We start from the raw sequence: 56,611 nt of genomic DNA, 5'->3' as shown, positions 1-56,611 counted from the left end.
GGGTAGAGCGCAGCGAAACCCATCACCTTCGTTGATGTGCGGCGTCAATAGCTGGCGGGTATCGCTTCGCTCCACCCACCCTACGGACTCACAACAACATCGACTTGACCGACTCCGCGCCCTCGCGCAGCAGCGGCAGAAAACGCTCGATCATCTCGGCCGTCGAGACCCGATCAACATGCGCGCCCATGTTGATGGCGCCGACGATCACGTCGTCGTAACGGCGCACCGGCACCGAGATCGAACGGAAATGCGGCTCGGCCTCGCGATCGACCAGCGAATAGCCCTGTTCGCGATCGCCGCGCACGCAAGCGAGCAATCGTTTTGGATCGGTCACCGTGTGCGGCGTCATCGGCTCGCGCTGCATGGCGGCGAGCCGCGCCGTGAGATCGCCATCGTCGAACTGGCCGAGCATGACGCGGCCGACCGAGGTGCAGAACGCCGGCAGGCGGTAGCCGATGTCGAGGCCGGCGGAGAACACCCGCGTCGGACTGCCGCGCGCGATGAAAACGACCTCGTCGCCGTCGAGCACCGCGAGCGAGCTTATTTCCTGCGCGGCCAGCGCGATCCGGTCGAGCACCGGTTGCAGCACCGTCACCACCTGGCTCGACTGAAGATAGGAGGCTGCGAGGGTCAGCACGCGCGGCGTCAGCGTGAACAGTTTGCCGTCTGACGTGACGAAGCCGCCGTGCTCGAGCGTGAACAGGATGCGGCGGGCGGTGGCGCGCGGCAGATCGGCGGCGCGCGCCAGATCGCTCAACGTCGCCGGGGCCCCGATCGTGCCGAACACCCCGAGCAGGCGGATGCCACGGTCGAGACTCTCGACAAAATCAGTGGCGCGCTCTTCGCCCTCGGCGCGTTTCAGCTTTGGCATTGGCCCTTCCGATTGGAAGCGTTCAAAATTGTGCTTGCCGTCCTCTACAGTCATGGCATAATTCGCCCATTCGTTCAATAGGCGAACAAACTGCCTCTGACGAAAGGGCTGAACGCCATGATGAGCCAGGAAGCGAACGACCTGATCACCCGCACCGGGGCAAAGGACCCCTGCGGGAAACTGATGCGGATGTACTGGCAACCGGTCGCACTGGTCGACGAGTTGCAGGGGCCGCGGCCGGTCAAAGCCGTCAAGCTGCTCGGCGAAAACCTCGTGCTGTTCCGCGACGAGAACGGCCGCTACGGCCTGATCGACCGTCATTGCGCCCATCGCGGCGCCGACCTCGCGTTCGGCCGGTTAGAGGATGGCGGACTGCGCTGCGCGTTCCATGGCTGGCTGTTCGACACGACGGGCCAGTGCATCGAGACGCCGGCGGAGCCGAAGGGCTCGAACCTGTGCAAGGGCATCAAGCAGCGCTCGTACCCCGTGGTCGAGAAGAGCGGCATCCTCTGGGCTTACCTCGGCGAAGGCGAGCCGCCGGCGTTTCCTGAGATCGACTGCTTCATCGCGCCCGACAGCCATACGTTTGCGTTCAAGGGCCACATCAATTGCAACTGGCTGCAGGCGCTCGAAGTCGGCATCGATCCGGCGCACGCCTCGTTCCTGCATCGCTTCTTCGAGGATGAGGATACTTCGGCTTCCTACGGCAAGCAGTTCCGCGGCGCGTCCGCCGGGTCAGACATGCCGATGACCAAAATCCTGCGCGAATACGACAACCCGATCATCAATGTCGAGCACACCGAATATGGCCTGCGGCTGATCGCACTGCGCGAGATCGACGAGGAGCGCACCCATGTGCGCGTCACCAACCAGCTGTTCCCGCACGGCTTCGTCATCCCGATGAGCCAGGAGATGACGATCACGCAGTGGCATGTGCCGGTCGACGACGAGAACTGCTACTGGTTCGCGATCTTCACTTCCTACACGACGCCGGTCGACAAGAAGAAGATGCGCGACCAGCGCCTCGAACTCTATGAATTGCCCGATTACAAATCGCGCAAGAACAGATCGAACGATTACGGATTCGATCCGCACGAGCAGGCGACCGAGACCTATACCGGCATGGGCGCCGACATCAACGTGCACGACCAGTGGGCGGTGGAGTCAATGGGCGCGATCCAGGATCGCACCAACGAACATCTCGGCACCTCAGACAAGGCGATCGTGCAATATCGCCGCCTGCTGCGGCAGGAGATCGAAAAGGTCTCCGGCGGCGAGAAGCCGTTCATGTTCCTCGACCCGTCCCGCGCGCGCAGCATCCAGGGCCCCGCCACTATGGACGGCATCGGGCCGACTCGGGGCTGGGAAATCTACTGGATGGAAGTCGACGTCAAACGCCGCCGCGGCGCGCCATGGGCCGCGCCGGTGCCGGGCGAGATATCGGACAAGATCCGGCATCTGACGGCGGCTGAGTGATGGATTTGCTGAAATTGAGCAGACGCCGAGGTTTCGGTTCACCTCTCCCCGCTTGCGGGGAGAGGTCGGATCGCTCTTGCGATCCGGGTGAGGGGGTACAGGTCCTTCAATTCGCACCGGCTTCGCGGAGAGTCCCCCTCACCCCGCCCCTCTCCCCGCAAGCGGGCGAGGGAGGAGAAAGGGAGTGACGCGTTGAGTTTCGTGGAGCGTCACGGCCTGTGGTCGGCGGAGCAGAAGGAGGCGGCAAGCCGCCTGCGCCGCATTGTCGAAGAGCAAAAACTCGAAGTCATCCGGCTGTCGTTCCCGGACCAGCACGGCATTTTGCGCGGCAAGACGCTGGTCGCAAGCGAGGCGCTGGCCTCGCTGGAGAGTGGCTGCTCCATTACCACCACCATGCTCGCCAAGGACACCTCGCACCGCACGGTGTTTCCGGTGTTCACGTCCGGCGGCGGTTTTGGCATGCGCGAGATGGAGGGCGCCGCCGACGTCTTGATGGTTGCGGATCCCACCACGTTCCGCGTGCTGCCATGGGCGCCGACGACCGGCTGGCTGCTCTGCGACATCTATTTCAGCGATGGCCGCCCGGTGCCGTTCGCGACAAGGCATCTCTATCGCGGGGTGCTCGATCAACTCGGCCAGCGCGGCTACGATTTCGTTGCCGGGCTTGAGGTCGAGTTTCACATCTTCAAGCTCGAAGACGCGCACATGGCGCCGGAGGATGCCGGGCAGCCCGGTCAGCCGCCTTCGGTGAGCCTGCTGTCGCACGGCTATCAGTATCTGACCGAGCAGCGCTACGACCAGATGGAGCCGGTGCTGGAAATCATCCGGCGCGACGTGCTGGCGCTCGGCCTGCCGCTGCGGTCGGTCGAGGTCGAGTTCGGCCCGAGCCAATGCGAATTCACCTTTGCGCCGACCAGGGGGCTGACACCCGCCGACAACATGGTGCTGTTTCGCAGCGCCGTAAAACAGGTCGCCCGGCGCCACGGCTATCACGCCACCTTCATGTGCCGGCCCAAACTGCCGAACGTGTTCGCGTCCGGCTGGCATCTGCATCAATCCATCGTATCGCGCGCCAGCGGCGACAACGCGTTCATGACCACGGAAGGCAGCGAGGTACTGAGCCCGTTTGCGCGCAACTATCTCGCGGGACTGCTGGCCCACGCCCGCGCCTCCGCCGTGTTCACGACGCCGACCATCAACGGCTACAAGCGCTACCGCACCTATTCGCTGGCGCCGGATCGGGCGATCTGGGGCCGCGACAACCGCGGCGTCATGATCCGCGTGCTCGGCGGCCCCAATGATGCTGCGACACGTCTGGAAAATCGTATCGGCGAACCCGCCGCCAATCCCTATCTCTACATGGCCTCGCAGATTCTCTCAGGGCTCGATGGCGTCGACCGCAAGCTCGATCCTGGCCCGTCAGCCGACACGCCCTATGAGACCAAGGCGGCGCTGTTGCCGAAGACGCTGCGCGAAGCGGTGACCGCGCTCAGCGACGATCCGTTTTTTCGTCAAGCGTTCGGAAAAGAGTTCGTCGACTATTACGTCCACATCAAGAACGCCGAGATCGAACGCTTCCAGGCCGAGGTCTCGGAATGGGAACATCGCGAATATTTCGAGATGTTTTAGACAACAGTCTCGCGTCGTCCCGGCGAAGGCCGGGACCCATACGCCGCGGCGGTCATTGTTGTAAAAAGTATCTGACGCCGTCACTTTCACGGATAGATCACGCGGTATGGGTCCCGGCCTTCGCCGGGACGACAGTGAGTCCCCTCACACCACCGCATTCTGCTTGATAACCTCCCGATAGAACGACGCACTCAGTTTCGGCGTGCGGCGCTGGGTGTTGAAGTCGACGTGGTAGATTCCGAAGCGTTTCTGGTAGCCGTCCATCCATTCGAAATTGTCGATCAGGCTCCACAGGAAGTAGCCGGCCACCGGGACGCCCTCCGACGTCGCGCGCTGCAGATGGAACAGATAGTTGCGCAGATACATGACCCGGTCGACGTCATAGATGTTGCCGTCCGCGGCCGGCTGATCCGTCGACGACGTCCCGTTCTCGGTGATGTAGATCGACTTCACGCCCCAGATCTTCGCCGCGTGACGCGGCGCCCAGTACAGCGCCTCCGGACCGATCCTCAGCCAGGACGCATCCATATGCGGGAACGATGCCGGAAACGGCGCCAGCGTATAGCCGCGCGAATTGTCAGCGGCCACGACGTAATGGTCGGGCGTGTAGACATTCAGCCCGACGAAGTCGATCGGCGACGAAATGATGCTGAGATCGTCGGCGGTGTGTTTCGGGGCGTCGGGCTGCGCCAGATAGGCGTCGGTGAATTTTCCTTCGAGGATCGCGGTCAGATAACCGGCGTTGAGCTCGCGCACGGCGATCTCGGCGGCGCGGATGTTCGCCGGCGTCTCGATCGCGGGGATGCAGTTGACCATGTTCTCGGCGAGGCCGATTTTGGTTCCGGCCCTGGCGTGTGCCCGGATCGCCTGCACGGAAAGGCCGTGCCCAAGGGCAACGTGGTGACGAACCTGGTTCTGTTCGCCTAGCGACAGTTTCAGGCCCGGCGCGTCGAGGCCAAGGCCATGGCCGAGATGAACCAGCCTCGAACATTCGTTGATCGTGAAGATGTGCTTGACGCGGTCGCTCAGGCGCTCGGCGACATAGCCCGAGTAATCCGCAAAGGCTTTCGACGTGTCGCGCGACACCCAGCCGCCGAAGCGGTCCTGCAGCGCCTGGGGTAAATCCCAATGATACAGGGTGGCAAACGGCTCGATGCCGTTTGCCAGCAGCTCGTCGAGCAACCGGTTGTAGAAATCGAGGCCCTTCGGATTGGGCGTGCCTGTTCCTTCGGGAAAAACGCGAGGCCACGCGATCGAGAAGCGGTAGGTCTTCGTCCCCAGCGCCTTCATCAACTGGACGTCGTCCTTGTAGCGATGAAAGTGGTCGTCAGCGACGTCGCCAGTGCTGTGATCGGCAATTTTTCCGGGCGTGTGCGCAAAACGATCCCAGATCGACGGCCCTCGGCCGTCCTCGTTGACGGCGCCTTCGATCTGATACGACGAGGTCGCGGTGCCCCATCTAAAATCAGCCGGGAAGGCCGCGCTGGGTTTCTGGCCGCTGGAACTGCTTTGTGCATCCGCTGACTTGACCGATCCCGTCGACAGGCCGAGCGCCGCCCATCCTGCAAGCTTGCCCAAACGGCGCCGGGAAAATCTGTTCGACCACATGCGTTCGTTCCCGGACCAGAGCCCTCTTCAGCACACAGCTATTTGTCGCATTCGACCTTTGACGTCGCCGCAACGAAGCCGCCGCCGCCGGCCTGCGGCTTTGGCGGCGGCAGGGAAGCGACGGCGACCGGTTGTACGGCGAGTTGTTGCTTGCGAAGCGTCTTCCGGAACACGAACGGCATGTTCGGTAGCGCGCTCGACACAGCAACGAAACGCGGCGGCGACAGCGCGGCGCCAAACAGAACGAACGCCGCTGCCGTCCACAGCGACTGCCAGTTGTGAACACCCTCATTGAAAAAGAGGAAAAGCGCAGCCGCCACGAGCAGGCCTGCAAACACCGCCTCGGCGGTGACGCCGTTGTCTGACTTTCGACGGCAGAGCAGCGCCACCGTCCAGACCGGCACAGCCGCCATGGTCACGCTGGCGAACGGGAAATCCCGCGAACGCGGATCGAACACAAGGCCGAGCGCGACCTCTACGGTGATCAGCGTGGTGACCATCAGCACAACGCCCAGGACCAGCACAGGCAATGACGAGGGCCAGCCTTCGCGCGGGCCGAGCAATTCCCGGAAGGACGGCAATGGCCGTCCGGCCATCAACGCGTTGGCGCACAGCAGCGGCAGCGCGATGGCCGCGGTCAGAAGCCATCCCTGGTTCAGCAGACCGGCGACGCCATAGTTTTCATAAAAGGCCTTTTCGGCACCCAACCCCAGCAGGATTCCGCCTGTCGTCGCGCACGCCGACACGGCCAGCCACGGCGCCAATCCTGTCGCCGTCCGCCGACGCCAAAGCGTCAACAATGCAACGGCAAAGACACAAATGCCGAAAGCAAGGCCGGCTCCCAGTTGCAGCCTCCAGAACGGATAATTGCTGACGGCCGCTCCGTGCGCATGCTTGATCTGACGGCTATCGCCGTCGAGAAGGCCCCAATGGGCGCCGACCGTGCCTTCCCACTGGCGCTTCCATGATTCGTCGTAGGCCTCAAACAGATTGACGCGGATTTTTTCTCGGCCGGCCCGGTCGAGCAGTTCGGAAACGAAGCGGGCCTGATTGATGCGTGACGGCAGCGAGACCTCCCGCATGCGTCCCTTGCTCGGCCAGCCCGCCTCCCCGATCAGGATTTCCTTGCCGGGAAACGCCTGCGCCACCTTGTGGTAGATATCGATGACATGTGCCGCCGCGTTTTCGGCTCGGATCGGCTCATCTTCCCAGAACGGCAACATGTGGACCGTGACGAAATCGACGTCGGCCGCCATCTCGCGGTAGCGCAGCCAGTAATCCCAGGAATCGGCGTAGGTTATCGGCGTCGTGATACGCGACCTGACCGAGCGGAGGATTTCGCGAAGGTCTGCCACCGTCATTTCACCCCGGAGCAGCACCTCGCTGCCGACGATGACGGAGGTCACGGTCCCCTGATAATCCTTGGCCAGCGATACCGCGGTGTCGATCAGCGTTGCGTTCTTCACGCGGTCGCGTCCGAGCCAAATACCGAGAATGACTTTCAGCCCGACCTTCGACGCCAGCTGAGGCACCTTGTCGAGCCCGTTCTCGACCGAGTAGGTGCGGATGCAGTTCGATATCCCGGCCAACTGGCCGAGATCTTCCGCAATCTGCTCCGGGCTGATGATGATGTTGGAATTCCACGGTGTCTGCCCGCTCCGGAACGGCGCGTAGGACACGCAGTCGAGCTTTCTGGCGGGATCAATCAGCGCATGATCCAGCAGCACCGGCGCCGCCAGCCAGTACCAGGCCGCAACAATGAAGCTCATGGAAAAAAAGAAGAGCACAAGCGGCACGCTCTTGCGGGAAGCGCCGGTCGGCCGGACCGGCAAACCAGATCGCAACGCGGCGGAAGCATCGAGGGACATCGCGCAGCCCTAGGCTAGATCAGGAGCAAGCGGTGCTCAACGTCGCATTGCGGCGCGGTGGTCGCGGCGCCGACAATCGTGAAAACCTGCCGGTCAACAGGAAGGCAATTGAATACATTGTTGGACATACTTTGGCCTGATGGAGGTCACGATCCGGCTTGAGGGTTTGACGGCACGCGGCCCCGAGAGAACACGTCGGTTTGACGGAAAAGAATATACCAGCGTTCGTCATCTTCCAACAATCCCGGGCCCACCTGGCATGTGCGGGATCGTTCTGGCTGACCTGCGCGCAGCGTGGGCCAGCCGACCGCGCTAGGTGAGTTGCGCCAGCCAGACCGTATGACCGCCGCAGTCCGGATCTTCGACGACATGCGCCACCACGTCGAAACCATTCGCGCAGAGCAGCACGCGGTACTCAGTGGCGTCCAGGCTGGCATGATAGAGCGGCTCGCCCCTGTAGCTCCCGATCGCTTCGCCATGCGCCGGACCGCTCGTGAACATCAATGCCGCGCGCGGCCCAGCATGATCCCGGAAGATGGCAAACATCCGGCGCTGTCATCGGGACAGAGGTGGAAGAAACTATCCCATCCCAGCAAACCGTCGAAGCGCCGCGTGAGGGCGAGCGTGCGCATGTCGGCGACGTGCCACGCAAGATCCGGAAAAGACGCCCTGCACAGGGCAATCAGTTCCGGCGACGAATCCACACCGGTGACATGACATCCCTGCTGGATGAGGTAACGGGCGATCGGCTCACCTGAGCCGCAGCCGATGTCGAGCACGGAAGCTCCGGCCGGCAGCAGCGCGCCAAACCGGTCGAGCCACGCGCGCTCCATCAGCCGGTTGCCGCGGTCCTGCGCCCAGGCGCGGGCGTGGCGTTGATAGAGTCCGATGATGCGGTCGGCGTCGGGGTTCATGGAGACGTGGCCCAGGGCAAGCGATTGACAGCATACTCCGTCATTGCCTGCGACAAATCCTCAGCGTTTGCGCAAGGCGCGCAGCGACGAAGCAATTCATCTTGCTTACGCAATCGGCCCCTTATTGTCGCGCTTGACGGCGTCGCCTCAAGCATTGCCCGAATACAATCTTGACGGGTATCCATACAATTTCTATACTCCGGGTGACAACAGGCCAACGCAGCGAGCTAACGCAACGACAAGCATCAACAATCCAAGGGACCGCGGCCGTGCAAGACTATCCTCGCCCCAACACGCGGCGTTTGCGAATATTCTCGTTCGATCCGGCACTCGCTGCGCGCTACGATCTCGCTGGAATGAGCGGCATCACGATCGAAATCCCTTGGGAAGACAATTTGGAGAAAGGCCCGGTCGGCGAATACATTGAGGTGATCGATATCGATCCAGGCAGCGGTGTCGCCTATACGCCTGTCGACCTCAACGCGCCCGCGCTGCTCGCGACCGACGGACTTCAACCATCGGAATCCGACCCCCGCTTCCATCAACAGATGTGTTACGCGGTCGCGATGAAGACGATCGAACATTTCGAACGCGCTCTGGGACGGAAAGCACTCTGGTCTCCGCGCGCGCGGGCCGCAAACAGCGACTACGAGGAAAACTACGTGCCCCGCCTGCGCATTTACCCGCACGCGCTACGCCAGCAGAATGCCTTCTACAGTCCGCAGAAGAAGGCACTGCTGTTCGGATATTTCTCGACTAAAGCAAAAGACAAGAAGAACACCCCGGGCACGACGGTATTCACCTGTCTTTCGCATGACATCATCGCTCACGAGACGACGCATGCCCTGCTCGACGGCGTGCACCCGCGCTTTAGCGAGCCGGTCAACGAGGACGTGCTGGCCTTTCACGAGGCTTTCGCCGACATCGTGGCGCTGTTCCAGCATTTTTCCTACCCGGGCGTATTGCGCGACCAGATTGCACGCACACGCGGCGACCTCGTCCGCCAAAGCGTACTGGGCCAGCTCGCGCAGCAGTTTGCCTTGGCGTCGGGGCGCGGCGATGCGCTGCGCAGCTATCTCGGCAAGGAAGTGAAGGGCGTCTGGGAACCGATAAGGCCCGATCCGGCAATGCTTGACGAAACGTCTGAGCCACATGATCGCGGCGCCATCCTGGTTGCGGCTGTCTTCGGCGCTTTCACCAGGGTTTACCAGGCGCGGACGCGGGACCTGTTCCGGATCGCCACCGAAGGCACCGGGGTTCTGCGCGAAGGCGACATCCATCCCGATCTCGTCAACCGCCTCGCCGACGAAGCTCAGCTTTGCGCGGACCGGGCCTTGCAGATGTGCATTCGTGCCATCGATTATTGCCCGCCCGTCGGGATTACGTTCGGCGGCTATTTGCGCGCGATCGTGACGGCCGACCACGACATGAATCCGGTAGACCGAGAGCACTGGCGACTGGCTTTCATCGAAAGCTTCCGCGAATGGGGAATATCGCCGCGCGGCGCACGCTCGATGGCAGAGGACAGCCTGCTCTGGCCGACCGAGACGGAGCTAGTGAAGGAACGCGTCAAGGTTTCCAAGGGTGACTACATCGCGGAAGAGACGCTCAGCCGGAATGCGATGAAGAAAATGTTCAGTCAAGCCGCGCCGAGCAGCGACGATCCAGCCTATCAACGGAAGGCATCGCGCGCGGCCCCCGAGCAGTCAATGGCACCCTCATCCGGCATTTTGACTCCGGCCGGCCTGCAGATGCCGCGTTTCGATATATGGGTCGATGCCGACAGGCAGGCGGCCACATTCCATTCCTGGCTGCTGGACGAAGGCTACAGATGGATGACCGATGCGCTTGGTCTGGTGGTTCAGGTCGATAATCTGCCCAAGACGATCTCCGCGCGCCAACGCAATACGAACCAGGCCAATGTCGAGATCCACGCCGTGCGCACCGCCATGAAACGCGGACCGCTCGGCTGGCCTGAGCAGCACATGGTCGTCGCGGTAACGCAATGGCGCGCCGGTTTCTTCGACAAGGAAAAGCAGAAAGACAAGGACGCGACGCCAGGCGCGTGGGCCGATGCCGAGCGAGATTTCAAATACCGCGCCGGCTGCACCCTCCTGATTGATCCGGCAGGAACGCAGATTCGGCGCGTGATCCGCACGCCTGGCACCGTGGACAACGAGGACGAGCTCGACCGCATGCGGCACTACCTGCTCAACGGGCTGTCCCCGCCCAACGCCTTTGAACCCACAGCGGCCCGGTTTAGCGCGAGCGCCGAACCGTTCGCGCTCCTTCATTCGCACGCCGGGGACTGAATCATGGCCAAGAAAACGACGGCCAAAAAAGCTGCAGCCAAGAAAGCGCCTAAGAAAACCAAGAAGGCCAAAAAGGCCAAAAAGGTCGCAAGCAAGAAAAAGGCAAAAAAGCCGGCGCCTGATGCGCCCGCGACCGCTGCCGTCAATTCGACGCTCAAGCCACCGCCCGGCGGCGCCGCGGTTCGCATGTACCGCATTGGTCACGGGGATTGCTTCCTGATCGCGTTCGCCGGCGATAACCCGGACAAGCCGGCGTATGCGCTCATCGATTGCGGCTACAAGCCGGGGTCACCCGCTAAACTCAAGCCGCCGACGAAGGTAGCGGATATCGGCGCGAACATCCTCGAAACCACCGGCGGCTTCGTCGATGTCGCCATCGTCACGCACGAACATCAGGATCACGTCAATGGGCTCACATCGACCAACTTTCCCGACCTCAAGGTCGGCAAGGTCTGGTTCGCGTGGACCGAAAACCCGGACGACGATGTCGCAAATCAATTGCGGAAGAAGTTCAAGGACCGGCTGCTCGGACTGATCGATGAGCGCGCCAATCTCATGGGGCTTGGAAACAACGCCGCGGCAGGCGAGCTCGACTGGTACCTGGAATTCGAACTGGGAGAGGAGGCCGAGAAGTACAACGGCTTGGCGCATGCCGCCGCTGGCGGAAAGGACCCCGCCAAGTCGGCGAACAAGGTCGCGATGAAATACCTGCGCGAATGCGCACCGCAAGATCCGGAATATCTCTATCCCCATGAGAAAATCCGCCCGATTCCCGGTGCGAACGGCGCGCGCGCCTTTGTGCTTGGTCCGCCGCGCGACATCGACAAAATCGACGACCTCGACCCAATTGGGGACGAGAACTTCGGCCATGAAATGGCCGCAGCTGGTGCGGGAGGCACGCCAGCCGGTCCAACAACGTCGCCGTTCCCGCGCCGCCACGCGCTTCCGCTCGACCAGGCGTTCACGGACGACAAATTCGGTGACTTTTTTGAAAAACGCTACGGGAGCAGTCCGGTTCCGGAACCCGGTGATGGCAAGGAAATCTCGTCCAACGCGGTTTGGCGCCGGATGACGGCGGATGACGCGATGGATGCCGGCGCGCTGGCGCTCGCCATGAACAATGCCACCAACAATGCGAGCCTCGTCCTTGCGTTCGAACTATCGAAGAACGGCAAAGTGCTGCTGTTTGTCGGAGACGCTCAAGCGGGAAACTGGCGATCCTGGACCGACGGCGAATTCGACGATGGCGGCAAGACGGTTACGGCGACCGACCTGCTCGAGCGCACCGTGCTCTACAAGGTCGGGCACCACGGCAGCCACAACGCAACGCTAAAGGGAAAAGTCGGGTCGGGTCGGGCCAATCTTGCCGTGATGGCGAAGGGCGATAGCGCAACCGAATTTGTCGCGATGATTACCGCGGTCGAGGCGTGGGCGCACCAAAAGCCCAAGCCCGACTGGAATCACCCGCTGCCCGCCATCAAGCAGGCGTTGGTCGAAAAGGCCGGTGGTCGCGTTCTGCAAACGGACTCGAACCTGCCAGCCGGCCCGGTCGGCGCCGGGGCGGCCGGTTGGCAAGAGTTTATCAGCCGGGTTACCGAAACACCCCTGTACTTTGATCTGATCATTGAAGCTTGAGGGAGTTCGCGCGCGGACTCCCCTCAAATCCCCAGATAGCGGTGCTGCAAATCCGGCTCGGCGATCAACTGCTCCGACGTGCCGCTCCACACCGTGCGTCCCCGCTCGATGATGTAATGCCGGTCGGCGATGCGGGAGAGGTTGGCGACGTTCTTGTCGATCACCAGCACCGATTGCCCACGGCCCTTGAGCATCGACAGGCAGCTCCAGATTTCCTCGCGGATCAGGGGCGCCAGGCCTTCGGTGGCTTCGTCGAGGATCAAGAGCTTCGGATTGGTCATCAGCGCGCGGCCGATCGCGAGCATCTGCTGCTCGCCGCCGGACAGCGTCACGCCCATGTTGCCGCCGCGCTCGGCGAGGCGCGGAAACAGCGCGTGGATCTTTTCGATGGTCCAGGGATCGGAGTTGCCGGCGCGATTGCCGGCAGCCGCGACCAGGTTTTCGTACACGGTGAGGTTCGGAAAGATCTGGCGGCCTTCCGGCACCAGGCCGATGCCGAGTTTTGCGATCTTGTACGACGGCAGGCTGCGAACCTCCTGCCCGCCGAAACGGATGGTGCCGGCACGCGCCGCCGTCATGCCCATGATCGAGCGGATGGTCGTGGTCTTGCCCATGCCGTTGCGGCCCATCAGCGCGACCATTTCGCCCGACCGAACCTTCAGCGACAGGCCGAACAGCACCTGGCTGAGGCCATAGCAGGTTTCGATGCCATCAATTTCGAGCAGAGTTTCAGCCATGAGCGACCACCACGTGCTGATCGCCGAGATAGGCGCGCTTGACTTCGTCGTTGTGGCGGATTGCATCGGGATCGCCCGACGCGATGACGCGGCCGTAGACGAGCACGGTGATGCGGTCGGCGAGCGCGAACACCGCCTCCATGTCATGCTCGACCAGCACGATGGTGACTTCCTTGCGCAATTCCTTCAGCAGCGCCACCATGCGCGCCGACTCGGTGACGCCGAGCCCCGCCATCGGCTCGTCGAGCAGCAGCAATTGCGGCTTGGTGGCGAGCGCGACCGCAAGCTCGAGTTCGCGTTGTTCGCCATGGCTGAGTTCGGACACCGGCACGTCGGCGCGCGCCCCGAGCCCGACCCGCGTCAGCGCGGCTTGCGCGGCGGCCCGCAGCGGTTTTTCCTTGCGCGCATTGCCCCAGAACCGGAACGAGTGGCCGTCATGGGCTTGCGCTGCGAGCGCGACATTGTCGGCCGCGGTAAAATTCGGCAGCAGCGAGGTGATCTGGAACGAGCGCGCCAGCCCGAGCCGACTGCGCTCATAGGACGGCAGCCCGGTGACGTCGCGGCCGCCGAAAACAATGGTGCCTGAGTTCGGCATCAATTGCCCGGTCAACTGGCTGATCAGCGTGGTCTTGCCGGCGCCGTTGGGGCCGATGATGGCGTGCAACTCGCCAGGAATGACGTCGAGCGACAGATTGTCGGTGGCGAGAATGCCGCCGAACCGCCGCACCAGGTTTTCAACGCGGAGCAAGGGATCAGCCACGGTTAAACCTCCCGAGCAGGCCCATGATGCCGCCGCGCGCGAACAGCACGATCAGCAGCAGCAGCGGCCCCATGATCAGCGCCCAGTATTCGGTGAATTGCGACAGTAGCTCTTCCAGCAGCAGAAAGAAGATCGTGCCGATGACAGGACCGAACAGCGAGCCCATGCCGCCGAACACCACCATCACCATGAGCTCGCCGGAGCGGGTCCAGTACATTCCGGCCGGGCTGATGAAGTCGGTGTTGTTCGCCAGCAGCGCGCCGGCCAGGCCGCAGATGGTGCCGGAGATGACGAAACAGACCAGCCGGTAGCGGTTGGCATGATAGCCGATCGCCTGCATGCGCTGCTCGTTGGAACGAATGCCCTGCACCACCAGGCCGAAGCGCGAGTTGATGATCCGCCAGATCAGATAGATGCCGCCGAACAGGCAGCCGAGGCAGAGGTAATAGAACTGCACGCGGTTCGACAGGTCGATCAGGCCGCCGAAATTGCTGCGCTTGTAGATGGTCAGGCCGTCGTCGCCGCCGTAACGCGACATGCCCGAGGCGATGTAATAGGCCATCTGGGCAAAAGCGAGCGTGATCATGATGAAGTAGACGCCGCGGGTGCGCAGACTGAGCGCGCCGATCACGAGCGCATAGAGCGCCGACGCCACCAGCGCCACCGGCCACTGGATGAAGCCGGAGCCGATGCCTTCAAAGGCGAGGATGCCGACCGCATAGCCGCCGATGCCGAGATAGGCGGCATGGCCGAAGCTCATCATGCCGCCATAGCCCATGATGAGATTGAGGCTGGCCGCGGCCAGCGCGAAGATGATGATGCGCGTGAACAGCGTCAGGATGAAGATGTTGCCGGTGAGCTGCGAATAGAGCGGCAGCACGACCAGCCCGGCGGCGACCAGCGCCACGACGACGTTGCTTGTATTGATTTTTAATTTCATCGTTTGGCGGCCGGAAACAGCCCCTCCGGCCGCACCACCAGCACGATCGCCATCAAGAGATAGATCAGCATCGACGACAGCGCGGGTGCGGCGGTGGAGGCGGCGGCGGAACTCAGCACCATGCGCAAGAGATCAGGCAGGAAGGCACGACCAAGCGTATCGATCATGCCGACAAAGATCGCGGCCAGGAACGCGCCGCGGATCGAGCCGATGCCGCCGATGACGATGATGACGAAGGCGAGGATGAGGATGTTCTCGCCCATGCCGATCTGCACGGTGAGGATCGGCGCCTGCATCAGTCCGGCAAGACCGGCGAGCGCCGCGCCAAGGCCGAACACCAGCGTGAACAGCAGTTTGATGTTGATGCCGAGCGCGCCGATCATTTCGCGGTTCGAGGCGCCGGCGCGGATCAGCATGCCGATCCGGGTCCGCATCACAACGACGTAAAGCAGCGCGGCGACAGCGAGCGCGACGATGATGATCGACAGCCGGTAGGCCGGATAGTACACGCCGGGGATGATCTGGACCGGCACGGTCAGCCAGGCGGGCAGCGGCAGCGCGAGGCCGGCCGGGCCCCAGATCAGCCGCACCGCGTCATTGAAAAACAAGATCAGTCCGAACGTCGCCAGCACCTGGTCGAGGTGGTCGCGGCCGTAGAGATGCCGGAGCGCGATGAATTCCAGCACGATCCCGAGCAGCAGCGTGGCGCCGAGCGCCAGCAGCACGCCGAGGATGAAGCTTCCGGTCCATGCGGTGAACGTCGCGGCGAAATAGGCGCCCATCATGTAGAGCGAGCCGTGCGCCAGATTGACGAAGTCCATGATGCCGAACACCAGCGTCAGCCCGGCCGCCAGCAGGAACAGCAGCAGGCCGAACTGCAACCCGTTCAGCGATTGTTCGACAAGAACCAACTTAGCGCCCTCTCCATGATACTGGCGTCAACGCCACGCGTTGGTCGCGATCATGCCCCTCAACTCGAAACAAAACAGCGGCAGCGCGTTTGCGCCGCCGCCATTTTCTTATTGGATGCATGATCCTTGCCAAGTTTCTGGCCAAGTCGTCAATTTCTGGCGGACCATGCGTCGGTAGAACCCGCGATCACTTCATCGGGCATTTATCGTGGAAGCCATCCTGGCTGTCCTTGACGATGGTGGCCACCGTCTTCAGCGCCAACTGGCCGTCGGCATCCTTGACCACGTCCTGCAGATAGAAGTTCTGGATCGGAATGTGGTTCTTGCCGTATTTGAACGAGCCGCGCACCGATTTGAAGTTGGCTTTCTCCATCTCGGCCTTCATCGCGTCCTTCTTGGTCACGTCGCCCTTGACCGCAACCACCGCGCTGTTGATCAGCTGCGCGGCATCATAGGATTGCGCGCCATAGAAGGTCGGGCGCAGGTTCGGATATTTCTTGCGGTAGTCCTCGACGAACTTCTTGTTCTCGGGGTTCGGCAGGTCGTTGACCCATTGCTGCGCACCGGGAACGCCGAGCGCGTTGTCCTTCTGCAACGGCAGCGACAATTCGTCGATGGTGAACGCCGTATAGAGCGGGATCTGCGCCTTGATGCCGGCCTGCGCATACTGGTTGAGGAACTGCACGCCAGCAGCGCCCGGATAGAACACGAAGATCGACTCGGCCTTGGAGTTCTTGGCCTTGGTGAGCTCGGCGGAGAAGTCGAGCTGGCTTGGCCACACTGTGTATTCTTCACCGACTACCTGGCCCTTGAACGTGCTCTTGACGCCGGCCAGCATGTCCTTGCCGGCGGCATAGTTCGGGCCGATCAGGAACACCGACTTGACGCCCTTCTGGTTCATGTAGGTGCCCATCGCCTGCGGCGTCTGGTCGTTCTGCCAGGAGGTCGAGAACACATAAGGCGAGCACAATTCGCCGGCGAGCTGCGAGGGACCGGCATTGGCCGAGATCAGGAAGGTTTTGGAATCGACCGCGGTCTTCAGCGAGGCCAGCAGCACGTTCGACCAGATGTAGCCGACGATGAAATCGACCTTGTCGGACTGAATCAGCTTTTCGGTCTTCTGCTTGCCGACATCCGGCTTCTGGCCGTCGTCCTCATAGATCACCTCGACCGGCTTGCCGTCTATCTTGCGGCCCAGATGGTCGAGCGCCAGTTCGAACGAGTTGCGCATGTCGTTGCCGATCGCGGCCGTGGGGCCGCTGAAGGTCGAGACGAAACCGATCTTGATGCTGTCGGCGCCAAGCGCGGGCTGCGCCAGCGCCAGAGCCATTGCGCCCGCCAGCCAGAATGTCTTTTTCATATTCACTCCCCTCCTCATTATCTATTTTGTTCCGCCAGCCAGTGCGGCTGCCGTCTCGAGGCCTGCGCCTTCGTCAATCCCGGTAAGCCCGGATATTTTGTGCGCGAAATCTCCGGCCCACAGCAAGCACGAACCGAAAGCTCCGATTAGAACCTTCGGCCCATACCCCAGCGGCCTGCACCATAATTCGCAGACGGCGCCGAAGGCAAGAACTATAGTTCCGGTTGCCGGGGCAACAAATGTCGCAGGTGCGGCGCCCGCAGCACAATCGGAAGAGACAGCGCGCGCCATCATGTTCATGGCGCCTGATCCGGTTGGGGCGCGGCGTTTCGTCGCCACTCCGCCCAGCTCGGCCGGTCGAGTTGGAACAGATCGGTGCAGCGAGCATACCAGCCGCTGCCATGCATGCGGCCGATCAACCGCAGCGCAGGCGTGTCGATATGGCAGCGCTCCCTGTCCTGAACCGCCGCACCATCCACGTGCGCGCACAGGATGCGGCCGATCACCGCCGTCTGGCGCGGCCCCGTCACCATCGAGCTCAGCACCCGGCATTCGAAGGAAACTGGGGACTCCGCAATGCGCGGCGGCCGTATCGCATGTGACGCGGCGGCGGTGAGGCCCGCCAGCGCGAGTTCGTCGATATCGGGCGGCGCATCGATGCAGGTGACGTTCATGGCCGCGGCATTCTGTTCGGAAACCAGGTTCACAACGAACTCTCCGGTCGCAAGAATATTCGTCGCGGTATCCTTGAAGCGCCCCGGCCCGGCGAGCAGCCCGATCGCAAGCGTCGGCGGCTCGTGCCCCAACACATTGAAGAAGCTGTAGGGAGCCGCGTTGATGACACCGTCTTCGGACAGCGTCGTCACCCAGGCAATCGGCCGCGGGGTCACCGTCGCCGTCAATATCTTGTAGCGTTGTTGAGCCTCCAGCGTCTCCATGTCGAACAACATCGCCGGCCCCCGCGCTCAGACCGCCACGACCGGATGACGCAGCCGACCGATGCCGGCCACTTCCGCCTCCACGACATCGCCAGGCCACAGCCATTCCTGCGGTGTCCGCCCCGCGCCTACGCCGTCGGGCGTGCCGGTCGCGATGATGTCGCCCGCCTCGAGCGTGATCGCTGCCGAAATGTCCGAGATCAGCAGCGGCACCTTGAACAGCATGTGGCGGGTGTTGGAGCGCTGTTTTTCGACGCCGTTCACCGTGAGCCAGAGATCGAGTGCATGCGGATCGCCGATCTCATCAGCCGTCACGATGCACGGACCGAACGGCGCATAGGTGTCCTGGCCCTTGGAATAGATCCACTGGCCGGCGCGGCGATTGTCGCGCGCGCTGACGTCGATCATCACGCTGTAGCCGAAAACGAAATCGAGGGCCTGCGCTTCCGGGATCCGGCGCGCCGTTCGCCCCATCACGACGGCGAGTTCGACTTCCCAATCGAGCTGCTGCGTAATCGTCCGGTTGTGCTCGATGGCCTCATTGGGCCCGATCACGCTGGTCGGAGGCTTTGAAAAGATGATCGGCTGCTTCGGCAATTCCTTCGCCGTGTCCAGCGCGCGTGACGATTCCGCGACGTGCTCGACATAGTTCAGCCCGATCCCGAAGATGTTCTTGCGCGGCCGCGGGATCGGCGCCAGCAGCCTGACATTGGCAAGCGGCAGCGCGGCACCCACCGGCCAATGGCCTGCGTGCTCGCTCAATATCTTCTTCAGCGCCATCGTCGCCGGCGGGCCGAAATCGATCAGATCGAGCATCGACGATGGCAGCGCGACGCCGGCATGCGCGCCGATCCGTTCGACGTCCACGACCAGGTCATCGACGACGGCACCGAGGCGGGCCGCCGCCTCGACATTGGCGCGGTAGGTAACAAGACGCATTTTGCTTTTTCCTAGGATGTCAGCGGCTGCCGGCCTTGATTGTCGCCATACGCTTCCTCGCGATACAGGCCGAGGGCGTGCATCACAGGCAGATCGTTGAAGGTGAACAGGCAGGCGTCGTCGCGTTCGGAGCCGTTGACATGCTCATGCCAGGACCAGGACGGAACACAGAAGATGTCGCGCTCTTTCCAGTCGAAGCGCTTGCCGTCGATGATCGAGTGACCGCTTCCCTTTGCGACCTGGTAGATGAAACTGCCGGTGTGACGATGAGCCTTGGTGGCCTCGCCGGGCCGGAGCATCTGCATCGACGCACCGATCGTCTGCATCACCGGGCCGCCGGTGACGGGATTGACGTAGTTCATCAGCACGCCGTCATAAAGCGAGCCGTCGGAGGCCTTGCCGTAACGCTGCAGCGCCTCGTAGGTCGGCCCCCACTCGTATTTCAGCAGCGGTGAATATCCGCGCGTCCATTCCGCGCCCGCGGGGCGCAGGCCCGGATTGCCCCAGGCGTGGGTCATGTCGTCGACGGGATAGCCGACCTCCTGCTGCATCTTCGGATGCACCGCGTAGAAATTGGCCTCGAGCGTGTTGACGAGCGGGATGTCGAGACCGTCCTGCCAGATGCACGGCGTGCCATCGCTGGAAACACCGTGTTCGTGCCACGTGCCGTTTGGGGTCAGGACGAAATCATTGGCGCCGAGTGTGAGCTTGTGGCCATCGACAATGGTGTAGGCGCCCTCGCCTTCCATGATGAAGCGCAGCGCCGAGGCGGAATGGGCATGGGCGGAGGCAACCTCCCCGGGGTGCATCACCTGCAGACCCGAATAGAGCCAGCCGACGGCGGCGGCATGATCACGGCGACCGGGATTGTTCAGGTAGATGACGCGTCGGCCGGCCTTTTCGGGAGACACCAGTTCGACGGACCGCAGCACATGCCGGCGCAGGTCCTCATAGCGCCAAAGCACCGGGACCGAGGACGACTTGGGCTGCCAGGGCTCGATCTTGTTGGCGACCGTCCACAGCGCACCCGCGTCCAGATTTTCCAGCTCGTCGTAATAGGCGAGCAATTCCGGGGTGTCCTCGACATTGGCGCGCCCGGCGACGTCTTCCCGGTGGTTTTCGCGGCGACCTGTTGCCATTTCGCTCTCCCTGGATTGCCAATCATATAAAATAATATATATCTTCGAAGCAATAGAAAATTTTCGAAAGAAATCCAATCCGCTAATGGCGACCGCGAAAGCAGGAAACATGGCAGGCGTGGCAGGCGACCGCCGGATCGTCAGCGAAGGAGCTGGCGAGCCCGCAACATTGAGCGAAGCCGCGTATCAGCGTCTGCGTGCCGACATCGTCTCCGGCGCGCTCGACGCGGGCAAGCCGCTGCGGCTCGAAGCCCTGAAGCAGCGCTACGGCCTGAGCTTTTCGCCGCTGCGCGAGGCGTTGATGCGGCTGCAGTCCGAGCGGCTCGTGCTCTCGACGGCGCTGCGCGGTTTTTCGGTCGCGCCGCTGTCGCGCGCGGAAATGAAGGACGCGACGGAAACCCGTATTCTGATCGAATCCGACGCGCTGCGCAGGTCGATGCGCGACGGCGACGATGATTGGGAAGCCGCCATCGTGGCCGCCTTCCATGCGCTCAGCCTGCAGGCCGAACGGCAAGCGCGCCTCTCCGGCGAAGTAGGCGCCGTCGACATGCATGCGATGGACGAGCGGCACTATCAATTCCATCGGGCGCTGATCGCCCATTGCGGATCGCCGCGGCTGCTCGACCTGGCCGACCAGCTCTATGTCGAAACCCAGCGCTACCGGCTGCCATGCCTGGTCGGCCGGGTGGCGGGAACGCCGGCGCGCGACGTTGCTGCCGAGCATCAGCAGATCATGGACGCCACGCTACGCCGCAGCGAAGACGCCGTGCGTTATTTGGCCGAGCATTACCGGCGAACCGCTGCGATCATCGAGGCGTCGACCGTGTGGCCGTCGTCAGCGTAAGCAAAATTTTTCGACGTTGTGTTTCACCGCTCACGATGCGCTTTCGCTATCGGTCGATTGGCAAACACGCCTTGAAGCTTCTCTTGGAAGCAGTGCACAAATAACTACATAATGAGGGGACGGAGACATCTCGAACCGAGGCTGGATTCCATGACGAGCGCGCCGAAACGTCAGCACCACGTGGTGATCGTCGGCGCCGGTTTCGGCGGGCTGGAAGCCGCCTTCGGGCTGGCCGGCGCAGCGGTGAAAATCACGCTGATCGACCGGCGCAACCACCATTTGTTCCAGCCGCTGCTCTATCAGGTTGCCACCGCATCGCTGGCGACCTCCGAGATCGCCTGGCCGATCCGTTATCTCTTGCGCGACCGGCCCGATGTCACGACGCTGTTCGCCAACGTCAATGGCGTCGACGCCGCGGGCAAGCGTGTGCTGCTCGATGACGGCGAGGCGCTGCCCTATGACACGCTGATCCTCGCCACCGGTGCGCGCCACGCCTATTTCGGCCATGACGAATGGGAACCGTTCGCACCTGGGCTGAAAACGCTGGAGGACGCCACCACGCTGCGGCGGCGCATCCTGGTCGCCTTCGAGCGCGCCGAACGCGAGACCGATCCGGCGCGGCGCGCCGCACTGCTGACTTTCGTCATCATCGGCGCGGGACCCACCGGCGTCGAGCTGGCCGGCACCATTGCCGACCTCGCCAAGGACACGCTGCCGCAGGATTTCCGCAACATCGACACCAGCAAGGCGCGCGTGGTGCTGATCGAGGCAGGTCCTCGCGTGCTCGCGGGCTTTCCCGACGATCTCTCGGCCTACGCTCAAACCTCGCTTGAGGGCCTCGGCGTCGAAGTGATGCTGGGAAAGCCGGTGACGGAATGCAGCGCCGATGGCGTGGTCTATGGCGACAACAGGCTCGACGCGAAAACCATCATCTGGGCCGCGGGCGTGCGTGCCTCGCGCGCGGCCGAATGGCTGGGCGCGCCCGCCGATCGCGCCTACCGCGTGCAGGTGCGACCAGACCTTACCGTACCCGGCCATCCCGATATCTTCGCTGTGGGTGACACCGCAACGATTGCGGATGCGAGCGGAAATCCGGTGCCCGGCATTGCGCCGGCGGCCAAGCAACAGGGCCGCTACGTCGCAGCCCTCATCAAGGCGCGGCTCGGCGGCGGCACGCAGCCGCCCTTCCGCTACAAACATGCCGGCAGCCTGGCGCAAATCGGCAAGCGCAAGGCGGTGATCGATTTCGGCTGGATGAAGCTGCGCGGCAATCTCGCCTGGTGGATCTGGGGCATCGCCCACATCTATTTCCTGATCGGTCTGCGCCACCGGCTCAGCGTCGCCATGAGCTGGCTCTGGATCCACGCCAGGAATCAGCGCGCGGCGCGGCTGATCACGCAGGGGAGCAGCAAGGTGACGGGGTGAGCCTCTTCTCCCTCGCCCCGCTCTTGCGGGGAGAGGGTCGGGGTGAGGGGCCCTCTCCACGAGCGAAGTGTGTCGTGAGACCTGTACCCCCTCACCCGGATCGCAAGGGCGATCCGACCTCTCCCCGCAAGCGGGGCGAGGTAAGACAGCGCCATCACCGCACTCACTTCACCAACGAGCATCCACCATCGGCCATCGGCCGGAACGCCTGATCGGCGGGAATCGTCGAAACCAGCTTGTAATAATCATACGGATATTTCGACTCCGCCGGCTTCTTTACCTCGAACAGATACATCGGGTGGATGACGCGGCCGTCCTGGCGGATGGTGACGTCGCCGAACAGCTTGTCCTTGCCCTTGAACTTCTTCATCTGCGGCACGGCGTCCCTGGCATGGTCGCTGCCGGTCGCCGCCACCGCGTTGAGATAGGCGAGCGTGGAGGCATAGACGCCGGCCTGATTGCCGCTCGGCATCTTGCCGTTCATGCCGGGCCGCGCCGCAAAGCGTTTGGCGAACGCACGGGTGTCGTCATCCATGTCCCAGTAAAACGCCTCCAGCAGTTGCAGCCCCTGCGCGATCTTCAATCCCATGCCGTGCACGTCGTTGACGAACAACAGGAACGCCACCATGGTCTGGCCGCTCTGCTGGATACCGAACTCATTGGCCTGCTTGACCGCATTGATGGTGTCGCCGCCGGCATTGGCAAGGCCGATCACCTTGGCCTTGGAGCTCTGCGCCTGCAGCAGGAACGACGCGAAGTCCGACGTACCGAGCGGATGCTTGCTCGAGCCCAGCACTTTGCCGCCATTCTTTTCGATGTAGTTGGTGGCCTCGGCCTCGATGCCCTTGCCGAGCGCATAGTCGACCGTGACGAAGTACCAGTCCTTGCCGCCGCGCCCCATCATCGCCGCCGCCGTGGTGTTGCCGGTGGCCCACGCGTCGTTGACCCATTGAATGGTGTTGGGCGAACAGGCCTTGCCGGTGAGGTCGGAGCTCGCTGTCGATGACGCCAAGAACGTCATGCGGGAGTCCCGCACCAGCGCATTGATGGCGAGCCCGACCGCCGAATTGGGCACATCGACGATGGCATCGACACCCTCGACATCGAGCCATTTGCGCGCGATCCCCTGACCGACGTCAGCCTTGTTCTGGTGATCGGCATAGACGATCTCGACCTTGATGTTCTTAGCCCCGCCGCCAAAGTCCTCCGCCGCCATGCGCGCGGCTTCCACCGACCCCATGCCGTTGGTGTCCTGGAAGATGCCGGAAATGTCGTTGAGCACGCCGATCCGGACGACGTTTTCGGAAATCTCCGCCCGCGCCGGTCCGAACGCGGCGCAGGATAGCGCGAGCGCCAGATAGACCCTGATATTCTTCATCATTCTCTTCCTATGGATGTGATCGTTGTTGTTCCCGGACTGCGCCGGGTTTGAATTCAGATCTGCCGGTCCGGCAGCCGCACGATGAGGCCGTCGAGTTCCGGCGTGATTTTGATCTGGCAGGACAGCCGGCTGTTCGGCAGCCGCTCGGCGGCGACGCCGTGGAGCAGCTCGTCCTCCTCCTCGCTCATGGGCGCGAGCCGCGCGATCCAGCCCTCATCGACATAGACATGGCAGGTCGCGCACATCGCGTTGCCACCGCACTCGGCCACGATCTCGTCGACGCCGTGCGTGGTTGCGACCTGCATGACGCTGGCGCCGACGCTCGCGTCGATGCGTTCGGAACGGTTGTCGGGACGATTGAAAATGATGGTCGGCATGATCAGGCTCACGCTGCTTTGATGGACACGGGCAGGCTTTCGAGGCCCCGCAGCGTGTTATTGAAACGCCGCGTCGCCGGCCCCGTGATCTCGATCGCACTGACCCGTTTTGCCAGCGCCGAAAGCACCGCCTCGCCTTCCAGCCGCGCGACCAGCTGGCCGACGCACATGTGAATGCCGGAGCCATAACCGACGTGGCCACTGGTCTTGCGCGTCACGTCATATTCGTCAGGCCGGTCCCATCGCCGCGGATCGCGGTTGGCTGCGGCGAGGAACATCAGGATTTTCTCGCCCTCGCCGATCCGCGACCCGCTGATCTCGACGTCCCGTGTGGTGGTCCGGAAGAACGTCTGCACCGGGCTTTCGAAGCGCACCGCCTCCTCAAAGGCGTTGCGCGCCAGCGTTGGGTCGCTCCGCAGCCGTGCCCATTGATCGGGAAAACGCGCCAGGCAATAGACCGCGGCGCCGATGCCGTTGACCGTGGTATCGAGGCCGGCGCTGAGCAGCGAGCGCACCAGCAATGGCGCTTCCGCGGCCGTGATATCGCCGGCATCGGCGCGGGCATGGATGCAGGCGCCGAAACCGCCGGGCGCGAGATTTTCACGCTGGCATTGGTCGGCGACATAGGCCTGATGCGGCGCCGAGCGCTCGATCGCGTCCTGACGCAGCTTGTTCGGCGGCCCGAACGAGTTGAAGACAAGGCTCGCATAGGGCAGCAGGTTTTCGCGCCCCTCCGGCTTGAGTCCGAGCGCATCGGGAAACACGGACAACGGATAGGCCTCGGCGAGGTCGGCGATGGCGTCGAAGCTGCCTTTGGCGAGCAGCGCTTCGACCCGGGATTCGGCGGCGGCGACAAAGCTGCCGCGCAATTGCTTCATCACCGTCGGCGATAGCACCCGGCTCAGCACCGCCCGTGTGCGCGCATGTTCCGGCGGATCGGCCTCCAGAATGATGCTTTGCGGCCGCCAGGCCTTTTCCTTCGCAAAGTCGCTGAGGCCGACGCCGCGGCTGGAGCAGAAGGTCAGGGGATCGTTGAGGACGGCATGGACCTCGGCATGGCGGGCGACGCCGTAGACGTTCCACTTGTCGAACCAGACGACCGGCCCAGCTTCCCGGAGCACCTCGTGAGCGGGATGCGGGTCTTCGAAGAACTCGATCGAGAACGGATCGATGTCCATATGCGGCACGCCCGCCGATGGCGTGAAGCCTGATGTACTCATTCCGACCTCCCAAAGTTTGTTCTTGTAAAGAGCTGGCGCATGTCTCTATCTCTCAAGCCCAGCGTTTGCAGCGATGATCAGGGACATGAGCAGTCAACCACCCGCCAGGAATGCGCGCCGGCAGAGACCGGCGGAGGTCGCAGATGCCGATGACGGCCCGACCCTCGATCTCGAGCGCTACGTTCCGGCGTTCATCACCTTCATCGCCAATAAGCTCTCGAACAGCGCCACGGCGTTCTATCAGCGCAATTTCGGCGTCAACGTCACGGAATGGCGGATCATGTCGCTGCTGGCGATCGAGCCCGGCATTCCGGCCTCGCGCATCTGCCACGTGATCGGCTTCGACAAGGGACCGGTCAGCCGCACGCTCTCGATGCTGCAAAAACGGGGGCTTGTCGCGATCCGGACCGCGCCGGACGACGGTCGCACCCATTCGATATCGCTGACCGCGAAGGGACGCGCGACCCACGACAAGGTCATCGTCGCCGCGCTCGAACGCGAACGACGGCTGCTGTCCGTCCTGCGCAAGGACGAGCGGGAGGTGCTGATCGACCTGCTGCGCCGCGTCCACGGCAATCTCGATGCCGTCAAGGGCGTCGGCGGCCCATAGGCTGTCCGGCAACGACCATTTCATATGAAGCGCACCGGTCCGCGCCGCGGATGACACGGCGGCGTTCCGTGACCCGCTTTGGCTTTCGCCCATCCATACCTCCCTGCGAGACCCGGCAGCTGGACTGCTTCTGCGGCCATCATTGACCGAGAGACTGGCACGAATTAGTTGCCGTGGCAACAATATAGAGTTGCTAAAGCAACGAAATGCTCGGTCGGGAACTTTGGCCCTGCTGCATGCGGCTACGCTCGTCATGCCCGGCCTTGTGCCGGGCATCCACGTCTTTGCATCCTTTAAGCACGAAAGACGTAGATGGCCGGGACAAGCCCGGCCATGACGAAGGAGGAAATCTGACAGCTAAGGAAGGCTCAGACAGTACTGGCTGCTTTTTCGGCCAGACCCTAACGATCGCCGCGCGCTGCGGCGCGCCGTCTATTTCGACAGCGGACAGCCGCCGTCCTTCTCGGGCCGGAATGCGTCCTCGCCTTTGATCGTGCCGACCACTTTCAAAAGGTCCCATTTCGACTGCGACTCATCCGGCTTCTTGACCTCGAGCAGGTAGAGCGGATGGATTTTTCGTCCGTCGGCGCGAATGAAACCCTTGCCGAACAGGGGATCGTCGGTTGGCATCGCCTTCATCGCTTCGACAACCACCTTGCCGTCGGTGGCGCCGCCGGCCTTGTCGACGGCCTTGAGGTAATGAATCACCGAGGCATAGACGCCGGCCTGCATGTCGTTGGGATAATTCTTCTGCGGATGACGCTCGGAGAAACGCTTGGCGAAGCTGCGGGTGCCGTCGTTCAGATCCCAGTAGAACGGGTTCATGATCTGCGCGCCCTGCGCCGCCTTCAGCGTCAGCGCCGGCAACCCGTTCATGCCAAGGATCAGGCCGACCAGCTTCTGCTTCTGGGTGAGGCCGAATTCGGCCGCCTGCTTCATCGACGTAATGGTGTCGTCGCCGGCATTGGCGATGCCGACGATATCAGCGCCGGAGCCTTGGGCCTGCAGCAGGAAGGAGGCGTAATCCGCCGTCCCCAGCGGATGGCGGACGGCGCCGACCACCTCGCCGCCGGCGGCCTTGACCGCTTCCATCGCCTGCTTTTCGAGGTCGTGACCGAACGCATAGTCAGCGGTGAGGAAGAACCATTTCTTGCCGCCCTTCGCCACCACCGCCTTGCCGAGACCGTGCCCATAGGCGTAGGTGTCGTAGGTCCAGTGTACGGTGTTGGGGGTGCATTTCGCGCCGGTCAGCAGCACGGTTCCGGCGCCGGAGCCGATGAACACCTTGTTTTTCTGTTCGCTAATGCCTGCGACCGCGAGCGCGATCGCCGAGTTCGGCAGATCGAAGATCGCATCGACGCTTTCGTTTTCATACCAGCGCCGGGCGATGCCGACGCCGATGTCAGGCTTGTTCTGGTGGTCGGCCGCGACCACCTCGACGACCTTGCCGGCGGCCTTGCCGCCGTAATCCTCGACCGCCATCTGGGCCGCGACCACCGAACCGATGCCCTGGTAGGTCGCGAACACGCCGGACTGATCGTTCAGGATACCGATGCGGACTTTTTCCTGCGCCTGCGCGCCGGAGACGAGCAGCACAGCGGTCGCAGCGACGAGCGGCGTCTTCAGCCGCGAAAAAACATAACCCATCAGGGCCTCCTTGTGTTTACAAACCCAAAAGGCAATCTTCACGCTGCCGAAATTACTTATATAATATAAGTATTTTTCGGAGAGTCAATCTCGACCGGGAATCACTGAACAAATGCAAAAGCCCCGCAGCCGCGCCGCGGCGAAAAAATCCCCGCTGGTTGAAACCGCCGATGACAGGAAAAAGTCGCTCGATCTGAGCGCGTTACAGCAGACGCCCGGGTTCATGATCCGGATCCTGCAGCTGCTGAATTTCGAAGCTTTTTTCCGGCACTTCCAGGCGCTGGAAGTGTCGCCGGTCGAATATTCCATCCTCATGACCGTGCGCGACAACGAGGCCGTGACGCAGAGCGAACTCGCCGCCGTGCTCAAGATGCAACTGCCTAACCTCGTGAAGATCCTGTCTGCCATGGAGGAGGCCGGCATCGTGAGGCGCAAGCGATCGTCCCGCGACAAGCGCGCGGTCGAGCTTTCGCTCAGCGCGGCCGGGCAAAGGCGGGCCGATGAGGCAAGCCGGGCTGGCGAGATCTTCAACGAACACACGCTCGCCCCGCTCAGCACGCCAGAGCGGGCGGCATTTCTTCACATGCTGACGCGGCTGGTCGAAGCCTACCGGAGCGAACTTTCGCGCAGCGGCGCCTCTTGAAGCTTAGCCGGCGCAGCCGATCCACTCGGTCGACGCGCCGTCGTCCAGCGTCGCCACCGCACCTGCCCGGCGGGTCAGCACCGCGCGCTGGTTGATGTAGCCCTTGTCGGTGATCTCGCCGCCATCGACGGAGGCGGGCTCGGCCAGCAGCAGCGCGCGCGTGGCGTGGCCGGACGAGTTGTCGCCCTGCGCTTTCAGTTTGGCGAGACCCTGCCCGATCGCGGCGCGAACTTTTTCGTGGCCGATGACCTCATCGGCGACGGCGTTGTCGGGCAGACCGGCATGGGCACGACAAGCGGCGATGTTGGGGAACACCAGAAAGCGGACTTCATCGCCGCCATGTCCGGTGACGACAATATCCTGCGCCAGCGGCGCGAGTGCTGCGATGCCGGCGACGCGCAGCGTGCCGACATTGACCCAGGTACCGGAGTTGAGCTTGAAATCCTCGGCGACGCGGCCGTCGAAAAACAATCCGAGTTCTGGCCGCTCGGGATCGGCAAAGGTCACGGCGTCGCCGATCAAATAAAAGCCTTCCGCATCGAACGCCTGCGCGGTGAGTTCCGGCGCCTTCCAGTAGCCGGGCGTGACATTCGGTCCGCGCACCCGCACCTCGAGCTTGTCGCCTGACGGAACCAGCTTCAGTTCGGTGCCTGATATCGGCACGCCGATATTGCCGGAGCGCCTGGCCTGGAAATGGCAGTCGGTCGCGAGCGGCGAGGTTTCGGTCGAGCCCCAGGCCGACACCATCGGCAGCGCGCGGCCGCTGGTTTTGATCGAGAGTTCCTCCAGCGCATCCCAGAGATTCTGCGGCAGCGCCGCCCCCGCATAGAACGCGAACTTCACCTCGCCAAAGAATTTTTGGCGCAGTTCCTCGTCACTGCGCAGCGCCGCGATCAGCATGTCGAAGCCGCGCGGCACGTTGAAATAGACCGTCGGCATCACGCTGCGCAGGTTCGCCAGCGAAGTCGCGAACAGCCCCGGCGCCGGCTTGCCGCCGTCGACATAGAGCGTGCCGCCATTGCGCAGCACCAGATTGAAATTGTGGTTGGCGCCGAACGTATGGCTCCAGGGCAGCCAGTCGAGGATCACGAGATCGTCGCGCGCCGCTTCCAGGAACGTCCAGGTCTGCGCCTTGGCCTGCTGGCTCGAGGTCAGCATGCGCTGGGTGTTGATCACAGCCTTCGGCGTGCCGGTCGAACCCGAGGTGAACAGGAACTTTGCAATTGTGTCCGGCGTGACGGCCTTGAAGGCTTTTTCGACGACCGGCGTTTCCGGTGTCGCCGCGATCTTTGGGAATGGGATCACGTCGCTATCGCTGGGATCGCTGCTGACAATTTTTGCCGAATGCAGCGGTGCAATCGCCGCGAGCGCCGCCGCGAATGGTTTGGCGCTGGAGACATAGATCGCGCCGGGCCCGAGCAGACTGATCATGCCCTTGAGCTTGTCGAAATCCCTGGACATCAGCGAATAGGCCGGCGAGATCGCCGCCGAGGGTACGCCGACATGCTGCGCGGCCAGCGCTAACAATGCATGGTCGACGCTGTTGTCGGACAGGATCACCAATGGCCGTTCCGCGCTTAGCTCCTGCGCCAGAATCCACGCCGCGGCCGAGCGAACCTGCCGCAATGCACCGGCATAAGTGACGGTGTTCCAAGGCACATCTGGTGTCTTGCGGTCGGCAAGAAAAATCCGCTCGGGCGTCTGCCGGGCCCAATGTTCGAGCCAGTCGCCGACGCAGCGCGCGCCTGGCTTCAGCGGCACCGTCGATTTCAGGATGATGCTGCCGTCCGTGCGGCGATCGGCAGAGATCGCGGGCTTCGCAAACAGCGCTTCGGATTGGTCGCGGCCTGTGGCGGCGGCTGTCGTCATCGGTTTCCTCCTCGCGCGGCCCATCGGCCGCCGGCCTCTGTGGGCCGCTCTTGCGCATATTGTTGGTCGCAACAATTGTTGTCGTCAACAACAATATTTCCTTCGCCGCTGCAAAGCGCTAGAAGGGGAGCGACGCCGGGAGAAACGATGTGTCCAACAGAGCGGCCCAACCAGCCTTGAAAACCCCGGTTTCCGCGAACGGCAAGCGCGGCGGAAATGGCAAGGCACGCCGCCAGGAGCAGAATATCGAGGTCGGCCTCGACGGGCTGGTCGGCCATGCCGGCTACGCGGTGCGGCGCTTCCAGATCTGGATCTTTCAGGATTTCATCCGGACGCTGGCGGCGGTCGATATCAAGCCGACGCAGTATTCGGTGCTGACGGTGATCGGCGCCAATCCGGGCCTGAGCCAGATGGCGGTCGCCAAACGGCTCGGGATCGAGCGCGCCCGGCTGGTGCACCTCCTGGACAGTCTCGAAGACCGCAAGCTGGTGCGCCGCGTCCAATCCAGGACCGACCGCCGTTCCCACGCGCTGCACCTGACCGCACGGGGCCAGGCATCGCTGCGGCAATTCAAGCTGCTCGCGGCCGAACATGAGCGCCACGTCGCCGCGAAGATCGGGGCCGAGAATCGGGAGCACTTGCTGCGGATCCTCGCGGCGTTCACCTGAGCGCTCGGGGCGCTGCGAGCTCCAAGCTGCGTTGGTAGCGATGCCGCCTACAAATTAGGCAATGACAACGCTCCGTGCCTGGATAGCGAGCCGGCATCGTTTCCTGATAATCATATTAAACTACAGACATTGCAGGGTTATTTGCGTCTCTCCGTTTGCATCCCGTATTGTACACAATGGCACATCGCTTGCTTCAATCCGGATGGAACTCCTCGCTTTGGTAAGTCGATGGTGACTGACCTCAGCCAACCCAGGACGGGCATCACGTGACCGAAACCGTTGCTGCGATCGTCGCCGCGCACCGCGCCGGCACCATGACGCCGGCCCAAACCGTCGCGCGCAGCTATCAGCGCATCCGCGACCACAACGATCCCGCCGTGTTCATCTCCCTGCGCGACGAAAAGGACGCGCTGGCGGAAGCGCAAGCGCTGAGCGCAAACGATCCGGCGACGCTTCCGCTGCTGGGCGTGCCGGTCGCGGTGAAGGACAATATCGATGCGCTGGGCCTGCCGACCACGGCCGCCTGCCCGGCCTTTTCCTATCTGCCGACGCGGGACTCCACCGCGGTCGCAAAACTGCGCGCGGCCGGCGCCATCATCATCGGCAAGACCAATCTCGATCAGTTTGCGACCGGCCTGGTCGGCCTGCGCTCGCCCTATGGCACCCCGGTCAACCCGGTCCGCAACGATCTCATCCCAGGCGGATCGAGTTCGGGATCGGCGGTCGCGGTGTCAGCTGGGTTAGTGCCGCTCGCGCTCGGCACCGACACGGCAGGAAGTGGCCGTGTGCCGGCGATGCTCAACAACATCGTCGGGTTGAAGCCGAGCCTCGGGCTGATCTCCAATGCCGGAATGGTGCCGGCCTGCCGCACGCTGGATTGCGTTTCGGTGTTCGCGCTCACGGTGGACGACGCCGTGACGGCACTATCAGCGATGGCCGGCCCTGATGACGCCGATCCGTTTTCACGCGACCGGCCGCTCGGCGCGGTCACGGCATTTCCCGGACAACTCCGGCTCGGCGTTCCCCGCGACGGTCAATTGGTCTTCTTCGGCGACCGTGAGTCGGAGCAGGCCTATGGCGAGGCGCTGAAGCGCTGGACCTTGCTGGGCGCGACGCTGGTCGAATTCGATCTCGAGCCGTTTTATGAGACCGCGCAGCTACTCTATGAGGGGCCGTGGGTCGCCGAGCGCTATCTGGTGATCCGCGATCTCCTGGCGTCGTCGCCGGATTCGATTCATCCCGTCACGCGCGAGATCACCATAGCCGGCGCGCGGCCGACCGCAGCCGATACGTTCGCCGCGCTCTACCGGCTGCAGGCGCTGCGGCGCGTCGCCGAGCGCACCTTTGGCAATGTCGATGCGCTGGTGCTGCCGACCGCGCCGACCGCCTACTCGACCGCGCAGGTGCTGGCCAATCCGATCGAGCTCAATAGCCGGCTCGGCACCTACACCAATTTCGTCAACCTGCTCGATCTCTGCGGGCTGGCGCTGCCATCCGCGATGCGGTCCGACGGCATTCCGTTCGGCATCACGCTGCTCGCGCCTGCCGGACATGACGCGCAGCTCGCCAGCATCGGCCGCGCCTTCCACGCCGATACCGGACTGAAGATGGGTGCCAAGGACCTGACGCAGCCGCCGCTCGCAGCATTGTCGCCGCAACTGAGTGGCGACGAAATCGCGATCGCGGCGGTCGGCGCGCATCTCTCCGGCATGGCGCTGAACGGCGAACTGACTGATCTCGGCGGACGCCTGCTGGAAGAAGCCTCGACCGCGCCGGACTACAAGCTCTATGCGCTCGACACCACGCCGCCAAAACCCGGCATGCTGCGCGTCGAGGCGGGCGCGGGATATCAGATCAAGCTCGAACTCTGGGCGCTGTCGGCGGCTTCATTCGGAAAGTTCGTCGCCGCGATTCCGCCACCGCTGTCGATCGGAACCGTTCGTTTGGCTGACGGCCGCGGCGTGAAGGGATTTTTGGTCGAACCGGCCGCGGTGAGCGGCGCGCGCGATATTTCAGCATTCGGCGGCTGGCGCGCGTTCATGGCTCAGAAGGTTTGATACTCCCTCGCCCCGCTCTTGCGGGGAGAGGGTTGGGGTGAGGGGCCTCTCTCCGAGCAAAGATTGTCGGGGGACCTGTACCCCCCTCACCCGGATCGCACCGGACGATGCTTCGCATCGCCGAGGCGATCCGACCTCTCCCCGCAAGCGGGGCGAGGTAAGGAAGAGCGCCTCTACGGATGCGACACCGCGTAAATCTCATACTCCCCGCGTACCAGTTCGATATGCGCGCGCATCGCGCCCGCCGCGCCGGTTTTGTCGCCGCGCATGATCGCGACCACGACGCGGTCGTGCTCGGCGTGCGATTTTGCCAGCCGCCCGAGATTGCGGAACTGGGCGCGGCGGAACGGCTGCACCCGCACCCGCGTCGCCAAGGTCATCTCGGCGATATAGCCGTTTTGCGAGCCGGCATAGATTGCGTTGTGAAAGCGCTCGTTGACTTCGTGGAACCGCTCGGGATTGCCGGCATAGCTCAGCACCCGCAGTTCCTCGTGGATCGCCTCCAGCTTCTGGCGTTCCGCGGCCGGCATCCGCTCCGCGGCGAGTCCTGCGCACAGCGCTTCCAGCTCCGCCATCGCCTCGAACATTTCAGTCAGACGCTCGATCGACGGCTGGGCCACCACGGCGCCGCGATGGGCGCGGGATTCGACCAGGCCGCTCGCCACCAGCTGCCGTAGCGCCTCGCGCACCGGCGTCCGCGACACGCTGAAGCGCCGCGCAATATCGGTCTCATCCAGCCCCGATCCCGGCGCCAGCACCCCGCGCACGATCTCGTCGGCAAGCTGCAGCCGCAATTCCTCCGCGCGCGTGACCTTGTCCGCCTGCGGCGAGGCGCGGTCGACACGCCGCACCACCGGCTCGGACTCTAGGCCGGCTTGCGGGATGCGCGTTGGAAGATCGTCAAGGCTCATGTCGTTTGACCCAAAATCCCTTCGACTCCGATCCCTTTACGAGGCCGGCTCGTCAATGATGCTGACATGGGCGGCGACGATTCTCCACCCCTCGGGAAACCGTATCCAGGTCTGCATCTGGCGCCCCACCTTCTTGCCGCTCCACACGTCGCGATAAAATAACGTCGAGGCGACCGCGGTATCGCGGCCATAGGTGGTGATCACGGTCTTGTCGGTCGTACGCATCAGCCCCACCGGCGAGCGGCCGGCGCGGAACGCCATGATCGCCTCATAGCCGTAGAGATTTTCGTTGATGCCGTAGCGCAGCGTGTGGGGATCGTTGCGGAACAATTCGTCCAGCACCGCGACGTCGTTCGACACCAGCGCCGTTTCATAGCGCGCGAATTGCGCTGACACCTCAGTGAGCACGTCGGGAAGATCGATATCCATGGCTAAAGTCCTCTTGGCGCAGGCGCCGCAGCAACGCCGGATTGCTGCAGCGCATAAGCGACGCGAAGCGCGATATCCTCGCGCCACGGTGCGGCGATGATCTGAACCCCGATCGGCATCGGCGCCAGCGGCACCGGCACCGCGACCACGGGAAGCCCGATGAACGAAATCGGCTGGGTATGGATGCCGATATTGGCGCGCACCGGCAGTTCGACGCCGTCGAGCTTGAAGGTCACCTGGCCGAGTTTTGGCGCGGTGCAGGGCGTCGCCGGCGCGATGATCACGTCGACCGACTTGAACAGCTCCAGCACCTGCGTGCGATACCAGCGGCGGAATTTCTGCGCGCGATCGACCAGCGGCGCCGGCACCATCGCGCCCGCGATCAGGCGATCGCGCACCGCCGGATCGAAATCGTTCGGGCGCTTGCGCAGGCGATCAAGATGCAGTGACGCGCCCTCGGTGGTGGAGATGACGTAAGCTGCGGCCCGCGCGCGCGCAGCCTCGGGGATTTCAATCGCCTGCGTCGCACCTAGCGCCTTGGCAACGCGCGCCACGGCCTCGACGGCCTCCGGAAACACGTTCTTCTGGAAATAGCCGCCGGCTATTGCGACACGCAACCCACCGATGCCTTGCGTGAGCTGTGACGTCACGGGCTCGAGCGGCCGCGTGGTGCACGCGGCGTCATCCGCATCAGGCCCCTGCATCGCATCGTAGGCCAGCGCGAGATCGCCGACGCTGCGCGCAAAAGGTCCGAGATGATCGAAGCTCGCCACGAACGGAAACGAGCGCGCCCGCGACAGACGGCCGTAGGTCGGCTTCAAGCCAAAGATCCCGCAGAACGACGACGGCACCCGGATCGAACCGTTGGTATCCGAGCCCAGCGCGATCGGCACCAGGCCGCCACCGACCGAACTGCCGGAACCACCGGAGGAGCCGCCCGTCATGCGCGTCGGATCGTGCGGATTGCGCGACGGGCCGTCATGGACGTTCTCGCCGGTGAAGTCGTAGGCGTATTCGCCCATGTTGAGCGCGCCGACCAGGACGGCGCCCGCCGCCTCCATGCGCTCGACCAGCGTCGCATCGCGCGACGACGGCGCAAGGTCGCGGTTGATCTTCGAGCCTGCGCGCGTCGGCAGGCCCTTGACGTCGAACAGGTTTTTCACCGCGAATGGCACGCCCGCGAGCGGGCCCACCTTTTGTCCCGCCGCAATCGCCGCATCGACCGCGCGCGCCTTGGCCCGCGCGCGATCCGCGGTCACGTCAGTGAAGGAGTTCAGAACGGAATCATGTTTGGCGATCCGCGCCAGCGCGTCTTCGGTCGCCGCAAGCGCGGTCATCCTGCCACCGCTCACGGCCTGCGCGATCTCTTGAGCGGTCTGTTGAACGGTCATGGCGCGATCAGGCTGCGAAGACACTGGCGGGCTCGGTTTCGTCGGGCAATGCAAATTCATCGACCAGCCGCGCCAGTCTCAGCGATACTTCGAGGTTCGCGCGCACCGCCGGCCGCCAGGAATCTTCCACCGGCAGCGCCAGCGCTTTGGCGACGGCGTCGATATAATCGTCCAGGGGTTCGGCCATTTCGCTCCCATCCAGGTTTATGAGTGAACCGGCAACGGCGGATGCGGGATCGCCGTCAGCAGCTCCTTTGTATAGGCGTCCTGCGGATTGCCCAAGACCTGTTCAGACGGGCCCTGCTCCACGATTCGTCCCGCGCGCATCACGATGACACGATCGCACAACAGGCGCACCACATTCAAATCATGGGAGACAAACAGATAACTCATACCCATCGACGCCTTGAGGTCCTGCAGCAGATTGAGCACCACCGCCTGCACGGAGACGTCGAGCGCCGCGGTCGGCTCGTCGAGGATCACGAGCTTTGGGTGCAGCGCAATCGCGCGGGCGATGCCGACGCGGGCCTTCTGGCCGCCGGACAATTGATGCGGAAAGCGATCGAGCAGATTAATGGGGAGACCGACCAGCCCGGCGAGTTCCTCGCAGCGGGCGCGCAGCGCGTCGCGTCCCCTGATGTCGCCGAGCTGCATGATCGGATCGACGATGGCGCGCGCCGCCGTGAAGCGTGGGTTGAGGCTGTCGGTCGGATCCTGGAACACCATCTGGATGCTTTTGCGCAGCGGCAGCCGCGCAAAGGCGTTGGGCAGCATGGAGCCGATCTCGTCGCCGTCGAACACGATACGGCCCGAGGTCTGGTCGAGAAGCCGCATTACCATCATCGACGTCGTGGATTTGCCGCAGCCGGATTCACCGACCAGACCGACGCTCTCGCCGTGGCCGACCGTAAAGCTGATGCCGTCGACCGCGCGGAACAGTTCGGCCTCGACCGGCGGCTTGCGCGAGAACAGCTTGCCGAGCACGGCCGTGGCGCCCTGGCGCGGATACTCCTTCACCAGTTTCTCGACCAGCAGCAGCGGCTTGGTTTCGTTGTCGGCCGGCCCAGCTGAAGTCAGCGCCGGCAGCGCCGCCGCGTCTTCCTCCGGCAACAGATCGCGCAAGGAGACGCCGAGCCGCGGCGTCGCGCGCATCAGCTTCTTGGTGTAGGCATGTTCGGGGTTGGCGAAGATGTCGGCGGATTTCGCGGTCTCGACCACGCGGCCCTTTTCCATCACCACCACGCGATCGCAATAGGCGGCGGCAAGGCCAAGGTCATGCGTGATCAGGATGGTCGACATGCCGCGCCGTTTTGTGAGTTCGACGATCAAATCCATCACGGCTTTCTGCGTCGTGACGTCAAGGCCGGTGGTCGGCTCGTCTGCGATCAGAAGCTGCGGATTGCAGGCCAGCGCCAGCGCGATCACGACGCGCTGGCACATGCCGCCGGAAAGCTCGAACGGATAGGCGTGGTACCGCTCGCGCGGCCGCGCGATCTTGACCTGTTCCAGCGCTTCGATCGCCTTCTCGCCGCGATCACTGGCCGCTGACTGCACATGCTGGCGCAGCACATCCTCAATCTGGTCGCCGACCTTGCGGATCGGATTGAGCGCCGCGCGCGGGTTCTGGAAGATCATCGAGATTTCGCGGCCGCGCAAATCCCGCATCTGGTTCTCAGTCGCGGCCTTGACGTCGATGCCGGAAAACATCACCGAGCCCTCGGCGATCTTGCCGGCGCGGTCGAGGATCCGCATCACAGCGTAAGATGTCACCGACTTGCCGGAGCCGGACTCGCCGACGATGCCGAGGGTCTCGCCCTTGGCCACGGAGATGTTGACGTGCTGCACCGCCTTGACGATGCCGCGCCGTGTGGCGAATTCCACCGTGAGGTCGTTGACGTCGAGCAATGGCTGCGCGGTCATTGGCTCGCCCTCAAGTTCTGCGCTGCGGATCGACGATATCGCGCAGACCATCGCCAAGCAGGTTGAAGCAGAATACCGCGATCATCAGCGCGAGGCCCGGGAACAGCGCGATCCACCATTCGCCCGACACCATGAAGCCGGCGCCCTCCGCGACCATGATGCCCCATTCGGCGGTCGGCGGCCGCACGCCAAGGCCGATGAACGACAGGCCTGCGGCGTTGAGGATCGCGTAACCCATGGTCAGCGACATCTGCACGATCATGATCGGCATGATGTTGGGCAGGATGTGCACCAGCAGAATCCGGAACTCGCCATTGCCGGACAATCGGGCCGCCTGCACGAAGCCGGCATTGCGGCGGACATTGGCCTCGGCGCGGGCGACGCGGGCATAGAGCGGGAAATTCACGATCGCGGTCGCGATGATGATGTTCTGCACGGTATTGCCCAGCGCAGCGACGATGCCCATCGCCAGCACGAACAGCGGAAACGCCATGATGGTATCTGCGATGCGGCCGACGATGCGGTCGGTCCAGCCGCCGAAATAGCCGCCGGCGATGCCGGCAAGCCCGCCCATCAGGAACACCAGCGCCACGGAAGCCACCGCGATGAACACATCCAGCCGTGTGGCCACGATGACGCGGCTGAAGATATCGCGGCCCAATTGATCGGTGCCGAACCAGTGCGCCGCCGACGGCGCCTTCAGCGCGGCTGAAGTGTCGCTTGCCAGCGGATCATAGGGAACAACATAGGGGCCGAATATCGCCGCGAACAGGATCACGACCAGCAGCCCGAAGGCAAAGGCGGTGACGCGGTTCTCGCCGAGAACATAGCGGGTATGTTCGAAGATCGCCGATAGTCCCGAGGTTCGCGCGGGACCGACAGGTTCAACGGCAGGCGCAACGGTGCTCATGCTTATTACCCTTCCAATCTCACGCGCGGATCGATCACGCCATACAGAATGTCGATGATCAGATTGAGCAGCACGTACATGACCGCCATGGTCAGCACGAAGCCTTGCACCGGCGCGAAGTCCGACGAGATCAGGGCTTCCACGGCGTAGGAGCCGATGCCGGGCCAGGCGAAGACTTTCTCCACCAGCACGTTGGCCCCGAGCAGGAACGAGAACACCATGCTGAGCGTGGTGATCACGGGCAGCATCGCGTTACGGAAGGCGTAAGTGACGATCACGGTGCCCGGCGACAGGCCGCTGGCGCGCGCGGTGCGGACGAAATCCGAGGCCAGCACCGCCAGCATTGAGGCCCGCGTCATGCGCGCGATCGGCGCCAGCGAGAAGATCGCCAGCGTCGTTGCGGGGAGGATCAGCTGGCTCAGCGCGGAACGAAACGCCTCGAGGTCGCGCGCGATCAGGGTGTCGATCAGATAGAAGCCGGTCACCGTCGGCGGCGCGCTGTAGAACACATCGAGCCGGCCGAGCGGCGCCGGCGACCAGCCGAGCCGGAAATAGAAGACATAGACCAGCACCAAGCCGGTAAAGAACACCGGCAGCGACACGCCGGCCGTCGTCGTTATCCGGCAGAGGTGGTCGATCCACGAGCCGGGCCGGGTGGCGGCCAGCACGCCAAGCGGGATAGCGATCACGATGGAAACAAACAGGCCGAGCAGCGTCAGCTCGGCAGAAGCCGGCAGGCGATTGCGGATTTCGGCGGCGACGGGCTGGCCGGTGGTCAGCGAATTGCCGAAATCGCCATGGGCGAGATCGTTGGTGTAGCGGAAGAACTGTTCGATTAGCGGCTTGTCGAGGCCGAGTTTTTTCCGGATCTGCTCGACCGCCTCCTTGGTCGCGGCCGGCCCGGCAAAATACGCGGCGGGATCGCCGGGCAGCGCCCGCGTCAGCAGGAACGTCACGATCACGACCCCGATCAACGACGGGATCGCAAACATCAGCCGCTTGCCGATCATGGTCAGCATGGCGGATTACGCCTTCACCAGCGCGCGATAGTCGAGCCTTCGGTGGAACCAGTATTGATAGCCGGAGATGTTCTTCTGCATCGCGACGTTGACGAAGGGCTGATACAGCGGAATGCGCGGGATATCCTTGTAGGCGAGATCGACGAAACCCTTCACGTCGCTGTCGTAGGCCGCCTTGTCGCCGGTCGAGGCCGCGTTGCGCGCGCCGTCGATCAGCTTGTCCATCTCCGGCGACTTGTAGCTCATGGTGTTGAAGACGGAATTGTTGCCGTGATAGCACCAGTAGAAGAAGTATTCGGGGTAATCGAGCCAGCCCGAGAACACGTTGGTGTAGAGCGGCATCTCCTTCTTGTTCAACTCGGTACGCCAATTGGCGCCAGGGATCTTGTTGATCGTGGCCTTGATGCCGATCTGGGCGAGGCTCTCCTGCACCAGCACGCAGAGCGGCTCGTTGACCCCGGCGAAATTGAGATCGAACGAGATCGTGGTCTCGAAACCGTTGGCGTAGCCGGCTTCCGCCAGCAGCGCCTTCGCCTTGGCCATATCGGTGGAATATTTGGTCGGCTGCGGCCACGCCACTTCGGTGGCCTTGTCGGCGGACGCGCCGAACATCGGATTGGCGAGGCCGAACAGCACGACGTCCATGATTTTTTGATAGGGAAGCGCGTAGGCGATCGCCTGGCGCACCTTGGGATTGTCGAACGGCGGCTTGGTGACGTTCATGCCGATATACTGGATGCCGTTGGAGAACGGCAGCGACACCACGTTGAGCTTGCCATTGGCCTTCATCTCCTGGAAATCCTTGAACGGCAATTCATAGGAGATGTCAGCGTCGCCGCGCTCCAGCAGCGCGCGGCGGTTGCCGGCCTGCGGCACCATGCGCCAGATCACGCGCTTGATCTTCGGCAGGGGGCCACCGACCCAGGCGTCGTTGCGCTCCATGATGACTTCGGTGCCGGCGGTCCACTTCGACAGCTTGTAGGCGCCCGAGCCCGCGGTCTGCTGTTTTGTGTATTCGAGACCCCAGGGGTCCTTCTCGCTCGCATTCTTCTTCACGAGCTCGGAATTGACGACGCAGGGTACGATGACCGCGAGGTCGGGGATCGTCAGCCGGTCCTTCTTGGCAAAGTCGACGCGTACGGTGTTGTCGTCGACGACAACGAACTGCTCGGGCTTGGTCAGCGAGCCCGCGCTCATCTGGAAGGTCGGAAAGCCGCCGACCGAGACCGCTCGATCGAGCGACCATTTGACGTCCTTGGCCGCGACCGGCGTGCCGTCGTGGAATTTCGCGTTCTTCTTCAGCTTGAAGGTCACCGACATGTCGTCGATCTTCATGTCGTCGGCGAGTTCGCCCTTGAACTTGTCGCGGTCGTAATACGGCACGCCGCCGGGACCGCTCTTCATCTCATGGGTGATCAGGCGGTCGTAGCAATTCCACGACACTTCATAGCCGGGCACGTTGGTGCCGACGCCATGGATGTCGAGGTTGTTTGGACCGCCTTCCGAGACGATCAGAAGCGTCTCCGACCGCGCATCGGCCTTGGCGGGTGAGAAAATGGCCGGCGCCGGCACCAGAGCGCCGGCGGCGACCCCGGTGACGGATTTCAGGAAATCGCGACGCTTCATGTGATGCTCCAACGCCTGAGGGGAACGGCTTTGGAACTGGGAATCGCAAGGTTCGTGCCAAACCTTAATGAAGGGCTAACCTCTCGCTAGGTAATTGATATTACATAGCAATATCAATTATCTGACCAAATTGTCTCGACGAAGCGAGCTTCAAATTGCATACAAAGATGCATAATTGCCCGCTCTTTAAGCAGAAATTTTGTACGCCTCTTTGATGTGCGGTTTCGTCGCACCCGTCAAACCGGCCACACCAGGTCCTGCAATTCGGAAAGGTTGCCGGCCCTGCCCTGCCAGTCCTCGATGCAGATATGCCGGACCGGATCGCTGGCCCGATGCAACAGCATCAGCGCCATCAGCCGCCGTTTCATGGCCGGATTGATATCGGCGGGCGCGCATCCGAACCCTTCGAACAGGCTGCGCATCCGCCGTGGGTTTCCCGCGGCCATGAACGCGCTCGGACCCAGCAGGTCATATTCGCCCCAGCCGGTCATCACGTCGCCGAAATCAAACAGCCCCGACAGGCGCCAGCCGGTGCCTTGCTGGCTCAACAAGAAGTTCTCCGGAATGTATTCGCCGGTCAGGATGACCGGCGGCTTATCCAGCGGAATAAGCGTCGCGGCATCGCGCAGGATGTCGTCGAAGCCATCGAGAAACTTCTTTGACATCCCGAGGCGCTCGTGCCGCGCGTGGCAGCCCTCGATTTGCCTGGATATGAACCGGTCCCATTGCGGCTCGATGTTTGCGAGTTCTCCGAGCGGGGCGCGCTGCACTTCGGCGATGGCCGCGCCGATCTGCGCAAGCACGCGTTCCTTCTGGTCTTCAGGCAGCCTCGGCCAGACCTCGGAGCCGACGACACCGTGCAGCCGCGTGATGATGAGATAGGGCCAGCCGTCGCGCTCGCCTTCGAACAGGATTTCCGGAATCGGGATGCTCAATTGTCCGCGTAACTGCCTCAGCGATGCGCGCTCGGAGACAAACTGGCCGCGAAGGATTGGCGGAAAGAGCTTCAGGATCAGGTCATCGCCGAGGCCGATGACGAGGTTGGTACCGGTCGCGAAAACATGCGGCGCCGCCGGCTTCAAGCCGTGGCCATGCGCGATGTCTGATACCACCGGCAGCCAGCGGGACTGGTCGGCGCGCCAGGCCTGAAAGGCCTCGAAATCGGAAAGAACTGGCAGCGAAGGTGTCATCACTCAACCGTCATTGCGAGCCAACGGGTCGCGCGAATGCGCACCCGATGACAGGCTCCGCGAAGCAATCCATTCTTTCTTTCCTTGGAGCGATGGATTGCTTCGCTTCGCTCGCAATGACGAAAAAATTGATTTCTCGCGCCCTATCGGTCCGGATTCGCCCGCTCGAACTGGCGCAGCAGACGGTTGCCGCGCTCGGCGGCGAGGTCGAGGGCGGCTTGCGCGGTCCGCTTGCCGCTAAAGACCTGCTCCAGTTCCTCGTCGATCGCGTCGCGGATCAGCACGAACGAGCCAAGCCGGATTCCCTTGGAGTGCTCGGTCGGCGGCTTCAAGGTCATCTGCTCGATCGAGATCGCCGCTCCGGGATTGCGATCATAGAACCCCTGCGCACGTGAGAGATCGAAGGCGGCGCGGGTGATCGGCAGATAGCCGGTGTTCTGGTGCCAGCCCGCCTGGACTTCCGGCCTCGACAGAAACGCGAAAAACTTCGCGACCCCGGTATATTCAGCGCGTGGCCGGGCCCGCAGGACCCATAAGGTCGCGCCGCCGATGATGGTGTTCTGCGGCGCGCCAGTCACGTCGGGATAATACGGCATCAGGCCGTAACCGACCTCAAATTTCGAATTGGCCTTGATGTCGGCGCGGGTCGCCGACGAGCCGATGAAGATTCCGCACTCGCCCTTCTGGAAGCGCGGCTCGGCCGACTGGCCGCGGCCGCTGTAGTCGTACACTTTCGTGGCCTGCCATTCCGCCAGTTGCGTGATGTGACGCACCACGCTCGGGTTGTTGAAGGTCAGTTCGGCGTCGAGACCGCCAAACCCATTGCCCTTGGTCGCCAGCGGCAGGTTATGGAATGCCGAAAAATTCTCGACATTGATCCAGGAAGGCCAGGAGGTGGTCAGGCCGCAGACCGCGCCCGCCGCGCGCAACCTCTTCGCCGCAGCCCCAATTTCGGGCCAGGTTTTCGGCGCCACTTCGGGATCTAGACCGGCGGCGCGGAAAAGGTCCTTATTGTAATAGAGAATCGGTGTCGAGGCGTTGAACGGGAACGACAGCATGTTGCCGGCGACGTCGGAATAATAGCCGGCGACGGCCGGCAGATAGGCAGCCGGCGAGAACGGCTCCGACTGGTCGCGCATCAACTCGAACACCGGATAGATCGCGCCCTTTGCCGCCATCATGGTCGCGGTCGCGATCTCGTTGACCTGAACGATGGCGGGCTGGCTGCGTGAACGAAAGGCGAAGATCGCCGCCGTCACCGTTTCGGTGTAATTGCCCTTGTAGGCCGGAACGATCCGGTAGTCGGATTGCGAGGCGTTGAAATCGGTCGCGAGCTTCTCCAGCTGCTTGCCGAGTTCACCCGACATCGCGTGCCACCACATGATCTCGGTGGTCGCCTGCGCCGGAGTTACCAGCACGGTGAGTGCGAGCGCGACGGGCTGAAACAACCTCAAGACCGACTTCACTGATGAATCACTTTGCCAAAACCGCTTGTCAGGACCGCGACCAAATCTGCGCGCTGCGCCCTCATAGATGCCCGCGCCCGCCGTTTCAATCCACCACCGCCGTCGCACCGCACAATTAACGATTGCAGCGGCTCCGGATAGCCAAGTGTGGGCGCCTTCTGCTAAAAAAACATTGAACCTTTTCTTCCCGCCGCAGACTTCTTCACAAGGGGATTTGTTGCCTGTGTATCGCCGCGCCGACCTTTCGCGGATCATAATGCTTGTTCTGGCGTTGTTCCTGACAGCGGCCGCAACGAGCGTTTTTGCGCGCGAATTTCGCGCCGCCGATACCCAGAACGAGAGTTATCCGACCGTGCAGGCGCTGCACTACATGGGCAGCCTGGTTGCGGAACGCACCGGCGGCCGCCACGAGATCAAGGTGTTCCATTCGCGCCAGCTCGGCGAGGAAAAGGAAACCCTGGAGCAGACCCGCGCAGGCGCCATCGATATCAATCGTACCAACGTCGCATTGATCGGGACCATGGTGCCGGCGATGAATGTGCTGGCGATGCCGTTTCTGTTCCGCTCCATCGAGCATTTGCAGAAGGTGCTGGATGGTCCGATCGGCAACGAGATCCTGGACAGCTTCGAACCTTACGGCTTCGTCGGCCTCGCGTTCTACGATTCCGGCGCCCGTTCGATCTACAACCACGTCCGTCCGGTCACCTCGATGGCCGACCTCAAGGGCTTGCGGATTCGGGTGCAGCAATCCGAGCAGATGGTCGAGATGATCCGCTCGCTCGGCGCCGATCCGGTCGCACTGCCCTACGGTCAGGTGCTGACCGGACTCTCGACCAAATTGATCGACGGCGCCGAGAATAACTGGCCGTCCTTTGTCACCACCGATCACTACAAATTCGCCGGCTTCTACACCCTCACCGAACATACGATGAGCCCGGAAGTGCTGGTGATGTCGAAAAAGGCGTGGTCTAGCCTGTCGCCCGAAGACCAGAAGGCCTTTCGCGAAGCCGCACAGCGCTCGAGCCGCTTCATGCGCGAAAAATGGCGCGATCTCGAAGAGCGCTCGCGCAAGCAGGCGGAAGACGCCGGCGTCAAGATCGTCACCGATTTCGACCGCAAGCCGCTCGAGGCGGCGATGGCGGGAATTTACGCCAAGGCGCAGCAAGACCCCGCGATTGCGCAGCTCATTGAACGAATTCGCAAGGTGCAGTGAGTTGGCCGCAACCTCGCAACAAGACGGATCAGTGGAACGGCCGGCGAGCCTCGCCGCACGCGGCCGTATTCGCATCGTCCAGGTGCTGCGCGCGGTCCCGATCCGCTGGCGCATCCTGTCGATCGCGGCCTTGAACTCCGCCGTGGTCGTGGTGCTGGCCGCGCTGATATGGAACGGCGCCAAGGTGCTCGGTTCGGCCTGGGAAGATGTTCGCCACGTCAGGGAATCCGACAAGATCCTGGCGCTGCTTGAAAGCGAAACCAGCCGGCTGCAGAACCTGATCCATCGCTACATCAACCAGCCGAGCCCGGAACTGTTCGCGGAGATCCTGCTGCTGCGCGAAGCCGTGCTCGGCACACTGACCAACCGCGCCTCGAACGACCCGATGCTTTCGGGCTCGGTCGAGCAGCTCGAGCAGGTCACCGACCGCTTCCTCAACGGTTTCGGCGAACTGCGCGCGGTGCAGGCGACGATCTCTAAAACCTACGAGCAACAGGTGCTGGGCCCGGCCAGGGACATGGCCGGGCTCTATTCCATCATCGAGGGCGCCACCGGGCACCGCGATGCGCTGATCTGGCCGTCGCTCGGAAAATCCCGCGAGGCGTTTACCGGGATGCTGGTCGCCGCCAACGCCTATTACCTTTCGCTGGCGTCGGCGGCGGCCGAGGACGCCCGCCGCAATACCGAGACGATCGAAAAAACCATCCCGGTAATGTCCGACCTTGCCGACAATGATTTGCAGCGCATGGCGCTGACGCGGCTGCATGCGAAAACCCTGGCGTTGCGCGAGGGACTGGCGAAGCTGACCGAGCAGCTTGCGATCCGGACCGAATTGTTGCGCAACACCATCGACGCCAGCCAGGCCGATGCGATCGGCGTGATCGACAGCCTGTCGGTGAAGATGCGCCAGCGCGAGCAAAAGGCGCAGGAAACCTTCGACCGCACGCTGGCGGGCATTTCGCGCCGGGTGCTGTCGATCGCCGTGATCTTCCTCGGCATCATCCTGTCCGCGGGTGTCCTGATCGCGCTCTCGATCCGGCTGCCGCTGCAGCAGATCATGGCGTCGATGCACGCGATCACCTCGGGCAATTACGATCGCGCCGTGCAGGGCACCACCGCCAAGGACGAGGTCGGCGCGATGGCGCGCGCGGTGGAGGTGTTCCGCGAAAACGCCATCGCCAAACGCAAGACCGAGGACGAGCTGCGCGCGTCGAAGGAAAAGGCCGAGGGCGCGCTGCTCGAACTCAATGCCGCCCAGCAGAACCTGATCGACGCCGAACGGCTGGCGGCGCTGGGCGGCCTGGTCGCCGGCGTCGCCCACGAGGTCAACAACCCGATCGGCATCAGCCTGACGGTGGCATCGAGCTTCGCGCGCCGCGCGGAAATCTTCGAGACCGAGCTGCGCACCGAGCCGCTGCGCCGCTCCAAGCTCGACGAGTTCGTCAAGAGCTCGCGCGACGCCGCCGGGCAACTGGTGGCCAATTTGCACCGTGCCGGCGAACTGATCCAGTCGTTCAAGCAGGTGGCGGTGGACCGCTCCCATGCCGAGCGGCGGCAATTCAGCCTCAGCGAGGCCACCGACCAGATCGTCGCGAGCCTGCGCCCGGTGTTGAAGAAGGCGACGATTACGCTGTCGGTCGACGTGCCGGAGGGTCTGTTGATCGACGGCTATCCCGGCTCCTACGGCCAGATTTTAACCAATCTTTTCCTCAACGCAGCCAATCATGCCTTCGCCGACGGCCGTTCCGGCGCGATCTCGCTTTCGGCACGGGCCCGCGGCAGTGACGATGTCGAAATCATTTTTGCCGATAATGGGGCCGGAATGACGCCGGACGTCCAGCGGCAGGCGTTCGATCCGTTCTTTACCACGCGCCGCAACGAGGGCGGTACCGGACTGGGCTTGCATATCGTCTATAATCTTGTCACTCAACAGCTCGGCGGCCGGATGATGCTGGAGTCAAGGCTAGGACAAGGCACCACTTTCCGCATTATCATGCCCAAGGTCGCCAAGGGAATCGTAACCAGCGGACCCACTATCACAGACGCAGCAGCCGACGGAACCCCTCAATGGCCGAACAGGACGATGTCCTCCACCTGATCGACGATTCCGAAACCGCCCCGGATGATTCGTCTGTACGCAAATGGAAGATCGCCGTCATCGACGACGATCAGGCGGTGCATGAAGGCACCCGGTTTGCGCTGAGCGACTACAACCTCCACGGCGCCACGCTGGAAATCCTCTCCGCCTATTCCGCGGCTGAAGGCCGCGTCCTGATGCGCGACAATCCCGATATCGCCGCCGTGCTGCTCGACGTCATCATGGAAACCGACGTCGCCGGCCTCGACCTCGTCGAGTACATCCGCAACGACATCAAGAACGAGACCGTCCGCATCATCCTGCGCACCGGCCAGCCCGGCCAGGCGCCGGAGCGCCGCGTCATCGTCCAGTACGACATCAACGACTACAAGGCCAAGACCGAGCTCACCGCCGACAAGCTGTTCACCTCGCTGACCGCCGCCTTGCGCAGCTATCAGCAGCTCGAGCGCATGGTGCAGACAAGGCGCGGGCTCGAAATCATCATCGACGCCGCCTCCACCCTATATGATTTCAAATCGATGCAGCGCCTCGCCGAAGGGGTGCTGACGCAACTGGCTTCGCTGCTCAATGTCGATTGCGCCGGTATACTGGTGCTGCGCGACGACGGCGCCCCCGGCAGCGAATTCTCCGTGCTGGCGGGCTCGGGTTGCTACAGCCGCTTCATCGGGTCGACCAGTTCAAAGTCACTCGATCCGGATTTGCGGCAGATGGTGGAAGACGCCTTCACGCGCCGCAAGAACGAGTTCGCCGACCACCGCAGCGTGCTTTACCTGCGCACCGGCTCTGGCCGTGAGGTCGTGGTGCTGCTGCAGGCCGAGCGCCAGCTTTCCGACACCGATCGCGCGCTGGTCGAGATTTTCTCCAGCCGGCTGTCGATCGCGTTCGACAATGTGATCCTCTACCAGCAGCTGCACGCGGCCAATACCCAGCTCGAAGACCGCGTCGCCCAGCGCACCCGCGCGCTGATGCAGGCCAACCGCCGGCTTTCGGCGCAGTGGCTGCGGCTGCAGCGCGCCAACGGCTTCAAGAATGAAATCCTCGGCACCGTCGCCCACGACCTGAAAAACCCGCTCGGCGTCATTCTCGGCCGCACCGAAATGCTGAACGAACTGATCAGCGCCGGCTCGCCGAAGGAAAACGTCACTGCGCAGGTCGACCACATCCGCGACGCCACCAAGCGCCTGACTTCGATGGTCGATCATCTGATTTCGGATGCGATGGCGGACGCCTTCGACATCACCATCCGCCGCGAGCCGGTCGACGTCGGCGCCCTGGTGGCCGAAGTCACCGACGCCAATCTGCCCTCGGCCGTGAACAAGCAGCAGACCATCAACGTCTCCGCGCCGCCGAATTTCGTCACCATGTGTGACGTCGACCGGATCCGCGAGGCGATCGACAATCTGGTCAGCAATGCCATCAAATATTCACCTATCGGCGGCAAGATCACGGTGGGCGTCACCCATGAGGGTGACAACACCGTCGTGCGGATCACGGACGAGGGCGCGGGCCTGTCGCCCGAGGATCTCGGCCGGCTGTTCGGCCGCTTCCAGCGGCTGTCAGCCAAGCCGACCGCGGGCGAAAGCTCGACCGGCCTCGGTCTATCGATCGTCAAACGCATTATCGACATGCATGGCGGCCATGTGACCGCGGATAGTCCCGGCCCCGGACAGGGGTCGACGTTTACGGTTACACTGCCTGCAGCAGAGACATCATGAGCCAGAGCCAGCACATCATCATCGTCGACGACGAGGCGCCGGCCCGCGAAATGGTCGGCGATTACCTCAAGATGCACGGTTTCGCCGTGACGCTATGCGACGGCGGCAAGAGCCTGCGCGGCGTCATCGAAACCAATGTGCCCGACCTCGTCGTGCTCGACCTCAACATGCCCGAGGAAGACGGGCTCTCGATCATCCGCGACCTGAAAAGCCGCATCAACGTCCCCGTCATCATGCTGACGGCGACCGCAAGCCCGATCGACCGCGTCGTCGGCCTTGAGCTTGGGGCTGACGATTACATCGCAAAGCCCTGCGAGCTGCGCGAATTGATGGCGCGCATCCGCTCGGTGCTGCGTCGCAGTGCGCCGGTCAAGGCGGCGACGCCCGAGGCCGCCGGCGCCAAGGCGGAAAAGGAGCAATTGGTGCGGTTCGGCACCAAATGGCTCGATCTCGAGGCCCAGGCGCTGCGCGACGACGAAGGCAACGAGCATCCGCTGACCGCGTCCGAATTCGGCCTGTTGAAGGTGTTCGCGGCCAATCCGAAGCGGGTGCTGTCGCGCGAGCGGCTGCTGGAGCTGGCGAATGCGCGCGACGCCGAAGCGTTCGACCGTGCGGTCGACCTCCGCATCATGCGGATCCGGCGCAAGATCGAGATCGACCCGACCAAGCCCGCCGTGATCCGCACCATCCGCGGCGGCGGCTACCTGTTCTCGCCGACCGGCGAGAAGGGTTAGCCGCGAAAATCAGCGTCGTCCCGGCGAAGGCCGGGACCCATAACCACCTACAGTCGTGATTCTGCACGTTTGGTCGTTGTCCTGTTCCAACAAGATTGGCTGCGGCGTATGGGTCCCGGCCTTCGCCGGGACGACAATTTCTCCCGCACTGCGGAACGATTTTCGATCTGAAATCCTCCAATTTTCCGCACATTGAAATCATTATCATTTTCGCCGGAAATGTTTCGTCGCAGCCGCTGTGACGAAACAATTCTCCCCGGCACGAAACCATTTTCCCCCTTCCGTGCAGACATCCCGAAACGTTCGTTAACTAGAAATCTCCCAACGACACGCCGCCAAGCGGCGAACTGGGAGTTTGTCATGCCGAACGTGATTGCCATCAACGCTGCAGCCCGCAAGCACATTGCCGATGCCCGCGCGACATCGGACGAATCGCTGCTGGAGAGCATTGCCAAAGGCGACCGCACGGCGATGCACGTTCTTTATTCCAGGCATCACGTACGGGTTTACCGCTTCATCCTGCGCATGGTGCGCGATACCACGATGGCGGAAGACCTCGTCAGCCAGGTGTTTCTGGACGTGTGGCGCACCGCCAGCCAATTCGAAGGCCGCTCCCAGGTTTCGACCTGGTTGCTGTCAATCGCCCGCTTCAAGGCGCTGACCGCGCTGCGCCAGCGCAAGCATGAGGATATCGATCAGGACGACGTGCTCGAGATCGCCGACGAAGCCGACACCCCGGAAGCGTCGCTCGACCGCAGCAACACCAGCGCCATCCTGCGCGCCTGTGTCGCCAAGCTGTCGCCGGCGCACCGCGAGATCATCAACCTGGTCTACTACCACGAGAAGTCGGTGGAAGAGGCCGGCGCGATCATCGGTATTCCCCAGAGCACGGTGAAGACCCGGATGTTCTACGCCCGCAAACAATTGGCCGACTTGCTTAAGGTCGCCGGCGTGGACAGCATCGCCGCATAAAACTTAGATATTTCAATCAGTTAGATTGGCATAGGGAGCAGAAACCGGGTCGATTTCGAAGCCAAAGATTAAAGGCGACGAAACAAATGAAACAATCCACGACATCACCCGGAAAAACTCTGCCCCTATACCTATCATCAACAACGCAACACCAACGCCGAACAGGAGAGCGAACATGCTGAAGCCGTCCTTCCGCCTCTTCATTGTCCCGCTCGGCGCGGTCGCCACCCTCGCTTCACTGTCCGCCCAGAACGTCTCGCCCCGCGCCCAGCGCGATACCGGTTCGATGTTCGTGCGCGAACAAGTGGTCGATTGCAGCACCAAGAGCGCCGCTGAGGTCTGTGTGATCCCGGACGCCGTTCGCTAAACAAGTTTCTGACGAGCCGACCAAGCTTTAACCGACCAAGGCTTAACCTCCCAAGAACCTCCAACGACCCGGCCGGGATGCCCCCCGCCCGGGTCGCTCTGTATTTGGCGGGTGCGATCCGCTCCCTCAGCTATCGTTCAGGACTAGTTTGCAACTAATTCGCATTTGCATTATCGTCATGACCTGACTTTAGGGATTTCAAGGATCACAGGGGGAGGCCACCATGTTCGTCTCGTATCGCGCAGCCATCGGCGCGTCTGTTTTGCTCGGCCTCGTCTCGGGCGGGGCGATCGCGGCCGGCGATTTGTCGCGGCAGACGCCGATCGAGGTCACCGTCGCATTGGGCTCGCCGGGCAAGCATGAATTCACGCCGAAGCAACTGAAGTTCGAGACCGGCAAGCTCTACAAACTGATCCTGCGCAACGACAGCAACGACCCGCATTATTTCACCTCGCATGCGTTCTCGGCGATGGTATGGACGCGCAAAGTGCAGGTCACGCAACAGCGCGACGGCAAGGGCGTGACGCTGGCCGAATTCAAGGGCGCGATGCGCGAGATCGAAGTCTATCCGGGCCACTCCGCCGAATGGTGGCTGGTACCGGTCGCCGCCGGCCGCGTCACCGACCTGCGCTGCGACATCAAGGGCGCCGACGGCAAGACCCACGCCGACCTCGGCATGACCGGCGAGATCGTGATCGAGTAATGGTGCGCTTCCTGCTTGACGCGATCGAGCCGGTCGTGATGTTTGCCGCTGACAATGGAAGCTGCGGCAAACCCGGATGAAGTTCGGCTGCGCAAGGGATCCTCGCTCAGGGAAAGGTTTGTCCAGGCGGGCTCCGGCGCTGTAATTCTTCTGATTATTGTCCCGGGCCTGCTTACCTGGGCCTCGGGCGGCCGACCATTCATTCCTGCACTCTGGGTCGTGCCGCTCGGATTGTTCCTGATCGGCGTTGCCGCCCTTGAGCGCAATGTGGCCTGGATCATCACGCAAGATGGCATCCTGATCGGCGAGCAGCGTCCGCTTGGTCAGGTGCACAAGCGAATGATCAGCCATCACGACATCGCAGAGGTTCGCGTCCGCAAGAACAGGTTCAGCTATCCCGCGAGTTTCAGCCTCGTGTGCAGGCTGGCCTCAGGGGGTGTCTTGATCTCGCCACCGCTGCCGGACATCACGCGCGTCAACGAAACCGCCTCAATTGTTACGGGATTGCTCGGTTGTCCCGATGCCGCGCCCATCGACAACCCGCTCGAGGCCGGCAACGCCGAGATCACCCTTGGCTCGCCGGTCAGCTCCGATCTGGGCCGCGTGATTCGAATGGCCGTGCCGGTTGTGGCCGGCCTGTGCGCTCTGCCATTCCTCATCGCATTCTGGATCGGCGAGTGGGAGATGGCGCTCGGATTGCTCTTGCCGCTCGGCTTTCTCGCTGCCTTTGCTCTCTACCGCTACGCGCACCGCCTCGCCGGCGCGTGCTGGTTCATTCGGCAAGGCGAGATCCGTGTCGAGCGGATTGCGTTAAGCGGCAAGCCATCCGCCGAGACGATCCATGCAGGTGACGTCGCAGCGATCGAGGTCGACGAGCCCGATTCCAAGGACCGGACCTGCACCATCAGCATTCGGCTGCACACCGGCCAGACCTTCTGCAGCCCGACAAAGCACGACGAAAATGCCGCACGTGCCGTGCGCGCAGAAATCATTCGGCGTCTCAATACGCCTCCGGATGCCGGAACATTGTCCGGATAGAGGACCTCTGCTGCAAAAGCCGCGGTACTGTTATCGCATCCGGCATGATAGGTTTCACGCCAGGTTAGCTGCGATAGGTGGTGCCGATGTTCGAAGGCTGGGATGCCGTTGTATTGGCCCGGGCGCAGTTTGCCTTCACGATGTCGTTCCACATCGTATTCCCGGCCTTCTCGATCGGGCTCGCCAGTTATCTCGCGGTGCTTGAAGCGCTGTGGCTGTGGACCCGGCGCGAGGTCTATATCAACCTGTTCAATTACTGGCTGAAGATTTTCGCCGTCGCTTTCGGCATGGGCGTGGTGTCGGGCATCGTGATGTCCTACCAGTTCGGCACCAATTGGTCGGCCTTCTCGGACAAAACTGGCCCCGTGATCGGCCCGCTGATGGCCTATGAGGTGCTGACGGCGTTCTTCCTCGAGGCGGGTTTCCTCGGCGTAATGCTGTTCGGGCTCGATCGCGTCGGCCCCAGATTGCATTTTTTCGCGACGCTGATGGTCGCGGTCGGCACGCTGATTTCAGCGTTCTGGATTCTGTCGGCCAATTCCTGGATGCAGACGCCCACAGGTCACGCCCTCAATGCCGAAGGCCAGTTCATCGCCGTCGACTGGTTCAAGGTGATCTTCAATCCATCATTCCCTTACCGGCTCGTGCACATGGTGCTGGCGGCGTACCTGACCACCGCGTTGGTGGTCGGGGCGGTGGGCGCCTGGCATCTGCTGCGCGACCCGCATCTGGCCGGCCCGCGTGTGATGTTTTCGATGGCGATGTGGATGGCGACGATCGTCGCCCCGCTCCAGATCCTCGCCGGCGACCAGCACGGGCTCAACACGCTTGAGCATCAGCCGGTGAAGATCATGGCGATGGAAGGCCATTTCCAGAGCCACAAGGACGGCGCGCCGCTGATTCTGTTCGGCTGGCCCAATCAGGCCGCGGGCAGGATGGACTACGCGATCGAAGTCCCCAAACTGGGCTCGTTGATCCTCAAACATTCCCTCGACGCGCCGATGGCCGGCCTTGACACCGTGCCGCGTGAAAACTGGCCGCCGGTGCCGATCACCTTCTGGTCGTTCCGGATCATGGTCGGCATGGGGCTCCTGATGATGGGGCTCGGCCTGCTCAGCCTGCTGATGCGCTTCCGCGGTACGCTGTACAATTCGCGTCTGCTGCACATGTTTGCGGTCGCGATGGCTCCGTCGGGTTTCATCGCAGTGCTGGCGGGCTGGATCACCACCGAGACCGGGCGTCAGCCTTACACGGTGTATGGATTGCTGCGAACGGTGGATTCGGCGTCGCCACTGGCTGCGCCCGCGGTCGCCTCGTCGCTGATCGCCTTCATCATTGTTTATTTCGTGGTGTTCACCGCCGGCGTGATCTACCTCCTGCGCCTGATGGCACAGCCGCCGCATCACGGCGAGGAAGGTCCGCGCAGCGACGTCCCGGCGCGCGCCGCCGGCATCACGCCGGCCGCCGGTGCTGTCGCCGAAGGAGCCGCGCGATGATCCCCATCGACCTTCCGACCATCTGGGCCTTCATCATCGCCTTTGCGGTGTTCGTCTATGTCGTGATGGACGGCTTCGATCTCGGGCTCGGCATCCTGTTTCCGCTGTTCCCGAAGAAGGAAGACCGCGACGTCATCATGAACAGCGTCGCCCCGGTCTGGGACGGCAACGAGACCTGGCTGGTGCTCGGCGGCGGCGGCCTGATGGCGGCGTTCCCGCTGGCCTATGCCGTGCTGATGCCAGCGCTCTACACGCCGATGATCGTGATGCTGCTCGGCCTGGTATTCCGCGGCGTCGCCTTTGAGTTCCGCTGGCGCACCACGCGCGAACGCAACCGCTGGGACATTGCGTTTGCCGGCGGCTCGCTGCTGGCGACGCTGGCGCAGGGCATCGCGCTCGGCGCGATCTTGCAGGGCATTCAGGTCTCGGGGCGGCATTATGCCGGCGGCTGGTGGGATTGGCTGACGCCGTTCAGCATCCTCACCGGCGTCGCGCTCGTGATCGGCTATGCACTGCTCGGCTCGACCTGGCTTGTCATGAAGACCGAAGGCGAATTGCGCGACCGCGCCTATCAGCTAAGCTGGCTGCTGCTGGTCGCGATGCTGTGCGCCATCGGCATCGTCAGCATTGCAACGCCGTTCCTGCATGTGCAGTACACCCATCGCTGGTTCGCCTGGCCCAACATCATCCTCACCGCTCCGGTGCCGGTGGCGGTGGCCGCCGTCACCGTGATGTTGCTGCGCAGCCTCGCCAACAAATATGACTACCAGCCGTTCTTCCTGACGCTGGCGCTGTTCGCGCTGTCCTATGCCGGGCTCGGCATCAGCATGTATCCCTATATCGTGCCGCAGAGCATCACGATCTGGCAGGCGGCCTCGCCCGCAAACAGCCAGCTGTTCATGCTGGTCGGCGTCGCGATTCTCATACCGCTGATCCTCGGCTATACCGCGTGGGCCTATTGGGTGTTCCGCGGCAAGGTCAAAGCCGGAAGCGGCTATCACTGATGACCAAAGCGTTTTCCAGCGAAGTGGACCCCGGTTCGCGTCAAAAAAACGCGTCTAATCAGGAATCCAGCGAGCCGACACCGCGGCCGCTGACGCAGCGCCTGCTGTGGTTTGCCGCGCTGTGGCTCGGCGGCGTTGGCACGGTGACGCTGATCTCCTACGGCCTGCGACTCTGGATCGCGCCGAAATGAGCCGTCTGTCACAATCAGCCGCGATCGGGATGAACAAAAATAGAAGCCATTCCAGCAAGATACCGGCCCTGCTGCCCTAAACTTGCCATCAAGCTAGCCCTGAGATTTGATGGTTCCGCTGATTTGGCTAGAAGCGCCAACCAATTGGCCAACGCGCCAACAAGGAGAGCTCCGCAATGACGAAGTTTCGGCACCTGATCTGGATGATGATCGCAACCAGCGGTCTGATCCTCTCAGCCTCGCAGAGCAACGCGCAGCTGCGGCAGCCCGATGTGGGTGACCAGCCGGGGCTGGTCGCCGACGAATCCGTCCAGCTCGATCCGCAGTTCAGGAAGACGGCGGTGCTCTACCGCACCAACGAAGCGCCGGGCACCATCATCGTGGTCACGGCCGAACGCCATCTCTATCTGATCCAGGGCGGCGGCCGCGCGCTGCGCTACGGCATCGGCGTCGGCCGCGAGGGTTTCACGTGGCAGGGACTCGTCAACATCACGCAAAAGAAGGAATGGCCGGATTGGACGCCGCCGCCGGAAATGATTCAACGCCAGCCCTATCTGCCGCGCTTCATGGCCGGCGGCCCGGGTAACCCGCTCGGTGCGCGGGCGATGTATCTCGGCACCACAGTCTACCGCATTCACGGCACCAACCGCCCCGACACCATCGGCACCGCCGTCTCCTCCGGCTGCTTCCGGCTCGTCAACGCCGACGTCGCCGATCTCTATGAGCGCGTCCCGGTCGGCACCAAGGTGATCATCCGGCAGAAGCCCGAACTGTAATTGCGACAGCACCGTCTCTTCCGCAGATCCATTTCCCTGAAATTGGTGAGTTAAAAAATGCTACGTACTTTTCGAGGCGGCCTCCTCATTGGGCTGGCGGTCGCAATCGCGGTCGCGGCTGGCGCAATCACATATGAACGCTATGACACCAAGACCCTGAAGCGGACGCTCAAGCGCGGCGAACTGCTGTGCGGCGTCAACAAGGGCCTGCCCGGCTTCTCGATCCCCGACGACAAGGGCGACTGGACCGGCTTCGACGTCGATTTCTGCCGCGCGGTGGCGGCGGCGATCTTCGACGATCCCAAGAAGGCGAAGTTCATTCCCCTCGACGCCAGCGAGCGGTTCAAGGAGCTGTCGAGCCGCAAGGTCGACATTCTCTCGCGCAACTCCACCTGGAGCATGTCGCGCGAGGTCAACAACGCGCTTTATTTCCCGGCCGTCGCCTACTACGACGGCGAAGGCTTCATGCTGCCGGCCTCGCGCAAGATCGATTCCGGGCTGGACCTGAACAACAGCAAGATCTGCGTGCAGGACGGCACCACCACGGTGCTCAACGTCGCGGATTATTTCCGTGCCAACAACATGAAATACACGGAGATGAAATTCGCCAAGCTGGAGGATGTCGTCAAAGCCTATAATGAGGGCAAGTGCGACACCCTGA

The 56,611-nt window shown here is 63.0% G+C and carries 52 protein-coding genes (1 of these 52 running past the window's edge); 23 read left to right on the top strand and 29 right to left on the bottom strand.

All coding sequences use genetic code 11. The annotated features are described in order from the left end of the window. Positions 1-88 precede the first annotated feature (88 nt). Positions 89-874 carry an IclR family transcriptional regulator domain-containing protein gene (locus JQ597_RS24655; protein WP_212267500.1) on the bottom strand — a complete coding sequence of 262 codons (786 nt, stop codon included), beginning with the start codon at positions 872-874 and terminating at the stop codon, positions 89-91. Between the two features lie 117 nt (positions 875-991). Between JQ597_RS24655 and JQ597_RS24650 the strand changes: the two genes are divergently transcribed. Together JQ597_RS24650 and JQ597_RS24645 are read left to right on the top strand one after the other, a co-directional pair. Then, positions 992-2,350: an aromatic ring-hydroxylating dioxygenase subunit alpha gene (locus JQ597_RS24650; protein ID WP_212267497.1), complete on the top strand. Its 1,359-nt coding sequence runs from the start codon at positions 992-994 to the stop codon at positions 2,348-2,350. Between the two features lie 192 nt (positions 2,351-2,542). Then, positions 2,543-3,979, top strand: coding sequence for a glutamine synthetase family protein (locus JQ597_RS24645; protein ID WP_212267494.1), 1,437 nt, complete (start codon positions 2,543-2,545; stop codon positions 3,977-3,979). A 144-nt stretch (positions 3,980-4,123) separates the two neighbouring features. On the opposite strand, the gene JQ597_RS24640 is transcribed toward JQ597_RS24645, so the two are convergent. From JQ597_RS24640 to JQ597_RS24630, 4 genes are all read right to left on the bottom strand, one after another. Then, positions 4,124-5,587, bottom strand: a complete 1,464-nt coding sequence (locus tag JQ597_RS24640; protein WP_212267493.1) for a GH1 family beta-glucosidase — start codon at positions 5,585-5,587, stop codon at positions 4,124-4,126. Between the two features lie 38 nt (positions 5,588-5,625). Further along, entirely contained in the window at positions 5,626-7,455 is a 1,830-nt protein-coding gene (locus JQ597_RS24635) for a glycoside hydrolase family 17 protein (RefSeq protein ID WP_212267492.1), read from the bottom strand. Between the two features lie 312 nt (positions 7,456-7,767). Beyond that, positions 7,768-7,956 carry a hypothetical protein gene (locus tag JQ597_RS38320; RefSeq protein ID WP_312011819.1) on the bottom strand — a complete coding sequence of 63 codons (189 nt, stop codon included), beginning with the start codon at positions 7,954-7,956 and terminating at the stop codon, positions 7,768-7,770. Further along, positions 7,956-8,369, bottom strand: a complete 414-nt coding sequence (locus JQ597_RS24630; RefSeq protein WP_312011817.1) for a class I SAM-dependent methyltransferase — start codon at positions 8,367-8,369, stop codon at positions 7,956-7,958. The genes JQ597_RS38320 and JQ597_RS24630 overlap by 1 nt, the downstream gene beginning before the upstream one ends. Before the next feature lie 356 nt (positions 8,370-8,725). Between JQ597_RS24630 and JQ597_RS24625 the strand changes: the two genes are divergently transcribed. Beyond that, entirely contained in the window at positions 8,726-10,681 is a 1,956-nt protein-coding gene (locus JQ597_RS24625) for a gluzincin family metallopeptidase (RefSeq protein ID WP_212267490.1), read from the top strand. 3 nt (positions 10,682-10,684) lie between these two features. Continuing rightward, the gene (locus tag JQ597_RS24620; RefSeq protein WP_212267488.1) at positions 10,685-12,316 is read left to right on the top strand and encodes a ComEC/Rec2 family competence protein; all 1,632 of its coding nucleotides are present in this window, start codon (positions 10,685-10,687) and stop codon (positions 12,314-12,316) included. A 23-nt stretch (positions 12,317-12,339) separates the two neighbouring features. Here the strand turns inward: JQ597_RS24620 and JQ597_RS24615 are convergent, their stop codons facing one another. From JQ597_RS24615 to JQ597_RS24580, 8 genes are all read right to left on the bottom strand, one after another. Then, a complete protein-coding gene (locus tag JQ597_RS24615) occupies positions 12,340-13,053 on the bottom strand; it encodes an ABC transporter ATP-binding protein (protein ID WP_212267486.1) in 714 nt (237 codons plus the stop codon). Further along, entirely contained in the window at positions 13,046-13,813 is a 768-nt protein-coding gene (locus JQ597_RS24610; RefSeq protein WP_212267484.1) for an ABC transporter ATP-binding protein, read from the bottom strand. Before JQ597_RS24610 ends, JQ597_RS24615 begins: the two co-directional genes overlap by 8 nt. Then, positions 13,806-14,753 (bottom strand): branched-chain amino acid ABC transporter permease, encoded by a 948-nt coding sequence (locus tag JQ597_RS24605; protein ID WP_212267480.1) that lies wholly within the window; start codon positions 14,751-14,753, stop codon positions 13,806-13,808. The genes JQ597_RS24610 and JQ597_RS24605 overlap by 8 nt, the downstream gene beginning before the upstream one ends. Next, positions 14,750-15,664, bottom strand: a complete 915-nt coding sequence (locus JQ597_RS24600; RefSeq protein ID WP_212267477.1) for a branched-chain amino acid ABC transporter permease — start codon at positions 15,662-15,664, stop codon at positions 14,750-14,752. Before JQ597_RS24600 ends, JQ597_RS24605 begins: the two co-directional genes overlap by 4 nt. Positions 15,665-15,851: 187 nt before the next feature. After that, the gene (locus JQ597_RS24595) at positions 15,852-17,024 is read right to left on the bottom strand and encodes an ABC transporter substrate-binding protein (protein ID WP_212267474.1); all 1,173 of its coding nucleotides are present in this window, start codon (positions 17,022-17,024) and stop codon (positions 15,852-15,854) included. 296 nt (positions 17,025-17,320) lie between these two features. Then, entirely contained in the window at positions 17,321-17,974 is a 654-nt protein-coding gene (locus tag JQ597_RS24590; protein ID WP_212267471.1) for a flavin reductase family protein, read from the bottom strand. Positions 17,975-17,989: 15 nt separating this feature from the next. Next, complete coding sequence (locus tag JQ597_RS24585; protein WP_212267468.1) at positions 17,990-18,901, bottom strand: fumarylacetoacetate hydrolase family protein; 912 nt, start codon at positions 18,899-18,901, stop codon at positions 17,990-17,992. Positions 18,902-18,912: 11 nt separating this feature from the next. Next, the gene (locus tag JQ597_RS24580) at positions 18,913-20,040 is read right to left on the bottom strand and encodes a cupin domain-containing protein (protein WP_212267466.1); all 1,128 of its coding nucleotides are present in this window, start codon (positions 20,038-20,040) and stop codon (positions 18,913-18,915) included. Between the two features lie 109 nt (positions 20,041-20,149). Between JQ597_RS24580 and JQ597_RS24575 the strand changes: the two genes are divergently transcribed. Then, positions 20,150-20,884, top strand: a complete 735-nt coding sequence (locus JQ597_RS24575) for a GntR family transcriptional regulator (protein WP_212267464.1) — start codon at positions 20,150-20,152, stop codon at positions 20,882-20,884. Positions 20,885-21,034: 150 nt separating this feature from the next. After that, the gene (locus JQ597_RS24570; protein WP_212267462.1) at positions 21,035-22,309 is read left to right on the top strand and encodes an NAD(P)/FAD-dependent oxidoreductase; all 1,275 of its coding nucleotides are present in this window, start codon (positions 21,035-21,037) and stop codon (positions 22,307-22,309) included. 163 nt (positions 22,310-22,472) lie between these two features. Here JQ597_RS24570 and JQ597_RS24565 read toward each other — a convergent pair whose 3' ends face one another. Genes JQ597_RS24565 through JQ597_RS24555 form a run of 3 tightly spaced genes read right to left on the bottom strand, consistent with a single transcriptional unit; the run spans position 22,473 to position 25,287 of the window. Continuing rightward, positions 22,473-23,687 (bottom strand): ABC transporter substrate-binding protein, encoded by a 1,215-nt coding sequence (locus tag JQ597_RS24565; RefSeq protein ID WP_212267460.1) that lies wholly within the window; start codon positions 23,685-23,687, stop codon positions 22,473-22,475. A 56-nt stretch (positions 23,688-23,743) separates the two neighbouring features. Continuing rightward, the gene (locus tag JQ597_RS24560; RefSeq protein ID WP_212267457.1) at positions 23,744-24,067 is read right to left on the bottom strand and encodes a 2Fe-2S iron-sulfur cluster-binding protein; all 324 of its coding nucleotides are present in this window, start codon (positions 24,065-24,067) and stop codon (positions 23,744-23,746) included. 8 nt (positions 24,068-24,075) lie between these two features. Beyond that, positions 24,076-25,287 (bottom strand): cytochrome P450, encoded by a 1,212-nt coding sequence (locus JQ597_RS24555; RefSeq protein ID WP_212267455.1) that lies wholly within the window; start codon positions 25,285-25,287, stop codon positions 24,076-24,078. An 85-nt stretch (positions 25,288-25,372) separates the two neighbouring features. On the opposite strand from JQ597_RS24555, the gene JQ597_RS24550 reads away from it, so the two are divergent. Beyond that, entirely contained in the window at positions 25,373-25,897 is a 525-nt protein-coding gene (locus tag JQ597_RS24550) for a MarR family winged helix-turn-helix transcriptional regulator (protein WP_212267453.1), read from the top strand. A gap of 432 nt (positions 25,898-26,329) precedes the next feature. On the opposite strand, the gene JQ597_RS24545 is transcribed toward JQ597_RS24550, so the two are convergent. Continuing rightward, positions 26,330-27,544: an ABC transporter substrate-binding protein gene (locus JQ597_RS24545; protein WP_212267451.1), complete on the bottom strand. Its 1,215-nt coding sequence runs from the start codon at positions 27,542-27,544 to the stop codon at positions 26,330-26,332. A gap of 112 nt (positions 27,545-27,656) precedes the next feature. Between JQ597_RS24545 and JQ597_RS24540 the strand changes: the two genes are divergently transcribed. Beyond that, on the top strand, positions 27,657-28,187 hold the full coding sequence (locus JQ597_RS24540; RefSeq protein ID WP_212267449.1) for a MarR family winged helix-turn-helix transcriptional regulator: 531 nt from the start codon (positions 27,657-27,659) through the stop codon (positions 28,185-28,187). A 3-nt stretch (positions 28,188-28,190) separates the two neighbouring features. On the opposite strand, the gene JQ597_RS24535 is transcribed toward JQ597_RS24540, so the two are convergent. Next, positions 28,191-30,056: a feruloyl-CoA synthase gene (locus tag JQ597_RS24535; protein ID WP_212267447.1), complete on the bottom strand. Its 1,866-nt coding sequence runs from the start codon at positions 30,054-30,056 to the stop codon at positions 28,191-28,193. 149 nt (positions 30,057-30,205) lie between these two features. Here JQ597_RS24535 and JQ597_RS24530 point away from each other — a divergent pair, with 149 nt between their 5' ends. Together JQ597_RS24530 and atzF are read left to right on the top strand one after the other, a co-directional pair. Then, positions 30,206-30,724 carry a MarR family winged helix-turn-helix transcriptional regulator gene (locus JQ597_RS24530; protein WP_502754605.1) on the top strand — a complete coding sequence of 173 codons (519 nt, stop codon included), beginning with the start codon at positions 30,206-30,208 and terminating at the stop codon, positions 30,722-30,724. Between the two features lie 266 nt (positions 30,725-30,990). Beyond that, positions 30,991-32,781 (top strand): allophanate hydrolase, encoded by a 1,791-nt coding sequence (atzF, locus tag JQ597_RS24525; RefSeq protein ID WP_212267445.1) that lies wholly within the window; start codon positions 30,991-30,993, stop codon positions 32,779-32,781. Positions 32,782-32,954: 173 nt separating this feature from the next. Here the strand turns inward: atzF and JQ597_RS24520 are convergent, their stop codons facing one another. From JQ597_RS24520 to ugpB, 10 genes are all read right to left on the bottom strand, one after another. Further along, complete coding sequence (locus JQ597_RS24520) at positions 32,955-33,692, bottom strand: GntR family transcriptional regulator (RefSeq protein ID WP_212267443.1); 738 nt, start codon at positions 33,690-33,692, stop codon at positions 32,955-32,957. A 36-nt stretch (positions 33,693-33,728) separates the two neighbouring features. Next, complete coding sequence (hpxZ, locus tag JQ597_RS24515; RefSeq protein ID WP_212267440.1) at positions 33,729-34,121, bottom strand: oxalurate catabolism protein HpxZ; 393 nt, start codon at positions 34,119-34,121, stop codon at positions 33,729-33,731. Positions 34,122-34,123: 2 nt separating this feature from the next. Then, positions 34,124-35,512 (bottom strand): AtzE family amidohydrolase, encoded by a 1,389-nt coding sequence (locus JQ597_RS24510; RefSeq protein WP_249148145.1) that lies wholly within the window; start codon positions 35,510-35,512, stop codon positions 34,124-34,126. A 7-nt stretch (positions 35,513-35,519) separates the two neighbouring features. After that, positions 35,520-35,699 (bottom strand): DUF4089 domain-containing protein, encoded by a 180-nt coding sequence (locus JQ597_RS24505; RefSeq protein ID WP_192735513.1) that lies wholly within the window; start codon positions 35,697-35,699, stop codon positions 35,520-35,522. A gap of 17 nt (positions 35,700-35,716) precedes the next feature. Next, a complete protein-coding gene (locus JQ597_RS24500; RefSeq protein WP_212267436.1) occupies positions 35,717-37,432 on the bottom strand; it encodes a dipeptide ABC transporter ATP-binding protein in 1,716 nt (571 codons plus the stop codon). 10 nt (positions 37,433-37,442) lie between these two features. Then, positions 37,443-38,342, bottom strand: coding sequence for an ABC transporter permease (locus JQ597_RS24495; protein ID WP_212267434.1), 900 nt, complete (start codon positions 38,340-38,342; stop codon positions 37,443-37,445). Between the two features lie 5 nt (positions 38,343-38,347). Continuing rightward, positions 38,348-39,361 carry an ABC transporter permease gene (locus JQ597_RS24490; protein ID WP_212267432.1) on the bottom strand — a complete coding sequence of 338 codons (1,014 nt, stop codon included), beginning with the start codon at positions 39,359-39,361 and terminating at the stop codon, positions 38,348-38,350. A 6-nt stretch (positions 39,362-39,367) separates the two neighbouring features. Further along, entirely contained in the window at positions 39,368-40,987 is a 1,620-nt protein-coding gene (locus tag JQ597_RS24485) for an ABC transporter substrate-binding protein (protein WP_212267430.1), read from the bottom strand. Positions 40,988-41,223: 236 nt separating this feature from the next. After that, positions 41,224-42,177, bottom strand: a complete 954-nt coding sequence (locus tag JQ597_RS24480; protein WP_212267428.1) for an aminoglycoside phosphotransferase family protein — start codon at positions 42,175-42,177, stop codon at positions 41,224-41,226. Positions 42,178-42,320: 143 nt separating this feature from the next. Further along, a complete protein-coding gene (ugpB, locus tag JQ597_RS24475) occupies positions 42,321-43,631 on the bottom strand; it encodes a sn-glycerol-3-phosphate ABC transporter substrate-binding protein UgpB (protein ID WP_409363332.1) in 1,311 nt (436 codons plus the stop codon). Between the two features lie 229 nt (positions 43,632-43,860). Between ugpB and JQ597_RS24470 the strand changes: the two genes are divergently transcribed. From JQ597_RS24470 to JQ597_RS24450, 5 genes are all read left to right on the top strand, one after another. Beyond that, positions 43,861-44,856 (top strand): TRAP transporter substrate-binding protein, encoded by a 996-nt coding sequence (locus tag JQ597_RS24470; protein WP_212267422.1) that lies wholly within the window; start codon positions 43,861-43,863, stop codon positions 44,854-44,856. A gap of 31 nt (positions 44,857-44,887) precedes the next feature. Continuing rightward, on the top strand, positions 44,888-46,954 hold the full coding sequence (locus JQ597_RS24465) for a sensor histidine kinase (RefSeq protein WP_212267418.1): 2,067 nt from the start codon (positions 44,888-44,890) through the stop codon (positions 46,952-46,954). Then, positions 46,924-48,669, top strand: a complete 1,746-nt coding sequence (locus JQ597_RS24460) for an ATP-binding response regulator (protein ID WP_212267415.1) — start codon at positions 46,924-46,926, stop codon at positions 48,667-48,669. Before JQ597_RS24465 ends, JQ597_RS24460 begins: the two co-directional genes overlap by 31 nt. After that, a complete protein-coding gene (locus JQ597_RS24455) occupies positions 48,666-49,403 on the top strand; it encodes a response regulator (protein WP_212001768.1) in 738 nt (245 codons plus the stop codon). The genes JQ597_RS24460 and JQ597_RS24455 overlap by 4 nt, the downstream gene beginning before the upstream one ends. Before the next feature lie 360 nt (positions 49,404-49,763). Beyond that, positions 49,764-50,375: a sigma-70 family RNA polymerase sigma factor gene (locus JQ597_RS24450; protein ID WP_192735524.1), complete on the top strand. Its 612-nt coding sequence runs from the start codon at positions 49,764-49,766 to the stop codon at positions 50,373-50,375. Between the two features lie 12 nt (positions 50,376-50,387). Here the strand turns inward: JQ597_RS24450 and JQ597_RS24445 are convergent, their stop codons facing one another. Next, positions 50,388-50,552: a hypothetical protein gene (locus tag JQ597_RS24445; protein WP_212267412.1), complete on the bottom strand. Its 165-nt coding sequence runs from the start codon at positions 50,550-50,552 to the stop codon at positions 50,388-50,390. On the opposite strand from JQ597_RS24445, the gene JQ597_RS24440 reads away from it, so the two are divergent. The 8 genes from JQ597_RS24440 to JQ597_RS24405 all read left to right on the top strand — a co-directional run. After that, entirely contained in the window at positions 50,551-50,742 is a 192-nt protein-coding gene (locus JQ597_RS24440; protein ID WP_212267410.1) for a hypothetical protein, read from the top strand. The two genes, JQ597_RS24445 and JQ597_RS24440, sit on opposite strands and share 2 nt — an antisense overlap. A gap of 223 nt (positions 50,743-50,965) precedes the next feature. Continuing rightward, entirely contained in the window at positions 50,966-51,445 is a 480-nt protein-coding gene (locus JQ597_RS24435; RefSeq protein ID WP_212267408.1) for a cupredoxin domain-containing protein, read from the top strand. Positions 51,446-51,499: 54 nt separating this feature from the next. Beyond that, positions 51,500-52,483 carry a hypothetical protein gene (locus JQ597_RS24430; protein WP_212267406.1) on the top strand — a complete coding sequence of 328 codons (984 nt, stop codon included), beginning with the start codon at positions 51,500-51,502 and terminating at the stop codon, positions 52,481-52,483. 86 nt (positions 52,484-52,569) lie between these two features. Continuing rightward, entirely contained in the window at positions 52,570-53,979 is a 1,410-nt protein-coding gene (locus JQ597_RS24425; RefSeq protein ID WP_212267404.1) for a cytochrome ubiquinol oxidase subunit I, read from the top strand. Continuing rightward, complete coding sequence (cydB, locus tag JQ597_RS24420) at positions 53,976-54,983, top strand: cytochrome d ubiquinol oxidase subunit II (RefSeq protein ID WP_249132836.1); 1,008 nt, start codon at positions 53,976-53,978, stop codon at positions 54,981-54,983. The genes JQ597_RS24425 and cydB overlap by 4 nt, the downstream gene beginning before the upstream one ends. An 89-nt stretch (positions 54,984-55,072) precedes the next feature. Further along, on the top strand, positions 55,073-55,174 hold the full coding sequence (locus tag JQ597_RS24415) for a DUF2474 domain-containing protein (RefSeq protein ID WP_192735727.1): 102 nt from the start codon (positions 55,073-55,075) through the stop codon (positions 55,172-55,174). A 176-nt stretch (positions 55,175-55,350) separates the two neighbouring features. Then, positions 55,351-55,950: a L,D-transpeptidase gene (locus JQ597_RS24410; RefSeq protein ID WP_212001779.1), complete on the top strand. Its 600-nt coding sequence runs from the start codon at positions 55,351-55,353 to the stop codon at positions 55,948-55,950. A gap of 57 nt (positions 55,951-56,007) precedes the next feature. Further along, positions 56,008-56,611, top strand: the 5' portion of a protein-coding gene (locus tag JQ597_RS24405; RefSeq protein ID WP_212267402.1) for an amino acid ABC transporter substrate-binding protein. It continues 437 nt past the right edge of the window; 604 of the gene's 1,041 nt are visible here — the first part of the coding sequence; the start codon lies at positions 56,008-56,010; its stop codon lies beyond the right edge, outside the window.

It is taken from the genome of Bradyrhizobium sp. AUGA SZCCT0177 (assembly GCF_018130125.1).
Classification (GTDB): Bacteria; Pseudomonadota; Alphaproteobacteria; order Rhizobiales; family Xanthobacteraceae; genus Bradyrhizobium.
The sequence above is the reverse complement of the archived record's forward strand: the minus strand, read 5'-3'. Positions and strand labels throughout refer to the sequence as shown.

What these genes read in the sequence shown, in the direction of transcription:
- JQ597_RS24655 (WP_212267500.1), bottom strand. Translation starts at nt 874, where the DNA reads ATGCCAAAGCTGAAACGCGCCGAGGGCGAAGAGCGCGCCACTGATTTT.
- JQ597_RS24650 (WP_212267497.1), top strand. Translation starts at nt 992, where the DNA reads ATGATGAGCCAGGAAGCGAACGACCTGATCACCCGCACCGGGGCAAAG.
- JQ597_RS24640 (WP_212267493.1), bottom strand. Translation starts at nt 5,587, where the DNA reads ATGTGGTCGAACAGATTTTCCCGGCGCCGTTTGGGCAAGCTTGCAGGA.
- JQ597_RS24635 (WP_212267492.1), bottom strand. Translation starts at nt 7,455, where the DNA reads ATGTCCCTCGATGCTTCCGCCGCGTTGCGATCTGGTTTGCCGGTCCGG.
- JQ597_RS38320 (WP_312011819.1), bottom strand. Translation starts at nt 7,956, where the DNA reads ATGTTCACGAGCGGTCCGGCGCATGGCGAAGCGATCGGGAGCTACAGG.
- JQ597_RS24630 (WP_312011817.1), bottom strand. Translation starts at nt 8,369, where the DNA reads ATGAACCCCGACGCCGACCGCATCATCGGACTCTATCAACGCCACGCC.
- JQ597_RS24625 (WP_212267490.1), top strand. Translation starts at nt 8,726, where the DNA reads ATGAGCGGCATCACGATCGAAATCCCTTGGGAAGACAATTTGGAGAAA.
- JQ597_RS24620 (WP_212267488.1), top strand. Translation starts at nt 10,685, where the DNA reads ATGGCCAAGAAAACGACGGCCAAAAAAGCTGCAGCCAAGAAAGCGCCT.
- JQ597_RS24615 (WP_212267486.1), bottom strand. Translation starts at nt 13,053, where the DNA reads ATGGCTGAAACTCTGCTCGAAATTGATGGCATCGAAACCTGCTATGGC.
- JQ597_RS24605 (WP_212267480.1), bottom strand. Translation starts at nt 14,753, where the DNA reads ATGAAATTAAAAATCAATACAAGCAACGTCGTCGTGGCGCTGGTCGCC.
- JQ597_RS24595 (WP_212267474.1), bottom strand. Translation starts at nt 17,024, where the DNA reads ATGAAAAAGACATTCTGGCTGGCGGGCGCAATGGCTCTGGCGCTGGCG.
- JQ597_RS24590 (WP_212267471.1), bottom strand. Translation starts at nt 17,974, where the DNA reads ATGTTGTTCGACATGGAGACGCTGGAGGCTCAACAACGCTACAAGATA.
- JQ597_RS24585 (WP_212267468.1), bottom strand. Translation starts at nt 18,901, where the DNA reads ATGCGTCTTGTTACCTACCGCGCCAATGTCGAGGCGGCGGCCCGCCTC.
- JQ597_RS24580 (WP_212267466.1), bottom strand. Translation starts at nt 20,040, where the DNA reads ATGGCAACAGGTCGCCGCGAAAACCACCGGGAAGACGTCGCCGGGCGC.
- JQ597_RS24575 (WP_212267464.1), top strand. Translation starts at nt 20,150, where the DNA reads ATGGCAGGCGTGGCAGGCGACCGCCGGATCGTCAGCGAAGGAGCTGGC.
- JQ597_RS24570 (WP_212267462.1), top strand. Translation starts at nt 21,035, where the DNA reads ATGACGAGCGCGCCGAAACGTCAGCACCACGTGGTGATCGTCGGCGCC.
- JQ597_RS24565 (WP_212267460.1), bottom strand. Translation starts at nt 23,687, where the DNA reads ATGAAGAATATCAGGGTCTATCTGGCGCTCGCGCTATCCTGCGCCGCG.
- JQ597_RS24560 (WP_212267457.1), bottom strand. Translation starts at nt 24,067, where the DNA reads ATGCCGACCATCATTTTCAATCGTCCCGACAACCGTTCCGAACGCATC.
- JQ597_RS24555 (WP_212267455.1), bottom strand. Translation starts at nt 25,287, where the DNA reads ATGAGTACATCAGGCTTCACGCCATCGGCGGGCGTGCCGCATATGGAC.
- JQ597_RS24550 (WP_212267453.1), top strand. Translation starts at nt 25,373, where the DNA reads ATGAGCAGTCAACCACCCGCCAGGAATGCGCGCCGGCAGAGACCGGCG.
- JQ597_RS24545 (WP_212267451.1), bottom strand. Translation starts at nt 27,544, where the DNA reads ATGGGTTATGTTTTTTCGCGGCTGAAGACGCCGCTCGTCGCTGCGACC.
- JQ597_RS24540 (WP_212267449.1), top strand. Translation starts at nt 27,657, where the DNA reads ATGCAAAAGCCCCGCAGCCGCGCCGCGGCGAAAAAATCCCCGCTGGTT.
- JQ597_RS24535 (WP_212267447.1), bottom strand. Translation starts at nt 30,056, where the DNA reads ATGACGACAGCCGCCGCCACAGGCCGCGACCAATCCGAAGCGCTGTTT.
- JQ597_RS24520 (WP_212267443.1), bottom strand. Translation starts at nt 33,692, where the DNA reads ATGAGCCTTGACGATCTTCCAACGCGCATCCCGCAAGCCGGCCTAGAG.
- hpxZ (WP_212267440.1), bottom strand. Translation starts at nt 34,121, where the DNA reads ATGGATATCGATCTTCCCGACGTGCTCACTGAGGTGTCAGCGCAATTC.
- JQ597_RS24510 (WP_249148145.1), bottom strand. Translation starts at nt 35,512, where the DNA reads ATGACCGTTCAACAGACCGCTCAAGAGATCGCGCAGGCCGTGAGCGGT.
- JQ597_RS24505 (WP_192735513.1), bottom strand. Translation starts at nt 35,699, where the DNA reads ATGGCCGAACCCCTGGACGATTATATCGACGCCGTCGCCAAAGCGCTG.
- JQ597_RS24500 (WP_212267436.1), bottom strand. Translation starts at nt 37,432, where the DNA reads ATGACCGCGCAGCCATTGCTCGACGTCAACGACCTCACGGTGGAATTC.
- JQ597_RS24495 (WP_212267434.1), bottom strand. Translation starts at nt 38,342, where the DNA reads ATGAGCACCGTTGCGCCTGCCGTTGAACCTGTCGGTCCCGCGCGAACC.
- JQ597_RS24490 (WP_212267432.1), bottom strand. Translation starts at nt 39,361, where the DNA reads ATGCTGACCATGATCGGCAAGCGGCTGATGTTTGCGATCCCGTCGTTG.
- JQ597_RS24485 (WP_212267430.1), bottom strand. Translation starts at nt 40,987, where the DNA reads ATGAAGCGTCGCGATTTCCTGAAATCCGTCACCGGGGTCGCCGCCGGC.
- JQ597_RS24480 (WP_212267428.1), bottom strand. Translation starts at nt 42,177, where the DNA reads ATGACACCTTCGCTGCCAGTTCTTTCCGATTTCGAGGCCTTTCAGGCC.
- JQ597_RS24460 (WP_212267415.1), top strand. Translation starts at nt 46,924, where the DNA reads ATGGCCGAACAGGACGATGTCCTCCACCTGATCGACGATTCCGAAACC.
- JQ597_RS24455 (WP_212001768.1), top strand. Translation starts at nt 48,666, where the DNA reads ATGAGCCAGAGCCAGCACATCATCATCGTCGACGACGAGGCGCCGGCC.
- JQ597_RS24450 (WP_192735524.1), top strand. Translation starts at nt 49,764, where the DNA reads ATGCCGAACGTGATTGCCATCAACGCTGCAGCCCGCAAGCACATTGCC.
- JQ597_RS24440 (WP_212267410.1), top strand. Translation starts at nt 50,551, where the DNA reads ATGCTGAAGCCGTCCTTCCGCCTCTTCATTGTCCCGCTCGGCGCGGTC.
- JQ597_RS24445 (WP_212267412.1), bottom strand. Translation starts at nt 50,552, where the DNA reads ATGTTCGCTCTCCTGTTCGGCGTTGGTGTTGCGTTGTTGATGATAGGT.
- JQ597_RS24435 (WP_212267408.1), top strand. Translation starts at nt 50,966, where the DNA reads ATGTTCGTCTCGTATCGCGCAGCCATCGGCGCGTCTGTTTTGCTCGGC.
- JQ597_RS24430 (WP_212267406.1), top strand. Translation starts at nt 51,500, where the DNA reads ATGGAAGCTGCGGCAAACCCGGATGAAGTTCGGCTGCGCAAGGGATCC.
- JQ597_RS24425 (WP_212267404.1), top strand. Translation starts at nt 52,570, where the DNA reads ATGTTCGAAGGCTGGGATGCCGTTGTATTGGCCCGGGCGCAGTTTGCC.
- cydB (WP_249132836.1), top strand. Translation starts at nt 53,976, where the DNA reads ATGATCCCCATCGACCTTCCGACCATCTGGGCCTTCATCATCGCCTTT.
- JQ597_RS24410 (WP_212001779.1), top strand. Translation starts at nt 55,351, where the DNA reads ATGACGAAGTTTCGGCACCTGATCTGGATGATGATCGCAACCAGCGGT.